The 57,403-nt window shown below is 62.7% G+C and carries 49 protein-coding genes and 1 other RNA gene (1 of these 50 only partly in view); 29 read left to right on the plus strand and 21 right to left on the minus strand.

Features of this window, described 5'->3' with window-relative positions; translation table 11 throughout:
• The 3 genes from OIM99_RS03120 to OIM99_RS03130 all read right to left on the minus strand — a co-directional run.
• Window positions 1-1,143 carry the 5' portion of a cation:proton antiporter gene (locus OIM99_RS03120; protein ID WP_311848850.1) on the minus strand. Its footprint begins 690 nt before the window's first position, so 1,143 of the gene's 1,833 nt are visible here — the first part of the coding sequence; it begins with the start codon at window positions 1,141-1,143; its stop codon lies off the left edge, out of view.
• A 99-nt stretch (window positions 1,144-1,242) separates the two neighbouring features.
• Window positions 1,243-1,818, minus strand: coding sequence for a hypothetical protein (locus OIM99_RS03125; RefSeq protein ID WP_311848851.1), 576 nt, complete (start codon window positions 1,816-1,818; stop codon window positions 1,243-1,245).
• Window positions 1,819-2,035: 217 nt separating this feature from the next.
• Window positions 2,036-2,602 (minus strand): NAD(P)H-dependent oxidoreductase, encoded by a 567-nt coding sequence (locus OIM99_RS03130; RefSeq protein WP_311848852.1) that lies wholly within the window; start codon window positions 2,600-2,602, stop codon window positions 2,036-2,038.
• Window positions 2,603-3,058: 456 nt separating this feature from the next.
• Between OIM99_RS03130 and wecC the strand changes: the two genes are divergently transcribed.
• Window positions 3,059-4,369 (plus strand): UDP-N-acetyl-D-mannosamine dehydrogenase, encoded by a 1,311-nt coding sequence (wecC, locus tag OIM99_RS03135; RefSeq protein ID WP_311848853.1) that lies wholly within the window; start codon window positions 3,059-3,061, stop codon window positions 4,367-4,369.
• Window positions 4,370-4,434: 65 nt separating this feature from the next.
• Here the strand turns inward: wecC and hrpB are convergent, their stop codons facing one another.
• Window positions 4,435-6,903, minus strand: coding sequence for an ATP-dependent helicase HrpB (gene hrpB / locus OIM99_RS03140; protein ID WP_311848854.1), 2,469 nt, complete (start codon window positions 6,901-6,903; stop codon window positions 4,435-4,437).
• A gap of 227 nt (window positions 6,904-7,130) precedes the next feature.
• On the opposite strand from hrpB, the gene OIM99_RS03145 reads away from it, so the two are divergent.
• Complete coding sequence (locus tag OIM99_RS03145) at window positions 7,131-9,053, plus strand: potassium transporter Kup (protein ID WP_409371461.1); 1,923 nt, start codon at window positions 7,131-7,133, stop codon at window positions 9,051-9,053.
• Between the two features lie 7 nt (window positions 9,054-9,060).
• Here OIM99_RS03145 and OIM99_RS03150 read toward each other — a convergent pair whose 3' ends face one another.
• Genes OIM99_RS03150 through OIM99_RS03160 form a run of 3 tightly spaced genes read right to left on the minus strand, consistent with a single transcriptional unit; the run spans window position 9,061 to window position 13,730 of the window.
• Entirely contained in the window at window positions 9,061-11,526 is a 2,466-nt protein-coding gene (locus OIM99_RS03150) for a glycosyl hydrolase 2 galactose-binding domain-containing protein (RefSeq protein ID WP_311848855.1), read from the minus strand.
• Window positions 11,523-12,515: a DUF1839 family protein gene (locus OIM99_RS03155; RefSeq protein WP_311848856.1), complete on the minus strand. Its 993-nt coding sequence runs from the start codon at window positions 12,513-12,515 to the stop codon at window positions 11,523-11,525. The genes OIM99_RS03150 and OIM99_RS03155 overlap by 4 nt, the downstream gene beginning before the upstream one ends.
• A 9-nt stretch (window positions 12,516-12,524) precedes the next feature.
• Window positions 12,525-13,730: an acyl-CoA dehydrogenase family protein gene (locus tag OIM99_RS03160; protein WP_311848857.1), complete on the minus strand. Its 1,206-nt coding sequence runs from the start codon at window positions 13,728-13,730 to the stop codon at window positions 12,525-12,527.
• A 260-nt stretch (window positions 13,731-13,990) separates the two neighbouring features.
• Here OIM99_RS03160 and OIM99_RS03165 point away from each other — a divergent pair, with 260 nt between their 5' ends.
• The 9 genes from OIM99_RS03165 to OIM99_RS03205 all read left to right on the plus strand — a co-directional run bounded on the left by OIM99_RS03165 (window position 13,991) and on the right by OIM99_RS03205 (window position 24,441).
• Entirely contained in the window at window positions 13,991-15,697 is a 1,707-nt protein-coding gene (locus tag OIM99_RS03165) for a hypothetical protein (RefSeq protein WP_311848858.1), read from the plus strand.
• Window positions 15,698-15,794: 97 nt separating this feature from the next.
• The gene (locus tag OIM99_RS03170) at window positions 15,795-16,796 is read left to right on the plus strand and encodes an amidohydrolase family protein (protein WP_311848859.1); all 1,002 of its coding nucleotides are present in this window, start codon (window positions 15,795-15,797) and stop codon (window positions 16,794-16,796) included.
• A 71-nt stretch (window positions 16,797-16,867) separates the two neighbouring features.
• The gene (locus OIM99_RS03175; protein WP_311848861.1) at window positions 16,868-17,845 is read left to right on the plus strand and encodes a 2-dehydropantoate 2-reductase; all 978 of its coding nucleotides are present in this window, start codon (window positions 16,868-16,870) and stop codon (window positions 17,843-17,845) included.
• 82 nt (window positions 17,846-17,927) lie between these two features.
• A complete protein-coding gene (locus tag OIM99_RS03180; protein ID WP_311848862.1) occupies window positions 17,928-19,142 on the plus strand; it encodes an ABC transporter substrate-binding protein in 1,215 nt (404 codons plus the stop codon).
• A 66-nt stretch (window positions 19,143-19,208) separates the two neighbouring features.
• Entirely contained in the window at window positions 19,209-19,973 is a 765-nt protein-coding gene (locus tag OIM99_RS03185; protein WP_311848863.1) for an ABC transporter ATP-binding protein, read from the plus strand.
• Window positions 19,966-20,673, plus strand: coding sequence for an ABC transporter ATP-binding protein (locus OIM99_RS03190; protein ID WP_311848864.1), 708 nt, complete (start codon window positions 19,966-19,968; stop codon window positions 20,671-20,673). The genes OIM99_RS03185 and OIM99_RS03190 overlap by 8 nt, the downstream gene beginning before the upstream one ends.
• 18 nt (window positions 20,674-20,691) lie before the next feature.
• Complete coding sequence (locus tag OIM99_RS03195; protein WP_311850338.1) at window positions 20,692-21,555, plus strand: branched-chain amino acid ABC transporter permease; 864 nt, start codon at window positions 20,692-20,694, stop codon at window positions 21,553-21,555.
• A gap of 2 nt (window positions 21,556-21,557) precedes the next feature.
• On the plus strand, window positions 21,558-22,556 hold the full coding sequence (locus tag OIM99_RS03200) for a branched-chain amino acid ABC transporter permease (RefSeq protein WP_311848865.1): 999 nt from the start codon (window positions 21,558-21,560) through the stop codon (window positions 22,554-22,556).
• A gap of 28 nt (window positions 22,557-22,584) precedes the next feature.
• Complete coding sequence (locus OIM99_RS03205) at window positions 22,585-24,441, plus strand: feruloyl-CoA synthase (RefSeq protein WP_311848866.1); 1,857 nt, start codon at window positions 22,585-22,587, stop codon at window positions 24,439-24,441.
• Window positions 24,442-24,445: 4 nt separating this feature from the next.
• Here the strand turns inward: OIM99_RS03205 and OIM99_RS03210 are convergent, their stop codons facing one another.
• Window positions 24,446-24,802 carry a hypothetical protein gene (locus OIM99_RS03210; RefSeq protein WP_311848868.1) on the minus strand — a complete coding sequence of 119 codons (357 nt, stop codon included), beginning with the start codon at window positions 24,800-24,802 and terminating at the stop codon, window positions 24,446-24,448.
• 114 nt (window positions 24,803-24,916) lie between these two features.
• Here OIM99_RS03210 and OIM99_RS03215 point away from each other — a divergent pair, with 114 nt between their 5' ends.
• Window positions 24,917-26,380: an amidohydrolase family protein gene (locus tag OIM99_RS03215; protein ID WP_311848870.1), complete on the plus strand. Its 1,464-nt coding sequence runs from the start codon at window positions 24,917-24,919 to the stop codon at window positions 26,378-26,380.
• 67 nt (window positions 26,381-26,447) lie between these two features.
• On the opposite strand, the gene recR is transcribed toward OIM99_RS03215, so the two are convergent.
• The 4 genes from recR to ffs form a co-directional block, all read right to left on the minus strand.
• Entirely contained in the window at window positions 26,448-27,053 is a 606-nt protein-coding gene (recR, locus tag OIM99_RS03220; protein WP_311848871.1) for a recombination mediator RecR, read from the minus strand.
• 2 nt (window positions 27,054-27,055) lie between these two features.
• Complete coding sequence (locus OIM99_RS03225; protein WP_311848872.1) at window positions 27,056-27,379, minus strand: YbaB/EbfC family nucleoid-associated protein; 324 nt, start codon at window positions 27,377-27,379, stop codon at window positions 27,056-27,058.
• 15 nt (window positions 27,380-27,394) lie between these two features.
• Complete coding sequence (locus OIM99_RS03230; protein WP_311848873.1) at window positions 27,395-29,290, minus strand: DNA polymerase III subunit gamma/tau; 1,896 nt, start codon at window positions 29,288-29,290, stop codon at window positions 27,395-27,397.
• Window positions 29,291-29,378: 88 nt separating this feature from the next.
• An RNA gene (gene ffs / locus OIM99_RS03235) (signal recognition particle sRNA small type) lies at window positions 29,379-29,475 on the minus strand.
• A gap of 154 nt (window positions 29,476-29,629) precedes the next feature.
• Between ffs and nudC the strand changes: the two genes are divergently transcribed.
• Both nudC and OIM99_RS03245 read left to right on the plus strand, forming a co-directional pair.
• Window positions 29,630-30,634: an NAD(+) diphosphatase gene (gene nudC, locus OIM99_RS03240; protein WP_311848874.1), complete on the plus strand. Its 1,005-nt coding sequence runs from the start codon at window positions 29,630-29,632 to the stop codon at window positions 30,632-30,634.
• Between the two features lie 78 nt (window positions 30,635-30,712).
• Entirely contained in the window at window positions 30,713-31,825 is a 1,113-nt protein-coding gene (locus tag OIM99_RS03245) for a glycosyltransferase family 1 protein (protein ID WP_311848875.1), read from the plus strand.
• A gap of 96 nt (window positions 31,826-31,921) precedes the next feature.
• On the opposite strand, the gene OIM99_RS03250 is transcribed toward OIM99_RS03245, so the two are convergent.
• The gene (locus OIM99_RS03250) at window positions 31,922-32,719 is read right to left on the minus strand and encodes a UDP-2,3-diacylglucosamine diphosphatase (RefSeq protein ID WP_311848876.1); all 798 of its coding nucleotides are present in this window, start codon (window positions 32,717-32,719) and stop codon (window positions 31,922-31,924) included.
• A 135-nt stretch (window positions 32,720-32,854) separates the two neighbouring features.
• On the opposite strand from OIM99_RS03250, the gene OIM99_RS03255 reads away from it, so the two are divergent.
• The 3 genes from OIM99_RS03255 (at window position 32,855) to OIM99_RS03265 (ending at window position 36,599) form a co-directional block, all read left to right on the plus strand.
• Entirely contained in the window at window positions 32,855-34,084 is a 1,230-nt protein-coding gene (locus OIM99_RS03255) for a glycosyltransferase (protein WP_311848877.1), read from the plus strand.
• A 92-nt stretch (window positions 34,085-34,176) separates the two neighbouring features.
• On the plus strand, window positions 34,177-35,673 hold the full coding sequence (locus OIM99_RS03260) for a CoA-acylating methylmalonate-semialdehyde dehydrogenase (protein ID WP_311848878.1): 1,497 nt from the start codon (window positions 34,177-34,179) through the stop codon (window positions 35,671-35,673).
• Between the two features lie 119 nt (window positions 35,674-35,792).
• Window positions 35,793-36,599, plus strand: a complete 807-nt coding sequence (locus OIM99_RS03265; RefSeq protein WP_311848879.1) for an alpha/beta hydrolase — start codon at window positions 35,793-35,795, stop codon at window positions 36,597-36,599.
• Here the strand turns inward: OIM99_RS03265 and OIM99_RS03270 are convergent.
• The 3 genes from OIM99_RS03270 to OIM99_RS03280 are packed head-to-tail and all read right to left on the minus strand — an operon-like array spanning window position 36,596 to window position 41,627.
• Window positions 36,596-37,609: a tripartite tricarboxylate transporter substrate-binding protein gene (locus OIM99_RS03270; RefSeq protein WP_311848881.1), complete on the minus strand. Its 1,014-nt coding sequence runs from the start codon at window positions 37,607-37,609 to the stop codon at window positions 36,596-36,598. The two genes, OIM99_RS03265 and OIM99_RS03270, sit on opposite strands and share 4 nt — an antisense overlap.
• Entirely contained in the window at window positions 37,606-39,525 is a 1,920-nt protein-coding gene (locus tag OIM99_RS03275; RefSeq protein ID WP_311848883.1) for a hydantoinase B/oxoprolinase family protein, read from the minus strand. The genes OIM99_RS03270 and OIM99_RS03275 overlap by 4 nt, the downstream gene beginning before the upstream one ends.
• Window positions 39,525-41,627 carry a hydantoinase/oxoprolinase family protein gene (locus OIM99_RS03280; RefSeq protein ID WP_311848884.1) on the minus strand — a complete coding sequence of 701 codons (2,103 nt, stop codon included), beginning with the start codon at window positions 41,625-41,627 and terminating at the stop codon, window positions 39,525-39,527. Before OIM99_RS03280 ends, OIM99_RS03275 begins: the two co-directional genes overlap by 1 nt.
• 203 nt (window positions 41,628-41,830) lie before the next feature.
• Here OIM99_RS03280 and OIM99_RS03285 point away from each other — a divergent pair, with 203 nt between their 5' ends.
• The 3 genes from OIM99_RS03285 (at window position 41,831) to OIM99_RS03295 (ending at window position 43,540) form a co-directional block, all read left to right on the plus strand.
• Window positions 41,831-42,202, plus strand: a complete 372-nt coding sequence (locus tag OIM99_RS03285) for a hypothetical protein (RefSeq protein WP_311848886.1) — start codon at window positions 41,831-41,833, stop codon at window positions 42,200-42,202.
• Window positions 42,203-42,324: 122 nt separating this feature from the next.
• Window positions 42,325-42,570, plus strand: coding sequence for an acyl carrier protein (locus OIM99_RS03290; RefSeq protein ID WP_311848888.1), 246 nt, complete (start codon window positions 42,325-42,327; stop codon window positions 42,568-42,570).
• A 22-nt stretch (window positions 42,571-42,592) separates the two neighbouring features.
• The gene (locus OIM99_RS03295; protein ID WP_311848889.1) at window positions 42,593-43,540 is read left to right on the plus strand and encodes an amino acid--[acyl-carrier-protein] ligase; all 948 of its coding nucleotides are present in this window, start codon (window positions 42,593-42,595) and stop codon (window positions 43,538-43,540) included.
• Between the two features lie 57 nt (window positions 43,541-43,597).
• On the opposite strand, the gene OIM99_RS03300 is transcribed toward OIM99_RS03295, so the two are convergent.
• The 3 genes from OIM99_RS03300 to OIM99_RS03310 are packed head-to-tail and all read right to left on the minus strand — an operon-like array spanning window position 43,598 to window position 45,719.
• Entirely contained in the window at window positions 43,598-44,062 is a 465-nt protein-coding gene (locus OIM99_RS03300; protein WP_311848890.1) for an NUDIX hydrolase, read from the minus strand.
• 1 nt (window position 44,063) lies between these two features.
• Window positions 44,064-45,068: an inorganic phosphate transporter gene (locus OIM99_RS03305; protein ID WP_311848891.1), complete on the minus strand. Its 1,005-nt coding sequence runs from the start codon at window positions 45,066-45,068 to the stop codon at window positions 44,064-44,066.
• Between the two features lie 6 nt (window positions 45,069-45,074).
• Window positions 45,075-45,719, minus strand: a complete 645-nt coding sequence (locus OIM99_RS03310) for a DUF47 domain-containing protein (RefSeq protein ID WP_311848893.1) — start codon at window positions 45,717-45,719, stop codon at window positions 45,075-45,077.
• Between the two features lie 180 nt (window positions 45,720-45,899).
• Between OIM99_RS03310 and OIM99_RS03315 the strand changes: the two genes are divergently transcribed.
• Window positions 45,900-46,742 carry an alpha/beta fold hydrolase gene (locus OIM99_RS03315; protein WP_311848894.1) on the plus strand — a complete coding sequence of 281 codons (843 nt, stop codon included), beginning with the start codon at window positions 45,900-45,902 and terminating at the stop codon, window positions 46,740-46,742.
• Here OIM99_RS03315 and OIM99_RS03320 read toward each other — a convergent pair.
• Complete coding sequence (locus tag OIM99_RS03320) at window positions 46,733-48,487, minus strand: sulfatase-like hydrolase/transferase (protein ID WP_311848895.1); 1,755 nt, start codon at window positions 48,485-48,487, stop codon at window positions 46,733-46,735. The genes OIM99_RS03315 and OIM99_RS03320 overlap by 10 nt on opposite strands.
• Before the next feature lie 265 nt (window positions 48,488-48,752).
• Here OIM99_RS03320 and OIM99_RS03325 point away from each other — a divergent pair, with 265 nt between their 5' ends.
• The 8 genes from OIM99_RS03325 (at window position 48,753) to ptsN (ending at window position 56,523) form a co-directional block, all read left to right on the plus strand.
• Window positions 48,753-50,177 carry an FMN-binding glutamate synthase family protein gene (locus tag OIM99_RS03325; RefSeq protein ID WP_311848896.1) on the plus strand — a complete coding sequence of 475 codons (1,425 nt, stop codon included), beginning with the start codon at window positions 48,753-48,755 and terminating at the stop codon, window positions 50,175-50,177.
• A 137-nt stretch (window positions 50,178-50,314) separates the two neighbouring features.
• Entirely contained in the window at window positions 50,315-50,929 is a 615-nt protein-coding gene (locus OIM99_RS03330) for a ribonuclease D (protein WP_311848898.1), read from the plus strand.
• A gap of 111 nt (window positions 50,930-51,040) precedes the next feature.
• On the plus strand, window positions 51,041-51,751 hold the full coding sequence (gene lptC, locus OIM99_RS03335) for an LPS export ABC transporter periplasmic protein LptC (RefSeq protein ID WP_311848899.1): 711 nt from the start codon (window positions 51,041-51,043) through the stop codon (window positions 51,749-51,751).
• A complete protein-coding gene (locus OIM99_RS03340; protein ID WP_311848900.1) occupies window positions 51,748-52,338 on the plus strand; it encodes an LptA/OstA family protein in 591 nt (196 codons plus the stop codon). The genes lptC and OIM99_RS03340 overlap by 4 nt, the downstream gene beginning before the upstream one ends.
• Window positions 52,339-52,474: 136 nt before the next feature.
• Window positions 52,475-53,320 carry an LPS export ABC transporter ATP-binding protein gene (lptB, locus tag OIM99_RS03345; protein WP_311848901.1) on the plus strand — a complete coding sequence of 282 codons (846 nt, stop codon included), beginning with the start codon at window positions 52,475-52,477 and terminating at the stop codon, window positions 53,318-53,320.
• Window positions 53,321-53,554: 234 nt separating this feature from the next.
• Window positions 53,555-55,162: an RNA polymerase factor sigma-54 gene (gene rpoN / locus OIM99_RS03350; RefSeq protein ID WP_311848903.1), complete on the plus strand. Its 1,608-nt coding sequence runs from the start codon at window positions 53,555-53,557 to the stop codon at window positions 55,160-55,162.
• 262 nt (window positions 55,163-55,424) lie between these two features.
• On the plus strand, window positions 55,425-56,012 hold the full coding sequence (gene hpf, locus OIM99_RS03355) for a ribosome hibernation-promoting factor, HPF/YfiA family (protein ID WP_311848905.1): 588 nt from the start codon (window positions 55,425-55,427) through the stop codon (window positions 56,010-56,012).
• Window positions 56,013-56,058: 46 nt separating this feature from the next.
• Window positions 56,059-56,523: a PTS IIA-like nitrogen regulatory protein PtsN gene (ptsN, locus tag OIM99_RS03360; protein WP_311848907.1), complete on the plus strand. Its 465-nt coding sequence runs from the start codon at window positions 56,059-56,061 to the stop codon at window positions 56,521-56,523.
• On the opposite strand, the gene OIM99_RS03365 is transcribed toward ptsN, so the two are convergent.
• A complete protein-coding gene (locus OIM99_RS03365; RefSeq protein WP_311848909.1) occupies window positions 56,524-57,315 on the minus strand; it encodes a TSUP family transporter in 792 nt (263 codons plus the stop codon).
• Window positions 57,316-57,403 lie beyond the last annotated feature (88 nt).

Raw genomic sequence — 57,403 nt, forward strand, 5'->3', positions numbered from 1 at the left:
AGTGACGGCCACCATCACCTGCGCGCCCGTCACCGCCGCCACGGCGCCCTCGGCCACGGCGGCGGTCAGCATGACGAAGGCGAATTCACCACCCGGGCCGATCAACAAAGCGGTTTCCCGCGCCACCGGGCTGGCGAGCCCGACGAGGCGGGCAATGCCATAGAGTAGCACCGCTTTGCCGGCGAAGAGCGCGACGGCGAGGCCGAGCGTTTCGGCCGGCTGGCGCACGACATAGGACAGATCGAGGCCGGCACCGACCGAGACGAAAAACAGGCCGAGCAGCAGGCCCTTGAACGGCTCGATCGTCACTTCCACTTCGCGGCGGAATTCGGTTTCCGCCAGCAGGAGGCCGGCGATGAAAGCGCCCAGCGACATGGACAGGCCGCCAGTGGCGGTGGCGACGCCGGTGCCCAGAACGACCAGCAGACAGGCGGCCATGAAGAATTCGGTCGAGCGTGTCGCCGCCACCAGATGGAACAGCGGGCGCAGGATCAGGCGGCCGACGCCGACGATGACCGCGAGCGCCGCCATGGCCGGCAGCAGCGCCGTCAGCAGCCCCATGCCGAAGCCCATGTTGGTGCGCGGATCGAGCATCGCCACCAGGAACAGGAGTGGCGCGACCATCAGATCCTGGAACAGCAGGATCGAGAAGGTGGCACGGCCGCTCGCCGTGTTCAGCCGTTTGCGCTCGGCGATGACGGGCACGATGATGGCGGTGGACGACAGCGCCAGCGCGCCACCAATGATGATCGCCGCCGGTGCCGGCTGGCCGAGCCAGATCGCGACCAGCGCGATCGCCACCGCCGAGATGAACACCTGCAAGGCACCCAGGCCGAAGACCAGTTTGCGCATGCGGTTGAGACGCTCGAACGACAGTTCGAGGCCGATCATGAACAAGAGGAAGGTGACGCCGAGTTCGGAAACCTTGGCGAGCCCTTCGATGTCGGACAGGCTGATCGCCGCGATCCACGGATGCACGGAAGCGAAGCGGCCGAGGCCATAAGGACCGAGCAACAAGCCGGCGCAAATGAAGCCCAGCACCGGCGATATACGCAATCGGCGGAACAACGGGACGACAACGCCCGCTGTCACGAGAAAAAGCAAAATCTCGCGATAGTCCCCGATCTCGTTGTGGGTCGCCAATGGTCCGTCCGTTTATTTGATCAGATCATCCCTACATGATTCTGATGCGAATGGAATCGCAACGGACGACAGAAAACCGCAATAAACGCGCGGGATTTGTTAAATGCGCGGAATATATTTAGCGACCTGCCCGCTCACCGTGCCACCCAGCGACCAGACGCCATCGAACATCTGACGCGGCGAGGGCACATATTCGGCGACGCGCGAGACGACGCCGCGTTGCGGCACGCCAGCCGCTTCGTTCACCGCCAGCGGCGCCGCCGAAGCGACATGCGGCCGGGTCAGGGCCGGGCGCGGCGGCGGCAGAACACTCGCCACCTTGCTGTGCTGCTTATCAAGCTTGCTATCGAGCTTCCTTGGCGCCTTCAGCTCGGCGCGGGGCACCGGCGTTGCATTGGCGAGCTTCAGCGGCGGCAGGGACGGCCCGTCGAAAACCTCGCGGGTCGCTTCGCTGACCAGTCGCTCCGGCGCCACCTTGGTCAAGGCGAAGGCGGACATGTCGGCCGCCAGTTTCTCTTCCTGGCGCTTCGACATGGTGCTGGACATCTGCGTCGGCTCGACCGCCGGTGCCGGATGCAATTTGCCATAGAGATTGGCGCCCCAACCAAGGACAGCGATCGCCACCGCCGTGAAGACGAGCGGCAAGGTCGCCTCGAAGGCCGACAAGGATTGCACTTCGGCTCGCGCTTGCGACTGTATCTGGGACCGCGCCGCACCCATGATCAACACCCCGATGATCGTAAAGACCCGTGCAAATTCGGTGGGGTTCCGGGCAAAAATGCGGCGCGCTGCTGACGGCTTGACGACTTCGGCGGGGTTTTGCTGCGATTTCCCTAGAGGTCCGTCCGGAGCAACCCTGCAAAATCGCGCTTCTGACGAAACGCGATTTGCTTTACGCCATCATCTTGCCGGCCTGCTGCACCACCTGGCCCGCCATGATCTGGATCTGGCCAGCGATCGCCGGTTCGGAACACTGGCCGTCCTTGAACTTGACCACCGCCGAATTGATCGAGACGCCGAGCGGCACATTCCAACCGCGCAGCGCGTGGCCGATCTGGCGCAGTTGCGACAGCACCGCTGTCGGGCCCTGATAGCCGAAGCCGACACCAATGGAACCGATCGCCCGGCCATCGAAATAGACGCGCGCGTCCTTGTTCATTTCTTCCGTGTAATCAATGGCATTCTTGACGAGGCCGGAGACGCCGCCGTGATAGCAGGGGGAGCACAGGATGATGCCGTCGGCCTTGCGCAAATCGTCGATCAGGCGACGGCCGGCATCGGTCATCGTGCCGGGATCGGGATCGTACATCGGCAGAAGAAGGTCGTTACCGCCGTACATCTTGGTTTCGGCGCCCTTCTCGCGGGCATAAGACAAGGCCAGCGCCAGCGCTTGCTCGGAAGACGAGCCCGTGCGGGTCGTGCCGCCGATGCCGACGATATAAGGCTTACGTTGGGTCATTTCCTATCCTTTGGATATGCACGGGCCGGATATGTGCTCTTGCACGGATTTTTTCCGCGCTGTTCTCATATTACGGCGGATGACCATTAGGAAGCCTCCAGATTCTCCGGTCAACCACGATCCTGCCGACCCCACCGAGAAGCTTTTTCATGGGCGCTGAACCGCATGGTGGGTCGATCGGGGCGTGCATGGTTAAGAATTTCCTGCGTCGAGGCACGGAATTTGCTGCCGACTTGGCGCGGCCTTCCGCCGTCCCGAGGCAGCACGACTGTGCGCCCTGCCCTGTGCCGAACCGGCACATCCTGTCCTGAAAATTCCAGACGATTTGAGCTATTCCGCCCATCAAGGCGTAAGATTGCTTCAAATTAAGAAAAATAAGCCGATTTTTCGTGGAATGGCCTGTGCAACGGTGATCCCAAGCTCCGCCACCTAAGGCGGACGAACACCGAGGCCGTCATGAATTTTCCGAAGCAGGCGATTCGCGATTTCGTTCCTTTCACTTATGCCACAAATTCTTGGTTTCAGAACGTTTGCATCATCGGACTCGGCTATATCGGCCTGCCGACGGCAACCCTCGTCGCTTCGCGCGGTTTCAACGTGCGCGGCGTCGACATCAATCGCGGCACCGTGGCCACCATCAACGACGGCCGCTGCCATTTCCATGAGCTTGGCCTTGACGCGCTGGTGAACACCGCCGTCGAGAACGGCAACCTCTCCGCCTCGGTCAATGTCGCTCCGGCCGACATTTTCATGATCTGCGTGCCGACCCCGTCGGTTCCCGATGGCCAGGGCAACAAGGTGTGCGACCTCTCCTACGTGCTGGAAGCGGCCGAGAGCATCGCCCCGCATCTCAAATCCGGCGATCTCGTCATCGTCGAATCGACCTCGCCGATCGGCACCTGCGACCGTGTCTCCGAGACGCTGGCCCGCCTGCGCAACGACCTGAGCTTCCCGCATCAGGCCGGCGACACATCGGACGTCGCCATTGCCTATTGCCCGGAGCGTGTCATCCCCGGGCGCATGATCACCGAACTCGTCGAGAACGACCGGGTGATCGGTGGCATGACGCCGCGCTGCGCCGACAAGGCGGCCGCGCTCTATCGCTCCTTCGTCAACGGCAAGGTGCATCTCACCTCGGCCAAGGTCGCCGAAGCCGTGAAGCTCACCGAGAATTCGTTCCGTGACGTCAACATCGCTTTCGCCAACGAGCTTTCGATGCTGTTCGCCGGTCTCGGCGTGAACACCAAGGAAGTCATCGAGCTGGCGAACTGCCATCCGCGCGTCAACATCCTCACCCCCGGCCCCGGCGTCGGCGGTCACTGCATTCCGGTCGATCCGTGGTTCCTGTGGGAGAGCATGCCGGAACGCGCGCCGCTCATCCGCACGGCCCGCCAGGTCAACGACAACAAGGCGCATTATGTGCTGAACCAGATCCTCGAAGCGTATGCTGAGAATGGCGGCGGCACGGTGGCCTGCCTCGGTTTGAGCTACAAAGCCGACGTGGACGACTTCCGCGAAAGCCCGGCCTTCGAAATCACCGAAGCGCTGCATGCCAAGCTCGGCGACAAGGTGATCGCGATCGATCCGTTCGCCTCCGCGCTGCTCGCGGGCAAGAAGCGGCCGGCGTTCAAAGTGACCAACGATCTCGCCGAGGCGGCCAAGGCCGACCTCGTCGTCGCGCTGGTCTCGCACAAGGCGTTCCGCGTCTTCCGGCCGCGCGACGGCCAGACGGTGGTCGATACCTGCGGCCTGTTCGCGACCGCCTGATCTTTCGGTTTCAAGATCGGTTTCAAGACTTGCATCACGCCCGGCTGTTCGCACAGCCGGGCTTTTTATGTGCCGCGCGGTTTGGCGCGCGTGGTGGCCGTCGCATTGGCGGGATCGTCCGGCCAGACGTGACGGGGATAGCGCCCCTTCATTTCCGATTTCACCGCCGCCCAGGAGCCCTTCCAGAAGCCCGGCAGATCGCGGGTGATCTGGATTGGCCGATGCGCAGGTGAGAGCAGATGCAAGGTCAACGGCACGCGCCCGCCGGCAAGAGAAGGATGTTGCGACAGGCCGAACAGTTCCTGCACGCGCACAGCTAAAACAGGTCCGCCCTCGGCTTCATAGTCGACGGCGATGTGCGAGCCGGTCGGCGCTTCGAAATGAGTCGGCGCTTCGATATCGAGACGGCGGCGCATGTCCCATGGCAGGAGCGCTTGCAGCGCGGAGTCGAGATCATCCGCCGTGATGGCGGATAAGGACGCGCGGCCTTCGATGAACGGTGCCAACCATGTTTCGGCCGATGCAGCCAAAGCCGCATCCGAGAGATCGGGCCAAACATCGCCTTCGGCGCGACGCAGGAACAGGACACGATCGCGCAATTGCTTTTGCGCCTTGCTCCAGGGCAGACGATCGATGCCGAGCGCGGCCAGACCGTTGGCCAGAACCATGGCACTTTCCGCACCCTCGATGCTGCGCGGCTGTTCGTTCAAGGCGACGGCGCCGAGACGGCGCATGCGGCGTGCCCGCACGCTGGCGGAAGCGCGATCGAAACTGATTTCGTCGCGCGTCTCGATGCGATCGCCCATCAGGCTCTCGATGTCCTCCAGCGTGATGAGCGCGGCGGCGAGAATACGTGAAGCACCAGCGCGACCGGAAATTTCGGCAATGGCCAGATACGTTTCGCGCGCCAGGGCATCATGCGCCTCGCAGGCGGCGGCACGGCCGTTGACCATGACGAATTCGCCGAGCTTGCCACGGGCCCGCGCGACACGATCGGGAAAGGCCACAGCCACCCAGCGGCCGACATGGCTGACATCATCAATCGTTTCCATGGCGGGAAAGAAAGCCTGCGCCTGATCGGCCCAGCCGCGCGCCAGACGGCGCGCATCCTGCGCGCGGCCCGCGCGATCGCGGCGCAACCGTTCCACCCGCTCGGTCAGATCGACGCCATCGCCACCGACACCTCGTTCGACGATCACGGCGGCAATATCAGCCGCCAGCCGCGCGGCCCCAGTGCGGGCCGCTTCCAGCACCATGCGCGCCAAGCGCGGCGGCAAAGGAAGACTGCGAATGCGCCGGCCCTCTGGCGTGATCGCGCCATCTTCATCAAGCGCGCCGAGCGCCCGCAGCAGGGTTCGCGCTTCGGTGAGCGCGGCGGCAGGGGGCGGATCAAGCCAGCGCAATTGCATGGGATCGCGGGCGCCCCATTGTGCGAGATCGAGCACCAGAGACGACAGATCGGCGCTGAGGATTTCCGGCGGCGCGAACGGCTGCAAAGCGCCGGTGGCCGCTTCTTCCCACAGTCGATAACAGATGCCCGGTTCCGTGCGGCCGGCACGACCGCGCCGCTGATCGGCGGCGGCGCGCGACACACGCACCGTTTCCAGACGGGTGAGGCCGAGATCGGGCTCGAAGCGCGGCACGCGTGCCAGGCCACTGTCGATGACGACGCGCACGCCATCGATGGTCAGCGACGTCTCGGCGATGGAGGTGGCGAGCACGATCTTGCGACGGCCCGGCACCGAGGGCGATACGGCAAGATCCTGCGCCTTGCGATCCATCGCGCCGAACAAGGGCGCGATATCGATCGTCGCATCATGAATGCGTTCCTTCAGCCGCTCGGCCGTGCGCGTGATCTCGCCTTGGCCCGGCAGAAACACCAGCAGCGAGCCGCTATCGGCATGCAGCGCCTGATCGATCACCCGCACCACTTCATCTTCGATGCGCGCTCTGGGATCACGACCGACATATCGGGTGACGATGGGAAAGGCGCGGCCTTCGCTGGTGATGACAGGCGCATCGTCGAGCAAGCCGGCGACGCGCGCGCCGTCGAGCGTCGCCGACATGACGAGAATGCGGAGATCTTCGCGCAGGCCGGCCTGCGCATCGAGCGCCAAGGCCAATCCCAAATCGGCATCGAGCGAACGCTCGTGAAATTCGTCGAAAACCACCGCCGCGATGCCGTCCAACGACGGATCGTCGAGAATCATGCGCGCGAACACGCCTTCCGTCACGATCTCGATACGCGTCGCCGCGCTGACGCGTGATTCCATACGCACGCGCAGGCCGACCGTGGCGCCGACGGCTTCGCCCAAAGTTTGCGCCATGCGCGCCGCCGCGGCACGCGCCGCCAGCCGGCGTGGCTCCAACACGACAATGCGGCCGCCCGCCGCCCAGGACTGTTCGGCAAGCAACAAGGGAACGCGCGTGGTCTTGCCGGCGCCGGGCGGTGCCACCAGCACAGCGCGCACATGCGTCATCAATGCGTCGCAAAGCGCGCCGGACACCTCGTCGATCGGCAACGCAAAATCCATTCCAGCCAATTCAATCGAACCTTGTCAGCGGAACCCGATAGACCCACGGTCGCTGTGTGCCAGCCCGCCCGCCGGCGAGCAAGATTAATCCTAAAAGGATGTTCCCACGGCGGTTTTCGGAATGTTCCGGGCGGGATTTGTTTCCGTCTGCGGAAAAGAGTATATCGCGGGCTTCTATGGGGACTGCGCCAGACCTGCGCGTTTCGTTTGTTTGACAAGGCTACCGAATGACGCCGGGCCAAGATGCGTTACAGCCGACCGCCCCCGGCGGCCACCAGGACGCGCAATCGCATGGTTCCAACAGCTTGTTGGCGATGGCCTTCGGCTCGGTGGGTGTCGTCTATGGCGACATCGGCACCAGCCCGCTTTATGCGCTGCGTGAATCGCTCGTGCATGCCAGCAGCCATGGCGCGGTCAGCGAACGGGACGTCATCGGCGTCGTCTCGCTGCTCATCTGGGCGCTCTTCCTGATCGTCACGATCAAATATGTGATCTTCGTCATGCGCGCCGACAATAAAGGCGAAGGCGGCACGCTCGCCTTGATGGCCTTGGCGCAAAAAGTCACCGGGCGACGATCCGGTGCGATTTTCGTTCTCGGCATCGTCGGTGCCGCTTTATTCACCGGCGATGCCATCATTACGCCGGCGATCTCCGTGCTTTCGGCGGTCGAAGGCGTCAAGCTGGTGACGCCGCATCTCGAACATTACGTCACGTTGATCGCGCTGGTCATTCTGATCACGCTCTTTCTCGTGCAGAGCAAAGGCACGGCCGGCATCGCGCGCTGGTTCAGCCCGATCATGCTGGTCTGGTTCGTCTGCATCGCTGTGCTCGGCCTGATGCATATCGGCGACGCGCCGCGCATTCTCCACGCCTTCAACCCGCTCAATGCCCTGTCCTTTCTGTTTAGCCATGGCATCATCAGCTTCGTGGTGATGGGCAGCGTCTTCCTCGCCGTTACCGGCGCCGAGGCGCTCTACGCCGATATGGGTCATTTCGGCCGCAAGCCGATCCAGCTGGCGTGGATCTGCTTCGTGCTGCCGGCGCTGGTGCTGAATTATCTCGGCCAAGGTGCCTTGATCCTCGACAATCCGAAGGCGATCGAAAATCCGTTCTTCCTGCTGGCGCCAGACTGGGCGCTGCTGCCGCTGGTGGTGCTGGCGACGGCCGCCACCGTCATCGCGAGCCAGGCGACCATCACCGGCGCCTATTCGCTGGCCCGGCAGGCGATCCAGCTCGGCCTGCTGCCGCGTCTGGAAATCCAGCACACGTCGGACACGCAGGAAGGCCAGATCTACATTCCGCGTGTCAATCGCATCCTGCTCGTCGGCGTCGTGCTGCTGGTGCTAATCTTCCGCACTTCGAGCGCGCTGGCCTCGGCCTACGGCATCGCCGTCACCGCCTCGATGATCGTCGATTCCTGCCTGATCTTCTTCGTCGCCTGGCATTTGTGGCGCTGGCCGCTCGCCGGTTCGATCCTGTTCGCCTCGGTGTTCCTGATCGTGGAATTCGCTTTCTTCGCCTCCAACATCCTGAAGCTGATGGACGGCGGCTATGTGCCGGTGCTGATCGGCGGCGTCATGGTGCTGACCATGTGGACGTGGCTGCGCGGCACGCATTTCCTGGAAAGCAAAACGCGGCGCGATGCCATTCCGACGCGCGATCTGATCCGCATGCTGGAGAAATCGAAGCCGATCCGCGTGCCGGGCACGGCGATCTTTCTGACGCAGGATGTCGATAGCGCGCCGTCGGCGCTCATGCATAATCTCAAACACAACAAGGTTCTGCACGAGCGCGTCTTCCTCGTCTCGGTGCAGACCGAGAATATTCCGCGCGTGCCGCGCGAATATCGCTACGAGATCGAAAAGCTCTCCGACGATTTCACCAAGATCCGCCTGCACTATGGCTTCATGGAAAGCCCGCGCGTGCCCGCCGCCATGGCCCTGATGCGCAAGAGCGGCTTGAAGTTCGACATCATGACGACGTCGTTTTTCCTCGGCCGGCGCACGCTGAAGGAATCGCCGACGTCGGGCATGCCGATCTGGCAGGACCGGCTGTTCATCGCTCTGTCGAAACAATCGGCCAATGCGACGGACTTCTTCTCGATTCCCTCCGACCGCGTCGTCGAACTCGGCGCGCAGGTGAAGATCTGAGTCGTCGCTAGAAGCTGATTTTCCCGATGCCGTTCAAAGCCGACACGGTGCCTTTTGCCTCGCTGACGCTGGCGACAGACTGCAAAGCGACGAGATAGTCGCGCCCGGGCGCGAGGTGGAAATAATTGTCTTGCGGCAGGAAACCTGCCACTTCGATGGCCACCGTCTGCGCCAGACGATCCGTGGCGAGCTTGAGATAAACGTCGCCGGCTTCGCGCAGGATTTCAGCCCGCAGGCCGAGATCATGACGCGCATCGCCACGCCCCAAGGGGAAATGCACCGCCTCCTGCAAAAGCGCGTCGCCGCTCTTGTCGATCAGCCGGACCACATTGGCATCATGCGCCGGCGGCCCAAAGCGATAGACATAGGTCGTGTCGAAAAAGGCGCCGAGTAAAGTAGTCGCCGCAACGGAACATTGGCCTTGCGCCGGGACGACCATGGATTGCTCGCCGGAAGCGACGCGGCGCTGGCCATCGGTCAGGCAGTCCAAGGTCAGCAGAATATCGACAGGCTGATCGGTTTCGTTGACCACGTGCAGATGCAAACCGTTGACGCCTTCATCGCTGACGATCAATTGCACCGGCGCGAAGGCGCGCTTCAACGCATAATAGCCGGACTTCGGTTCGCCCGAATGATCGACGACGCCCCAGCCGAAAGACGGCGCGAGGTCCTTCCACATCAGCACCAGGCCGCCTGCCGTGCGTGAACCGGGCCGACGCCATTCGGCGAACACTGCCTGCATCACTTCGGCAACCGCCGCCTGCCCCATCGCGACATAGCGATCGAAATCTTGAGCCTTGAGGTGCTGCGGATCGGCGCCGTAGAGCAAGGCCATGTAGTGATGGCGAATGTCCTCGAAATCCCAATCGGCGCCGCGATCACGCGGCACCAAGGCCTTCCACTGTTCCAAGGGCGTTGCCGCATCGAGCCGTCGCTTCGCCAGCCGCGCCTGCGAGGGCAGATTGGCGAAGGCCAGACATTCACCGGCAAAGGCGACATCGGCGCGGCGGGCATCTTCCAGCGGCCGGCGATAGGCGCCGACGCCGTAATAATGGCCGACGCCTTGATCGACGACAAAGGGCAGTTCACCGCCGGACGGCGAATTCAGAACATAAGCGACATCGGGACGGCATGCCGCAACGATCTCGGCCAATTCGCCGTCGATGAAATCATTGCTCCAGCGCTCGGGCGGCAGGCCGAGCATGGCGGCCTGCTGCAAAATCTCGCTGCCGCCGCCATAGACGACGAGCGACGGCGAGCCCTGCCGCGCGGTGAGAAAGGCTTCGGTTTCCAGGCGCAATTCGGCGCGGAAATGCGCATCGCCGACCGGATAGTCGAAATTGGCGAGCATGGCGTCCTGCCAGATCATGATGCCAAGTTCATCGGCCAGATCGTGGAACACGCGCGGTTCATAGACCGTGGTGCCGCAGACGCGGATAAGATTGATGCCGGCATCGCGCGCCAGGGTGAGTTCGCGCGCATAGACCTCGCGCGCAACGGGAAAGCCGACGATATCGGGCGGCGACCAGCATACGCCACGGGCGAAGACCGGCGTGCCGTTGACGATGAAACGGAAATCGCGGCCATCAGTGCCACGATCGATTTCGAAACTGCGGAAGCCAATCTGCATGACTGTATGGCTGGTGCCATCGATTTCGATGTCGAGCGGATAGAGCTGCGGCGTGCCGTGACTGTGCGGCCACCAGGGCGCGATGCCGCCGATCGCCATGTCCAGCAACCAGCGTCCGTCGCGCAATTCGGCTTGCGCGCTCTGGCCGGCGCAGGTCCAGGCGATCGTCTCGGCTGCGACACTCGCCGCATCGAAACTGACACTGAGACGCCCGACGTCACCCACGAGCGAGGTCTGGATGGAGAGATCGCTCAAATGGGGAATGCGGGCCGGCAGAATATGCACCGGCCGCCAGGGACCGCTGATCGCCACGGCCGGGCACCAGCCAGGCATATGACCGAGCAGACTTGTGCGCACGAACCGCAGCTTCTGTTCCGGAATCATCGCGACACGCCAGCGCGCCCGCTTGCCTTCGACCTGGCTCAAGCGGCGCGACAGGCTGCGGCAGACAAAGGCCAGACGATGATGCCCGTTCAGGGTGAGCGCGCATTCGACCGGTCGGAACATATTGGCCGACGACGCGAGTTTCACATCGTCGAGCCAGATGTCGGCAAAAGTGGCGAGCCCTTCGAAAACGAGGCGCACATCGCCATTGCCGACCAATGTCGCCGCATACCAGGCGTCGCAGTCGTGCAAGGAGGCCACGCCCTCGGGCAAGGACAGATGGAGATCGCGCATCGCAGCTTGCGCCGGTGCCAGAGCCGGCAGCGGCGTCCAGCCTTTCTGCTGCAAGGCCGCAGTTGCCTCTGCACAGGCATCGGGCACGGTCAACATGAAAGACCAGGCGGGATCGATGCGCTCGGCATCGCCCGTACCTATGCCAATGCCGAAAGCCGGATTCACGCTGCCGCCGATCGACGGACCATGGCCCGGTCGATCATTTCCATCAGTTGATCGTAATGTTCGGCGAGTGCCGCGACGGGCTGGGCGAGGCCACCTGGGCGGCGGCGGGCAACGGCACGTGCCACCTGAAACTGCAACGCCTTCATGCCGCTGGAAATGGCGCGCGCATGCACGACCGCTTCAGCGAAGTCGATTTTCGCCTCTGCCCCGAGCCAATCGAGATGGCCGGCCAGCAGTTCGAAATTGGCGCCGCATTGGCGCAACGTGTTGAAGGCATAGAGGTGGAAATAATCCTGCGGCCGATCGAACAGATCGGCGACCTGCGCCTCGAACCGGGCTTCATATTGGCGCAGCGGATTACTCGCCGGCCGGCGCGCCAGATAACGTCGCAGCCAATCGAGCACCACGGCCACGTCCAAGGGCCGCCGGCTCGCCGGCAGTTTCACGAATTCGGTATAGGGCATCAGCATCGCATTGCCATCGAGCGTGCGACCGCCCGATTGCATGATGCCGTCATAATCCTCACCCGACAAAGCGCCATAAGTGGCATTGTGGAAATAGGTGAGACGGCGCGCGGCCGGATCGATTTCATTGATGCCGATCGTCGTCTTGCTGTGGCCGCTGCGATAAGTGACGCCGCGCGTATCGGGCAGGAAGAAACCGTCGACCTCCATCATCACCAGGCGGCCACGGCTGTTCTGCTCCAGAATATGTTTCTCGCAGGTATCGAACATCGAGAGTTCGAAAGTCGCGAGGCCATAGAGCGCCTCGACCGCTTCGAGCGGCGGCTTGAAGAAGGTGAACTGATCGCCCTCGAAATCCTGCGTCAGGGTGAACCCCATAAGGGCTTCCGGCGCATGGCCGAGCGCCGCCAGAACCTCAATCCACAGATCGGCGTAGCAATTGGTTTCCGGCCAATCGCGCTCGCCGCGATGCATCGCATGCGGCACATAGTTATAGGCGTTAAGACCGGGAATGACGGCGGCCATCTTATACCTCTAGCCGAGAAGGCCGCTTTCGTTGCGGCTGATCGGCATCAGTTTTTCGACATTGCTGAGGATGCGATCGTTGTTGACCATGACGGCGGCCGACAAAGCATCGCGCATGTGACGACCGACGCTATGGGCGCCATCGTTGCGATAGCCGGCAATGCCGGCGACCAGCATAGCCTGCCGCACGATATCGGCGACCGCCGTCGAGGTCGTCACCTTGAGATTGTTCATGGCGACCGCGAAAGCCACCGACGACAGTTCCGCTTCGTCGGCCTTGGCCGCTTCAAACCGGCGCAAGCCGTCAAGCACATCGGCTTTCATGGCTTGCAAGGCACCCACGGTCTGGGTCAATCGCCGCGCTGCCGTCGGCGTCGCGCCGGGATGTTTGCGCGCATCGGCGCGCACGCAGGCGCGCGCCCGCGCCACCGCATCGGACGCTATGCCGTACCAGACGCCGCTCCACAGAATATGCGCCATGGCCAGCATGGATTGCGCGGCGATCTCGCCAAAAGGCTTGTCGAGGATCTGTTCACGCGGCGCGCGGGCGGAAAAACGAAAACCTTCCGAACAGGTGCCGCGCATGCCCAACGTGTCCCAGGCAATGGTCGGCTCGAGCACATATTGATGCTTCTGCACCACGGCCATCAACTGATCTGAGCTCGGCGCCTCGGCATTGCGGCGTGCGGTGATCAGGATGGCATCGGCCGTCTTGCCATAGGAAATGACGTTGGCTTCCTTGTGCAGACGGAAGGACGCGGCATCCGTGTCATCCTCGAAAGCACAGATGCTGCTGCGCATGTCGCCGCCGACACCGCCTTCGGTGGTGGCGGAGGCAAGCAGCAATTGCTTGTCGGCGATCTGCTGCATAAAGCCGCGATGCCAGGGCGAGCCCTGCCCGTGGGTGACGAGGCTCGACGTCTTGATCTGATGCATGGCGAAAACCATCGCCGTCGACGAACAGGCCTGGCCAAGAATGCTGCACACATTGGCGATCTCGGCGGTCGACGCGCCTTCACCGCCAAGCTCGACCGGGATCATCAGGCTGAGCAGGCGGCCTTCCTTAATCACGGCGAGGGCTTCGGTGGGGAAGCGACTGTTGCGGTCGACATCGTCGGCAAATTCCCGCGCGACGGTGGCGGCGGCTTCGGCGCGTTGCCGCACCAGGCTCCGCGGGAGCAATTCCTCAACCTTCGGTTTGACCGCCACACTCATTTCGCCGTCCCGTTCTTTTAATTGGTATTGAGATGTTAAGTGGGGACACTGTAGAATCCCTTAAGTCGACTTGCGGGCGATCGGACGTCCACGTCTTATCGTTAGCAAGTTACCTCTTAAGGTTTTGATGTTGTTCTGACGTCGGCAGCCTTAACTGCCCGTTAAGTCTCCGCCGAGGCCCAAACGCGTATTTACCGCCAATTGCGGTTAGATGCATCCGTTCTGAGGCTCAGCGTATCCGAGTGGAGTTGTTTGGTCCCGTGCATGCCGTCGCCTTCGATACCTGCTTCGGCATGTTCCACGACGCCAGTGGCGATACGGCCATTGTCCTCTTGGCGCCCTTTGGGGTCGAGGGACTGGCGGCCCATAAAAGCCTGCGGCTGCTGGCCGAAGACTGTGCCCGGCGCGGCTTTCCCACCTTAAGGTTCGATTGTCCCGGCACGGCCAATGCGCTGGGCGACGAGGCCGATGTCGACCTGATCGCCAGCCGTTGTGCGGCGGCGGAGCAGGCGGTGGCCTGGATCCGCCAGCAGACCGGCCTCAGCAAGGTCGTGCTGATCGGCCTGCGATTGGGCGCTTCCATCGCCGCTTTGGTCGGCCCCACCGTTCAGGCGGAACGGGTGGTGCTGATGGCGCCGGTGGTCTCGGGCAAGCGCTATCTGCGCGAGCTGAAATCCCTGGTGCAATTGACCAAGGGCACAGAAGCACTCGCGGCCGGCGACGGCGCGGACCAGGAGTTCGATGGCTTTCGCTTCAGCGAGAGCTCGTTGTCCTCGCTCAAGGCCCTGAATCTGGCCGCCCTGCCGGCCCCGGCCGGCGATGTCCTGATCCTGGCGCCGGAAGGCCAGCCGGCGATGGCGAACCTCGGCGACACTTGGCGAGCCAATGGCGCGCGCGTCACCTTGAACGCTTTCGAGGGCTTCGCCGCCCTGATCGCCGATCCGACGGTGGCGGAGCCGCCACGCACCGATCTGACGCAGGTCGCAGGCTGGCTCGGCGTCGCCGCGCCGCTGCCCAGGCCGGCGGCCATCATCACGCCTGCCCGACTGGAAACCGAGGATTTCATCGAGACGGCGGCAGCTTTCGGGCCGGAGAACCAGGTTTTTGGCCTGTTCTGCCAGGCGCGCCGGCCGCAGCCCGACGTGCCGGCCGTCATTCTCCTCAATACCGGCGCCAATCCGCATTATGGCTGGGCCCGTCAGAGCGTGGAGGTGGCACGACAACTGGCGGCCAGCGGCATTTCCAGCCTGCGCATCGACACCAGCGGCATCGGCGAAACGCCGGATCTGCCGGGGCGCCCGAACCGCGTCGTCTACGTGCCGACATCGAGCGCCGACGTGGTCGCCGCCGTCGACTGGCTCGAAGACCAGGGTTATCACCATCCGATGGTCGCCGGCACGTGCAGCGGCGCCTATCTCGCTTTTCAGACCGCGCTCATCGAACCGCGCCTGTCCGCCCTGGCGATGATCAACCTGCAAAAATTCTTCTGGGACGACAGCCAGCGCCTGACCATCTATTCCTCGACGGAACATTATCTGTCGCAGCTCTGGCAGCCGGCGCTGTGGTCGCGGCTCCTGCGCGGCGATGTGGATGCGAGCGGCATTCTGCGCACCATCGGGCAACGCGTGTCGCGCACGTTGCGCTTTCGTTTGCAACGCGTCGTCGGCTCGGTCGGCGAAGACAGCGAACATGCGCAGATCCTGCGTGGCTTCGCCGATTTTCGCCAACGCAACTTGAATATCCTGATCGGCTATACGATAGGTGATGGCGGCATCGATGAGATGACGTTGCATCTGGGCCGCAACGCCAGCCATGTCGCCGGCCCCAATCTGCGCTTCACGCAGATCGAGGCCTTCGATCACAATTTCACCTCACCGCGCGACCGCGCCGCCTTGATCCCGGTGCTGCGCGATTTCGCGCTTCACTGCGCGCCGCCCAGGACGTTTGCGGCAACAGCCGCCGAATAATCCAACCCATCATGCGAGCCGCGTGGCAAGCGCGCGCATCGCATGCTAGCGTCCCGCCGCAATCCATCGGAAAAATCCGATTGTCGGGAGGACGCTTATGCAGGCCATCGATATCTATACCCATATCTTTCCCGACCAATTCTTTGCCGAACTGAGCAAAGCCTCGCCGAAGCTGGGCAACATCGGCCAGCGCCTGCGCGGCATTCCGCCCCTGTTCGATCTCGATGTGCGCTTCAAGGCGATGGACAAGGCGGGCGCCGACTATCAACAGGTGATCTCGCTGCCCAATCCGCCGCTGGAAGACATCGCCACGCCCGATGTTGCGCGACATTTGGCGCGCGTCGGCAATGACGCGATGGCCGAACTGGTGGCGAAACACAAAGATCGATTTCCGGCTTTCGTGGCGGCGATTTCCATGCTCGATATCGACAGCGCCTTGCAGGAGATCGACCGCGCGGTGACGCAGCTCGGCGCCAAGGGCATTCAGATCTTCACCAATGTCGCGGGCCAGCCGCTCGACAAGCCCGAATATGATCCGGTGTTCGCGGCGATGGCGCGGCACGGCCTGCCGATCTGGCTGCATCCGGCGCGCACATCCGACATGACCGATTATGCTGGAGAAAAGAAATCGCGTTACGAAATGTGGTGGTGCTTCGGCTGGCCTTACGAAACCTCGGTGGCGATGGCCCGTCTCGTCTTCTGTGGCATCTACGATCGCTATCCCGATCTCAACATCATCACGCACCACTGTGGCGGCATGATCCCCACTTACGATGGCCGCATCGGCCCGGGGCTTGAGGTGCTGGGCAGTCGCACGGCGGATGAGGATTATTCGAAAGTTCTGTCCTCGCTGAAGCGGCCGCACTTGGAATATTTTCATAATTTCTACGGCGACACGGCGATGTTTGGCGCGCAGACCGGCCTGCACAGCGGGCTCAAATTCTTCGGCGCGGATCATGTGGTGTTTTCGACCGATGCGCCGCTGGGGCCGATCAACGAGACGATCAAGGCCGTCGAAGGTCTCGGCCTTGCCAAGGACGATCTCGCGAAAGTGATGTCGGGCAACGCCAAGCGTTTGCTGAAATTGCAAACGACTTAAGTAGCCACGGCATCGTCACGTGGTTAGAAGAAAACCAACAGGGACACGGGAAACCTCAGTAGGACATCGATATGAAAGTTTGCATTTACGGTGCCGGCGTCATCGGCGGGTTGCTGGCGGGTTCGCTGCTCAAGGCTGGCCACGAGGTCTGCGCCATCGCGCGTGGCCCGCAGCTCGAAGCGCTGCGCGACAAGGGCCTCACGCTCGTCAATCCGTCGGCGACCGCCACCTATCAACTGCCCGTTTCCGACAAGCCAGCGGATTTCGGTCCTCAGGATCTCGTCATCATCACCACCAAGACGCCAGCACTCGATGATGTCGCTGAACATATTGCGCCGCTGCTTGGGCCGCAGACCATGGTCGGCTTTTCGGTCAATGGCGTGTTCTGGTTTTATGGCGACGGCTTCCATCCCAAAGGCGCCCAGATCGACGTCAGCCGCCTCGATCCGAACGGCGTGCTGCACAAGAAAATCGGCGCCGAGCGCGCCTTGGGCGTCGTCGTCTGGTCGGGCGGCGAAATCCGCGAGCCGGGCGTGATCCGCGCCAGCCGTGCCGGCGGCCGTGTCGCCATCGGTCCGGCGCTGCCGCAGAATGCCGCGCGTTCGCGGGCACTGGTCGAGGCGATGAATATCACCGATCTGACGGTGGAGATCGCCGACGACGTGCGCGTGCCGATGTGGGAAAAGTTCATCAGCGTCAGCGGCGTCTTTGGGCTCTGCGCGCTGACCGGCGCGACGATCGGCCAGATCCATGGCAACCCGGAAACTCAGGCCGTCATGCTCGCCGTTCAATCGGAAGCCGACCGGATCGCCCGCGCCCATGGCATCACCGATACGAAATTCAACGCTGAACAGGCGCGGGCCAATCCGGTCGCTTCACCACACAAGCCCTCCATGCTACAGGATCTAGAGCGTGGCAGACGGATGGAGATCGAGAGCACCTATCTCGTCCTCCAGGACCTCGCCCGCCAGGCCGGTATTGCCACGCCGGCGCTTGATGTCGTCACGCCGCTCCTGGCCATGCGCGCCCGGGTTGCCGGCTGTTACTAGACAATATCAGGGTTATTGACATTGAGGGCATGAGCTTCCTATCTTGCGCCATTCGCAGAGGGTGATGCGAAGGGAGGTTTTCATGCGCATTTTGGGAGGGGCCGTTTCCATAGCGGCATTGATGCTGGCGACCGTTTGCGCGCAGGCGCAGATCGCCAACGGCACGGTTAAGATCGGCGTCTTGACCGATCTGTCCGGCGGTTACGAACAAAACTCCGGTCATGGCTCGGTCGAAGCGGCACGGATGGCCGCCGAAGAGTTCGGCGGCAAGATCAATGGCGCCACCATTTCCATTCTTGCCGGCGACCATCAGAACAAGCCTGATGTCGGCGTGTCGATCGCCAATCGCTGGTTCGATGTCGACAAGGTCGACATGGTCACCGATCTGGTGAACTCCGCCGTCGGCTTCGCCGTGCTCGACGCCGCCAAGGCGAAGAACAAAATGGTGATGCTGACGAGCGCCGGCTCGGCCGACTTCACCGGCAAGGCCTGCGCGCCCGACAATTCGGTGCATTGGGTCTATGACACCTATCAAATTGGCCGGACGATCGGCCAAGCGGTGCCGCAGCTCGGCAACAAATGGTTCTTCATCACCGCCGATTACGCCTTCGGCATCGCGCTGGAACAAGGCGTCACCGCCGCCATCAAGCCGGCTGGCGCCACGGTCGTGGGCTCGGTGCGCGCGCCGCTCGGCACCACCGACTTCTCCTCCTTCGTGCTGCAAGCACAGGCTTCGAAAGCCGACGTGGTGGCGCTCAACAATGGTGGCGACGACGGCATCAATTCGATGAAAGCGGTGCGCGAATTCGGCCTCCTCGCCGGTGGCATGAAGGTTGCGGCACTGGGCCTCGATGCGCTGCCGGCGCTGAAGAGCGCCAGCCTGGAAGTGGCGCAGGGCAGCATGTTCGCCACCACGTGGTATCCGGAAATAAACCCTGAGGCACAGGCGTTCATGAAGAAATTCATCGAGCGCCGCAAGACCGCGCCCGGCCCCTTCCAGGTCGGCACCTATTCGGCGGTTCTCAACTATCTGAAAGCGGTTCAGGCGACCAATTCGACCGATCCGAAGACGGTCATCGCCAAGATGCGGGCGACGCCGGTGAAGGACGCCTTCACCAACAATGGCGTGCTGCGTGCCGACGGCCGCATGGTCCACGACGTCTATCTCGTGCAGGTGAAGACACCGCAGGAGTCGAAGAGCGAGTGGGACATGCTGAAGGTGATCAAGGAGATGAAGGGCGAGGACGTGTTCCGCCCGCTCTCCGACAACGCCTGCCCGGCCCTCGCCAAGAACTAAGGCTGGAGCGCGGCCCGCGATGCTTTGACGCGTCGCGGGCCGCTGCCCGTTCATCAGATCGAATCCATGTCAGCACCCAGTGACGAACCGATTTTGCGGCTGGAGAGCGTCTCGAAATCGTTCTTTGGCTTCTATGCCGTGCGTGATTTCTCTCTCGACGTCCGCCGTGGCTCCATCCATGCGCTGATCGGCCCGAATGGCGCCGGTAAGACGACGATTTTCAATCTCGTGACCAAGACGCTGCCGCCGACCAGCGGACGCATTTCCTTCAAGGGCATCGACATCACCAAGCGCAGCCCGAGCGAAGTGGCGCGGCTGGGCATGGTGCGCTCGTTCCAGATCTCGGCGGTCTTCGCCAGCCTGACGGCGCTGGAAAACGTGCGCGTCGCCTTGCAGCGCTTCCGCTCCGACGGTTTCGCCTTCTGGAAATCGGCCGACGTGCTGCATGATCTCGACGAGCGGGCGCTGGCGCTGCTGCATGACGTCGGCATCGAAAGCTATGCCCATGTGCGCGCGTCCGAACTGCCCTATGGCCGGCGCCGCGCCCTGGAAATCGCCACCACCTTGGCGCTCGAGCCGGAACTGTTGATGCTCGACGAACCGACGGCCGGCATGGGCCACGAGGATGTCGATCGCATCGCCGCTTTGATCAAGAACGTGGCGCGCGAGCGCACCGTGCTGATGGTCGAGCACAATCTTTCCATCGTCGCCGATCTCTCCGACCGCATCACGGTGCTGGCGCGCGGCGAACGGCTGGCCGAAGGCGCCTATGACGTCGTGTCGAAGGATCCCGCCGTCATTGAAGCCTATGTGGGCAGCGAGCATGAGTGATCAACGCGTTCTGACGGTCGACAACGTCACCGGCCACTATGGCGATTCGCACATTCTGCATGGCGTTTCCATGCATGTGAACGAGGGCGAAGTCGTCACCATCATCGGCCGCAACGGCGCCGGCAAGACCACTTTGCTGCGCGCCATCATGGGCATTCTCACCAAGCGCGGCGGCTCGATCGTCGTGCGCGGACAGGAGACCATCGCTCTGCCGCCCGAGCGCATCGCCCGGCTCGGCATCGGCTACGTGCCGGAAGAGCGCGGCATCTATGCGACGCTCGATGTCACCGAAAACCTCATGTTGCCGCCGCGTGTCGCGGCCGGTGGCATGAGCCTCGACGACATCTACAAACTGTTCCCCAATCTTTACGAGCGGCGGCGCAGCCCCGGCACGCGCTTGTCGGGCGGCGAACAGCAGATGCTGGCCATCGCCCGCGTGTTGCGCACGGGCGCGAAATTCCTGCTGCTCGACGAGCCGACCGAGGGTCTCGCGCCTGTCATCGTGCAGCAGATCGGCGCCACCATCGAGCTGATGAAACGGCAGGGCATGACGCTCATTCTGGTGGAGCAGAATTTCCGCTTCGCCTCGCGCCTCGCCGACCGTCATTATGTGATGGAACACGGGCAAATCGTCGATGTGATCGATCGCGCGCAGGTGCAGGCGCGCATGGATTCCATCAAATCCTATCTCGGCATCTAGGAGCAGACGCCCGTGTCGATGCAGGCACTTTTCGGACAACTACTGGTCGGGCTGATCAACGGCTCGTTCTACGCGATGCTGAGTTTGGGGCTGGCGATCATTTTCGGCCTCCTCGGCATCGTCAACATCGCCCAGGGCGCCTTCTACATGCTCGGCGGTTTCGTCACCTGGATGCTCCTGAACTATGCCGGGATCGGCTATTTCTGGTCGCTGCTCCTGGTGCCCATCATCGTCGGCCTGATCGGCGCGGCGATCGAGAAAACGCTACTCAAGAGGATCTACAATCTCGATCACATGTACGGATTGCTGCTGACCTTCGGCATCATGATGTTCATCCAGGGCATGTTCGTTCATTTCTTCGCTACCGCCGGCCGGCCCTATACGGTGCCCTCTGCTTTGACCGGCGGCTATAATCTCGGCTTCATGTTCTTGCCGAAATATCGCGGCTGGGTGGTGCTGGCCTCGCTCGTCCTGTGCCTGGTGACCTGGTATGCGATCGAAAAGACCTCGATCGGCCGCACCTTGCGCGCCGCCACGGAGAATCCGACACTCACCCGCGCCTTCGGCGTCAACGTGCCGGCGCTGATGACCATCGGCTTTGGCATCGGCGTGGCGCTGGCGGGCGCGGCCGGCGTGCTCGCCGCACCCATCTATCCGGTCAGCCCCTTGATGGGGGCTGAACTGATCATCACCGTCTTTGCCGTGGTCGTCGTCGGCGGCATGGGTTCGATCATGGGCGCAATCGTCACCAGCCTGATGCTCGGCCTGCTCGAAGGACTGACCAAAGTGGTCTATCCACAAGGTTCCAATATGGTCATTTTCGTTATCATGCTCATCGTGCTGCTGGTGCGGCCGGCGGGCCTCTTCGGCCGGGAGCGCTGATCATGACGCACCTGCCTGATACCGTTACCACGCCGACAACGTCGAACCACACGCTGATCTGGTATGGCCTCGGCCTCATCGCCCTGCTGGCGGCGCCGTTCCTATTCTATCCGGTGTTTCTGGTGAAGCTGTTGTGCTTCGCCTTGTTCGCCTGCGCCTTCAACCTGCTGCTCGGCTCGTGCGGGCTCCTGTCCTTCGGCCACGCGGCTTTCTTCGGTGCTGCCGGCTATGTTGCCGGTCATGCGGCGAAGGAATGGGGCCTGCCATTCGAACTGGCCATTCTGTGCGGCACGGCGTCCGCCGCCGTGCTCGGCTTCCTCTTCGGCTATGTGTCGGTGCGCCGCTCCGGCCTGCAGTTCGCCATGATCACCTTGGCGCTGGCGCAGCTCATCTACTTCCTGGCGTGGCAATTGCCGTTCACCCATGCGGAAGACGGTTTGAGCGCCATTCCGCGCGGCAAGGTGTTGGGGCTCTTCGACCTCGATAACATCATGGTGCTCTATTATACGACGGCGGCGATCTTCCTGTTCGGCTTCATCGCCATGCACCGCATGACCAATTCGACCTTCGGGCAATTGCTGCGCGCCATTCGCGATAACGAGCCGCGCGCCATTTCGCTGGGCTATGAGGTCAATCGCTACAAACTGATGGCCTTCGTCCTGTCGGCGACCTTCGCCGGTCTCGCCGGCTCGACCAAGGCGATCGCCCTCAAGATCGCGGCACTCACCGACGTGCATTGGGCGACGTCGGGCAGCGTCATCCTGATGACCTTGCTTGGGGGCCTCGGCACCCTGCTCGGCCCGGTGGTTGGCGCCGGCGTCGTGCAGGCGATCGAGGACCATCTGTCCAGCCTGCCCGCCGATTTCGCCGTCTTCGGCCTGTTCCGGCTGCCGCCGATCACCGCTATTATCGGCGCCATTTTCATCATTTGCATTCTCCTGTTCCGGCGCGGCATTGTGGGAGAAATCCAGCACTGGCTCGACCGGCGCTCGGGGAAATGACCCCAGGGAAATGACTATGGAGACGACCTTGCAGAAGACCGCCCCGGTGCGCGATCCGCAGCTCGGCGCCGTCGATGCGGTGATGGAGAAGCGCGCCGACGGCAGCTTCATCGTGCGCAACATCCATCCGCTGGGCCCCTATCCGCGCAAGCTGACGGAACGGCTCGAACATTGGGCACGCGTCGCGCCCGACCGCATCTATCTCGCCGAACGCGATCCCGCCACGGGGAATTGGCGCAGCGTTACCTATGGCGAGGCGCTGGCCAAGGTGCGCGCGCTGGCGAGCGCCCTGCTGCAACGCCCGGTGTCACCGGAGCGGCCGCTGCTCATTCTGTCCGGCAATGAGATCGAACACGCTCTGTTCGGGCTTGCCGCGCTTTATGCCGGCATTCCCTATTCGCCCGTCTCGACGGCCTATTCGCTGATCTCGCGCGACTACAAGAAGCTGCGCCATATTTACAATCTGCTGACGCCGGGCCTCGTCTACGCCAGCGATGGAAACGCCTTCTCCGATGCCATCGCCGCTGTCGTCGCGCCCGATGTCGAATTGATCGTACGTACCGGCAAGATCGAGGGCCGGCCCTGCACGCTGTTTGACGATCTGCTGGCGACGCCGGTTTCCCAGTCCGTGGACGTCGCCCATGCCGCCGTCGAGCCGCAGACCATCGCCAAAATCCTGTTCACCTCCGGTTCGACCGGCGTGCCCAAGGGCGTCATCAATACGCAGCTGATGCTGTGTTCGAACATCGAGATGGCGACCTGGCATTATGCGTTCATGCGCGACGAGCCGCCGATCGTGCTCGACTGGTCGCCGTGGAACCACACCGCCGGCGGCAACAATAATTTCAACGTCATCCTCAACAATGGCGGCACTCTCTATATCGACGATGGCCGCCCGACCCCTGGCGGCATCGCCGCCACCGTGCGCAATCTCAAGGATGTCGCGCCGACGTGGTATTTCAACGTGCCGAAGGGGTTCGACGCGCTGGTGCCGTTCTTCAAGGCGGACGCGCAGTTGCGCGAGAATTTCTACAGCCGCCTGCGCATGCTCTGGTATGCCGGCGCCGGCATGGCGCATCATCTATGGGAAACGCTCGACGAGATCGCCGTCGAAACCTGCGGCGAGCGCATTGCCATTCTTTCGGGCCTCGGTTCGACGGAAACCGCACCCTTCGCCATGGGCGCCGATCTGACGATGGCGGGCGCCGGCAAGATCGGCCTGCCGGCCCGTGGCGTCGAACTCAAGCTCGCCCCCGTGGGCGGCAAACTGGAAGCGCGCTTTCGCGGACCCTCGATGACGCCAGGCTATTGGCGCCAGCCCGAACTGACCGCCAAGGCCTATGACGAGGAAGGTTTCTACAAGATCGGCGACGCGCTGAAATTCGTCAGCGAAGGCGACGTGACGAAGGGCTTTCTCTTCGACGGCCGCATCGCCGAGGATTTCAAACTGTCGACCGGCACCTGGGTCAGTGTCGGCAATATGCGCAGCGCCGTGATCGACAATTTCGCGCCCTATGTGCAGGACGCGGTGATCGCCGGGCTCAATGAGGATTACATCGGCGTTCTCGCCTTCCCCGATATCGCGGCACTGAAGACCCTGTGCGCACCGGACTGCGCCGATGCCGCGCCGGCGGACGTAGTGAAACATCCGGCAGTGCGGGCCCGGATGCAGGACATTCTCGATGCGATGCGCAAGCGCAGCACCGGCAGTTCCACCTGCATCGAACGGCTGATCCTGCTCGATACGCCCCCATCGATGGACAAGGGTGAGATGACCGACAAGGGTTCGATCAACCAACGCTCGGTGCTTGATATGCGCCGCGCCTTGGTAGACGATCTCTACAGCGCCAAACCCTCGGATGCGGTGCTGATCGCCAGGCGCTGAGCGACTACGGAAAGTCCTGATAGGGACAATCCACCTGCGGGCGCCAGACAAGCCCGCGGCCCGGCACGTCAACCTGCACGCGACTGCCATAACAGCCGCTGTAGCCGAACGGCGCGCCATTGACCGGCGCACCGCGCGGCACCGGCACGTAGCCGCCGGGCGCAGCCTGATCAGGCGGAGCTACCCAGCGTTGGCGCGGCACATGATGCCGGCGCGCCGCCGGCTTGCGTGGTCCGGCGTGCCGCTGCGCTCGATGTTGTTTCTGGATTTGCGCTTCGGCGGGAGCCGTGCCGACCGGCACAGTGATCGTGGCCAGCGCAAAGGCACTCAGGACGCTCAGAACCATTCGATTCGCACGCATCGGCGCCTCCCATAGGGTTCGCACGTGAACTAAAATGCGTCATCTGCGACGTTAGAATATTAACATAAACCTCCCTAATGTTCGCCCGTTCCAACGTTGATCTTGGGGGTCGCGATGTTTGAATGTTCCGACGTGAATTCGGCAGAGACTGATCCGTTCGGCCGCTGCATCTGCCATAGCCCGGCCTTCGCACGGCTGAACGCGCAGCTCGACGCTAAATTCTCCCGCCGCGCCTTTCTCGGCGGAGCCGCCGCCATTGGCGCTGCCGCTTTCTGGCCGAAAGGCGCCGCCGCGGCGATCCCCGATGCTCCAGCCACGCCGATCGCCATCACCAACGTTCGAATCTTCGACGGCAAGTCGAACAAGCTCATCTCCGGTTCGCGCATTCTCATCGAAGGCAACAAGATCAAAGCGATCGAACCCGGTAACGCGCCATTGGCTCAAGGCATTCAGGCCATCGATGGCGGCGACCGCACGTTGATGCCGGGGCTGATCGATGCCCATTGGCATTCGATGATGGCCCCTGTTCCGATCATGGAGCTGTTGACCGCCGATGTCGGCTACATCACCTTGGTCGCATCGGAGGAAGCGCGCAAAACCTTGTTGCGGGGCTTCACCAGCATCCGCGATCTGGCAGGCCCATCCTTCAGTCTCAAACGTGCCATCGATAGCGGGTTAACATTTGGCCCTCGTATATGGCCGTCTGGCGCGATGATTTCGCAGACGAGCGGCCATGGCGATTTCCGCTTTCCTTACGAAGTCCCGGCGCAGCCCAACGGGCCGCTCAGCCGTGGCGAAGCGGTCGGCGGCGGCATGATCGCCGATGGCGTCGATGCTGTCTTGAAGCGGGTGCGTGAACAATTGATGCTTGGCGCCAGCCAGATCAAGCTCGCTGCCGGTGGCGGCGTGGCCTCGAATTTCGATCCTATCGATGTCAGCCAATATACGGAGGCCGAATTCCGCGCGGCTGTCGATGCGGCCGAGAACTGGGGCACTTATGTCACGGTGCATGCCTATACACCGCGCGCCATCCAGACCGCGATCAGAGGCGGTGTCCGCTGTATCGACCACGGTCAATTGATGGATGAAGAGACGGCCAAGATCATGGCCGACAAGGGCATCTGGTTTTCGTCCCAGGCCTTCATCCAGAATGAATATTCCAACCCCTATCCCGAAGGCTCGGCCAATCGCGCCAAGCAGATGACGATGTTCGCGGGCACGGACACAGCCTATGGCCTGGCCAAGAAATATAAGCTCAAGACCGCCTGGGGTACCGATATTCTCTTCGAACCGTCGATGACCAAGAATCAGGGTGCGATTCTGACGACGATGTCACGCTGGTACTCCAACGACGAAATCCTGCTGATGGCGACGGGCGGCAACGCCAGTCTTCTGGCCATGTCGGGACCCCGCAATCCCTACCCCAGCAAGATCGGTGTCATCGAAGCCGGCGCTTATGCTGACGTCCTGCTCGTCGATGGCGATCCCATGGCGGATATCAAGCTCCTCGCCGATCCGGAAAAGAACCTGAAACTGATCATGAAGGACGGGCGCATCTACAAGAACACGCTGGCCTGACCGTATCAGCCTGGCACCGCCCCGCTTCCTCACAGGGCAGCGGGGCATTTTACTTTGCGCTCCGTCTTTAGAAGCTCGTGCGCTGACGAATGGCCGCCGAGAGCGTGCCTTCGTCGAGATAATCGAGTTCGCCGCCGACGGGCACGCCATGGGCCAGGCGGGTCAGCTTGACGTTGGTGTGGGAGAGCACGTCGGTGATGTAATGAGCCGTCGTCTGGCCATCGACCGTGGCATTGACCGCCAGGATCACCTCGCTGACGCCGCCATTGGCGACGCGCTCCACCAGCATGCCGATGTTGAGATCATCAGGCCCGACGCCATCGAGCGGCGACAGGGTGCCGCCCAGAACGTGATAGCGCGAACGCACCGCGCCCGAACGCTCCAGCGCCCACAGATCGGCGACGGTTTCGACGACGACGATGGTGGTGGGATCGCGGCGCGGATCGGCGCAAATGGTGCAGGGATCGATCGTGTCGACATTGCCGCAGGACGAACAAGTCCGCACGCGCTGCTGGGCGACCTGCATGGCATCGGCCAGCGGACCCAGCAATTCCTCACGTTTGCGGATGAGATGCAGCGCGGCACGGCGGGCCGAACGCGGACCCAGGCCCGGCAGACGCGCCAGCAACTGGATCAGCCGTTCGATCTCCGGCCCTGCGACCCGTTCGGCCATGGTCAGAACGGCAGTTTCATACCGGGCGGCAGCGGTAGTCCGGCCGTGATCGATTTCATCTTCTCTTCCATGGTGCGCTCGGCTTTCTTGCGCGCATCTTCATGGGCGGCAAGGATCAGATCCTCGACGATTTCCTTCTCGTCGGCCTTCAGCAAAGAGGCATCGACGGAGATGCCTTTCATGGCGCCCTTGGCGGTGAGGGTGACCTTCACCAAGCCGCCGCCCGACTGGCCTTCGACTTCGGTGCGCTCGAGTTCGGCCTGCATGTCCTGCATGCGGGTCTGCATCTCCTGCGCCTGTTTCATCAGTCCCATGATGTCTTTCATGGCTTGGCCTATCCTTTAAAGATCGTCTTCGGTGTAGCTGTCGTCGGCATAGCCGATCTCGTCGTCGCTCGGTCCGGCTGATACCATCGGCTCGGGCGCCGGCGGCGCATCGTCCACCGACTTCACTCCGACAATCTCGGCGCCGGGGAAGCGTTCCAGCACGCTGCGCACCAGCGGATCGGCGCGCACGCCAACCAGAATATCCTGTCGCCGTGCTTCGCGCTGCTCGACGATGCTCGGCGCACCTTCGTCCTTGACGACCACCGCCATCCAGCGCTGGCCGGTCCAGTCCTGCAGCTTGCGCGACAAGGTGACGGCGAGTTGCGCCGAGGCGCCAGGCGCCAGAGCGAATTCGATCGAGCCCTGTTCGAAACGCACCAGGCGCACGTCGCGCTCCAGAGCGATCTTGAGCTGGATGTCGCGATTGACCTGCGCCAAGGCCACCACATCCTCGAAGCGCGCCAGTTGCACGCGCGGTGCGCTCGATGCCTGAACCTGCGCCCGCGGGGCCGGCGCCGAGGTGGCGAGCGCAGGGCGCGCGCCACCGGCCACCGCCATCGCACCGCCGCCATTGCCGTTGCCAGCCATCGCATTGCCAGCCATAACGCGCGCCGGCGCCGGGCCTTCGCCCGGACCGTCAGTCAACCGGCGCAGCACGTCTTCCGGGCTCGGCAGATCGGTCGCATAGGCGAGACGCACCAGCACCATGTCGGCGGCGGCCAACGGCCGTGGCGACGACTTCACGTCGAGAATGCCCTTGGAAATGATCTGCCAGGCGCGGGTGAGCACGCCGATGCTGAGCGTGTCGGCGAAGTCGCGGCCGCGCGTGCGCTCGTCCTGGCTGATCGAGGCATCGAGCCGTGAATCGGGCGCGAGCTTCAGCCGCGTGACGAAATGGATGAATTCGGCCAGATCGGTCAGCACCAGAGCCGGGTCGGCGCCCTGGTCGTAGAGTTCCTTCAGCCCTTCGAGAGCGACGGAGATATCGCCCTTCATCACCGCCTGGAACAGGTCGAGGATGCGGCTGCGGTCGCCGGTGCCGAGCATGGTGCGGATGCTCTCGGCGCTGATGGCCTGGCCGTCGGCGGCATGCGCAATGGCCTGATCGAGCAACGACAGCGAATCGCGCACCGAGCCTTCGGCGGCGCGCGCGATGAGCGACAGCGCCCGTTCGTCGATGTCGACCTTCTCGCTGGAACAGAGCTTGCCGAGGTGGCCGATCAGCACGTCGGATTCGACGCGGCGCAGATCGAAGCGCTGGCAGCGCGAGCGCACCGTCACCGGCACCTTCTCGCTCTCGGTCGTGGCGAACAGGAATTTCACATGCTCCGGCGGCTCTTCGAGCGTCTTCAACAGCGCGTTGAAGGCCGACTTCGACAGCATGTGCACTTCGTCGATGATGTAGACTTTGTAGCGCGCCATCACCGGGCGATAGCGGGCGCCTTCGATGATCTCGCGCACGTCGTCGACGCCGGTGTGCGAGGCGGCGTCCATTTCGATCACGTCGACATGGCGCGATTCGATGATCGCCTGGCAGTGGACGCCCAGTTCCGGCATGTCGATCGACGGGCGATCGATGGCGGGATGGCCGTCCTTGGCCGACAGTTCGTAATTGAAGGCCCGCGCCAGAATGCGCGCCGTGGTCGTCTTGCCGACACCGCGCACGCCGGTCAGCAGATAGGCTTGGTGAATGCGGTTGAGCTTGAAGGCATTGGTCAGGGTGCGGACCATCGCCTCCTGGCCGATCAGATCGTCGAAGCTTGAGGGCCGGTATTTGCGGGCCAGAACGCGATAGGCGCCCGTGGACCCCGCGGTCTGCGGCGGCGTGCCCAGGTTAAGGCCAAGATCAAGCCCGAGCCCCGGTTCGTCCGTGGACGCTTCCGATGTCTGTTCGTCGCGCCCGTCGGTCATGAGCCTCGCTACCCGGCCCGCCATCTGGCGGGCGGAACAGGCCGAATTTCGGAGCCTGGCCCCGCCAAACGGCCGGAAATGTCATGCTAGTGGGAGGCTGGACAGAGACCCGCCCGATCTCGTTAGGGCTGCTTCCTTCCGGACCTGACCCGGTTGGCGAGTGGAACGTCCACCGCCAACCTCCCGGCCCTTATTTGGCAGGGCGGACCGGGTTTCGCAAGCCGCCCGGCTGAGGAATCCAAGGTTGCGTCGTCACGCCGCCTCTTTGGCCAAGTTTCGATTGCCGGCGCCGGGGTAGCGGGCGAAACTGCCATGTAAAGAATCGTGAGCCTTTTTCGAATGCTAAAGCACGCACCCGCCGGGGAACTGTCCGCCGCCACCGGCTTTGCCTTCAACCCCATCGACAGACTGTCCGAGCGCCGCGACGAGCCGGGCCTTTTCGACCGGTTTTTCGACGATCCGAACAGCCGTTTCGTCGTTATCGGCCGCGACCGGCCGGTGCTGAAAATAGAGGACGGCCAGCTCGACCCGCTGCACACCCGCGCGGAGGCCCTGGCGATCGGCCCGACACGGGAAACCGTCCTGCTCGGCAAAGACGACCAACGGGCGATTTTCGCTCTCATGATCGACGACAGCGCCATCGCCGTCGAGGAGACGGTGAGCCCGAGCGGGCTGATCGACACCCGCCGGCAGATCATCCCGGGCCGGCCCGACCTGATGGTACGCGACCTGCGTTCGGTCACCACCGAAGGCCTGCTGCCGGTCGCCCAGATCGGCTTTCTCGGCCAGGCCAAGAGCGTGATGTTCTGGCATGCGCGCCACCGATTTTGCAGCAATTGCGGCGCACCCTCGAATGTCGTCGGCGCCGGCTGGCGGCGCGAATGTCCGAAATGCGGCGCCCAGCATTTTCCACGCACCGACCCGGTGGTGATCATGCTGGCCGTCGACGGCGACGACTGTCTGCTCGGCCGCTCCGGGCGCTTCGGCAAGGGTATGTATTCGGCGCTCGCCGGCTTTCTCGAGCCGGGCGAGACGATCGAGGACGCGGTGCGCCGGGAAATTCTGGAAGAATCAGGCATCCGAATCGGCCGCGTCGCCTATGTCGCCTCGCAGCCCTGGCCCTTTCCCTCCTCGCTGATGATCGGCTGCGTCGCGCAGGCGCTCAACCGCGACATCGTGGTGGACCAGACCGAATTGGAGGATTGCCGCTGGTTCACCCGGCAGGATGTCGATTTGATGCTTCGGCGCAGCCATCCCGATGGTTTCGAGGCGCCCAACCCGATCGCCATCGCCCATCACCTGCTGCGTGCCTGGTACGACGGCGAAACGCCAGCCCTCTCATGAACACTGTCACATAACCGCAGTGCGAATATGTTCTTGGGGCCGCAGTGATCCTCGGAAAGTCCGGGCGGAGAACTGCGGATGGCGCTTTCTTTCGTCGATGCCGGCCAGCCGGCGGCGCGCAGGCGGCAGGCACGGCCCCAGGTGCGGGCCGCCGATCAACCCGATCCGCTTCGCCTGCTCTTGGTGACCGACGCCTGGACGCCGCAGATCAACGGCGTCTCGCGCACCTATGAATGGCTGTCGCGGGCGCTGCCGGAGCTGGGCGTCGATCTGCATCTGCTGACACCCCAGGGCTATCGCTCGGTGCCGATGCCCTCCTATCCGGCCATCCGGCTGGCCCTGCCGCCGCCGCGCAGCGTGCCCCATCGCATCGCCGCCATCGCGCCGCATATCGTCCATATCGCTACCGAAGGGCCGATCGGCCTGCTGGCCCGGCTCTACTGCCACCGCCGCCGCATCCCCTTCACCACCTGTTTCCACACGCGCTATCCCGAATATATCGCGGCGCGCTGGCCAATCCCCGAGCGCTGGAGCTATGCGGCGCTGCGCTGGTTCCACAATGGCGCGGCCGCAACCATGGCAGCGACGCAAGCGCTCGCCGGCGAATTACGCGGCCACGGCTTTGCCCGCATGGTGCATTGGAAACGGGGCGTCGACACCAAAGTATTTGCCGAAGGCCCGGTGGCGCAGTTCGATCTGCCGCGGCCGTGGTTTCTCTTCGCCGGCCGGCTGGCGGTGGAAAAGAACATCGAGGCCTTTCTCGAACTCGATCTGCCCGGCACCAAGATCGTCGCCGGCGATGGCCCGGCGCGGGCGATGCTGCAACAGAAATATCCGCAGGTGCGTTTTCTCGGCGCCCTGTCGAGCGCCGATCTCGGCGCCGTCTATCGCGCCGCCGATGTCTTTGTGTTTCCCAGCCGCACCGATACTTTTGGCCTCGTCATGGCGGAAGCTTTGGCTGCGGGTTTGCCGGTCGCCTGCTATCCTTCCGATGGCGCACGCGCCATTTTCGATGGCGAAGCTTGCGGCGTGATCGGCACGGATCTGCGTCAGGCGGCGCTGTCGGCGCTACGCATCGACAAGGCACTCTGCCGCAAGGTCGGCGCGTCGCACAGCCTGGAGCGCAGCGCGCGTAGCTTTCTCTCGATCGTGGAAAATGCCAAGGCGGCGACCAGTCTACCGTGGGGATAGGGCTTTCAACGTAAAGATGCCTGTACCGCAGGCACTTCCTGGCGTTCTACGGCCCGCCTTGGATTGCTTCGTCGCTGCGCTTCTCGCAATGACGGATCAGGCGACCAGTTCGCCGCTCAGCTCTTTCACCGAAACCGGCGCGAACGCATCCGCCACCTGATGCCAGTGAATCAGCTCCAAGCGACCATCCTCGTTCTCGACGACAGCCGAGCAGGATTCCACCCAATCGCCGGTGTTGATGTAGAGCACGCCGTCGATGGTGCGCATTGTCGGCTTATGGATGTGGCCGCACAGAACCATGTCGACGCCATGCCGGCGCGCGTCCGTCACCACGGCCTGTTCGAAGGCGCTGATGAAGCTGACCGCGCGTTTGACCTTGTCCTTGCTCCATTGCGAGAAGGACCAATAGGGCAGACCGAAATAGCGGCGCACGCGGGCGATATGGCCGTTGAGCCAGATGGCGAAGTCGTAAGCCCAGTCGCCCAGCAGCGCGAGCCAGCGCACGTTGCGCACCACCGTGTCGAATTTGTCGCCATGCAGGATGAACATCGAGCGGCCATCGGCGCAACGATGAATAGCCTCTTCCTCGATCTCGATGCCGCCGAAATTCGAGCCGACATAATCGCGGAAAAATTCATCATGGTTGCCCGGCACGTAGATGACGCGCGTGCCCTTGCGCACCTTGCGCAGCATCTTCTGCACCACGTCGTTATGGCTTTGCGGCCAGTACCAGCTCTGGCGCAGGCGCCAGCCGTCGACGATGTCGCCGACCAGATAGATTGTGTCGGCTTCGTAGACCTTGAGAAAATCGAGGAGGACCGCCGCCTGGCAGCCGCGTGTTCCCAGATGAACATCCGAGAGGAAGAGGGTTCGGACATGTCTGGTTTCGGACATCGCTTCGGTCTCGCCCATTCGATAGTCAGACGATTCATGCATGGCTGACGAGAGCGGCATGCGTGATTTGTGTCTCACTTTCGTGACAGGCCGCGTCATACTTCCGTCAACGGGACGGGTTACCCAGGATTCGCAATGTCGATTCTCGCGCAGTCCGCCGCAGCACTCGCCGCCTCGCTTCTCACCATCCAGGTCGCCAGCGCCGCGATCGCCATGGTCCGGTGCCGGAAGGGCGCGCCCATTGGCACGATCGGCAAGCCCAAAGGCATTACCATCGTCCGCCCGCTCTGCGGCCTCGAGCCCTATTCGAAGGAAACGATCGAAGCGTCCTTCCAGATCGACTGGCCCGACTACGAGCTGATTTTCTGCGTCGCCGATGCACAAGATCCCATCGTGCCGCTGACGCAAGCCGCCATCGACCGGCATCCGCATATCCCCGCCCGCCTGCTCTTCGGCATGGAGCGCCTCGGCCCCAATCCGAAGCTCAACAACATGGCGAAGGGCTTCCGCAATGCCCGCTTCGACATCATCGTTTTCGTCGACAGCAATCTGCTCGTCGCGCCCGACTATCTGCATCGCCTGACCGGCGCCTGGCGCGAGGATGCCGGCATGGTGACGGCGCCGGCTTTCGGCGATCGGCCCGAGGGCTTCTGGTCGATGGTCGAATGCGCCATGCTCAACAGCTATCAGGCGCGCATCCAATATGCGGTCGACACGCTCGGCTCCGGTTTCGCCCAGGGCAAATCGCTGATGTTCCGCCGTGCCGATCTCGAACGCGGCGGCCTCGAATCCCTCGCCAGTGAACCGGCCGAAGATGCCGCCGCCACCAAGATGATGCGCGGCAAGGCCCGCGGCATAGCCGTCGCCGGGCCGCCCTATCCGCAATTGCTCGGCCGTCGCTCCCTGACCCAGGTCTGGGGCCGGCATCTGCGCTGGGCGCGGCTGCGGCGCGCCAGTTTTCCTGTCCTCTTCGCGCCGGAAATCTTCAGTGGCACACTGCCGCCGCTGGCGGCCGCCCTGGTCGCGGCCCATGGCGCCGGGATCAATCTCCTGGCGGCCACCGCGGTGTTCCTGGCGGTCTGGTACATTCCGGAATGGCTCTTGACCCGCATTGCTGGCTGGCCGCGATCGGCGGCCCTGCTGCCGGCCATGCTGCTGCGCGATATCCTGTTGCCCGCGCTCTATTTCTGCGCCTTCTTCGGCCGCTCGGTGACCTGGAACGGCAACAAGGTCGATCTGGCGGCGGCGCCGAAGCGCCGCGTGCTGCAGCGCCCGCAGATCATCGCCAATGTCATCACGGCGGGTTCCGCGCGCCTCGCGCGGGTTTCCCTGGTGCGGTCCCTGAAGACCTTGCGCCGCTCCTGACCGCCTTATTCATAAGGCTAAGCGCACCGATTTATCCCTTCCCCTTAACAATTCCTCCGCGCTAAAAATCGATCAGCGGAAGGAAACACATCATGCGCGAACTGACACATTTCATCGGCGGCCAACACGTCAAAGGCACGTCCGGACGTTTCACCGAAGCCTATGAGCCGATGACCGGCGAAACCGTTTCCAAAGTGCCGCTGGCCTCGAAAGCGGAAGTCCGCGCCGCCATCGAAAACGCCCTCGCCGCGCAACCGAATTGGGCCGCCACCAATCCGCAACGCCGCGCCCGCGTGATGATGAAGTTCGTCGACCTGCTCAACCGCGACATGGACCAGCTCGCCGAACTGTTGGCGCGCGAACACGGCAAGACCATTCCCGATGCCAGGGGCGACATTCAGCGCGGCCTCGAAGTGGTCGAATTCGCCATCGGCGTGCCGCATCTGATGAAGGGCGAATATACCGAAGGCGCCGGTCCCAACATTGACATCTATTCGATCCGCCAGCCGCTCGGCGTCGTCGCCGGCATCACGCCGTTCAACTTCCCGGCGATGATCCCGATGTGGAAATTCGCGCCGGCCATCGCCTGCGGCAATGCCTTCATCCTCAAGCCATCGGAACGCGACATCGGCGTGCCGCTGCGCCTCGCCGAACTGATGATCGAAGCCGGCCTGCCGCCGGGCATTCTCAATGTCATCAACGGCGACAAGGAAGCCGTCGACTGCCTGCTCGACGATCCCGATATCAAGGCGGTCGGCTTCGTCGGCTCCACGGCCATAGCCGAATATGTCTATGCGCGGGCCGCAGCTTCGGGCAAACGCGTGCAATGCTTCGGCGGCGCCAAGAACCACATGGTGATCATGCCTGATGCCGACATGGACCAGGCGGTCGATGCCTTGGTCGGCGCCGGCTACGGTTCGGCGGGCGAACGCTGCATGGCGGTTTCGGTCGCTGTGCCCGTCGGCAAGGGCACGGCCGACGAATTGGTGAAGCGCCTCATCCCGCGCGTCGAATCCCTGAAGGTCGGCCCCTCGACCGACGTGAGCGCCGACTACGGCCCGCTTGTCAGCCGCGCCCATCTCGACAAGGTGAAGTCCTATGTCGATATCGGCGTGAAGGAAGGCGCCAAGCTCTTGGTCGACGGCCGCGGCTTCAAGATGCAGGGTTATGAAAACGGTTTCTACCTCGGTGGCTGCCTGTTCGACAACGTCACGTCGGACATGCGCATCTACAAGGAAGAGATTTTCGGACCGGTGCTGTCGGTGATTCGAGCCAATGCCTATGAGGATGCGCTGCGCCTGTGCAACGATCACGAATATGGCAACGGCGTCGCCATCTTCACCCGCGACGGCGACGCGGCCCGCGACTTCGCCTCGCGCGTGCAGGTCGGCATGATCGGCGTCAACGTGCCGATCCCGGTTCCCATAGCCTATTACACTTTCGGCGGCTGGAAGCGTTCGGGCTTCGGCGACCTCAACCAGCATGGTCCGGACTCGATCCGCTTCTACACCAAGACCAAGACGGTGACCTCGCGCTGGCCGAGCGGCATCAAGGACGGCGCCAGCTTCGTCATCCCGACGATGAACTGAGTTCCAACACATTTTGTTACAAAGCCGGCGGTTTCCGCCGGCTTTTTGTTTATCGCGACCTGCGCAATGACCTGCTAATCTTTTGTGACTGCTTCGCAATAGAATCGGGGGCTCATACCATGCCCTATTCGACCCGGAACGGCCTGAAGATCCATTACGAGGTTCATGGCGAGGGCGCGCCGCTCGTGCTCATTCACGCCAATCCCTTCGACCGGCGCCTGTGGCTCTATCAGATCGCCCGCTTCTCGCCGTTCTTCCGCGTCATCGCCGTCGATCTGCGCGGATATGGACTTTCCGACAAGCCGGAAACACCGTTCAACCTGCGCGACATGATGGACGACGTGCTCGGCGTCTGCCACGACCAGGGCATCGGCGAAGCGATTTTCGCCGGCGTCAGTGTCGGGTCCGGCATCGCGCTTTTGACCGCGCTCGATCATCCCGAGCGCACCAAGGCGATCGTGCTTGTTGGCGGATCGAGCAGCGGCCCGAGAGACCCCGAAGCGATCGTCGCCGGTTTCGATCCGCAAGATCCCGGCGCGCATATGATGACCTTGATGCGCGGTTATGTGGCGCCGGGCTTCGCCGATACGCCGCATGGCAAGTGGCTGCTCGACCTCTTCGTCGAGAATTCAGCCCATCTGTCGTCGAAATGCATCGCGCAGATTTTCCGCACGCGCGGCAATTTCGACATGACCTCGCGCCTGAGCGACGTGAAAGCGCCGACCCTCGTCATCAATGGCGAATATGATGAATCGCTCGAAGCGGGCCGTCTCACCGCGTCCCGCATCGCCAACGCCCGGCATGTGGTGCTGGCCAATACCGGACATGCCTGCTGTATCGAGGATCCGCCGGCATTCGATGCGGCGATGATCGGCTTTCTGGCTGATCATCGCCTGATTCCCGATGGCGCCTTGAAACACCGCTAGTTCGGCGGCAGGGTCATTTCTTTGAGGAGATCGACAATGTCCTGCGGCTGCGTCGCCACGTCGGCAACAAGGCCTTGCAAGGTCTTGCCATCAAGCGGATCGACACCGAGCTTGCGCTTTTCCGCATCGGCCTGGAAGGTCGCATCCTTCATCATCGCCGCATAGGCCTGGCGCAGCGCCGCCGTGCGCGTCGGCTCGTTATTCGGCGGCGCGACGATGGCGCGGCCGACCGACGAGGTCGAGGCGATCAGTTTCAGCGCATTCTTGTTGCGCTGATCGTTGGTCAGCTCCAACACCGTCGGCACATCGGGCAATTTAGCGAAACGCTCCAGTGCGATGACGTACAAGATCTTCATCTTGTTGCCCTCGAACCAGTCCGGCTTGGTCAGGAGATAGTCCCAGCTCGTGCTGCCATTGCCGAAGGCTTCGCCGCGCTCGACAGCCAGGCCCATGGCGGCGCTGGAGTTGTAACCCAGGATGACCTTGAACTTTGTGCCGATCATGCGGTTCAGCGCCCAGGGAATGGTCGCCGACGTGCCCGCCGCCGCATTGGCCGAGAGAATGACCTCGGTCTTCTTGGCTTCCTCGATCGTCTGCGCCGGCGAATTGTGCCAGACGAGACCGACCAGCGTCGCCGAATCCATGCGGCCGATATAAGTGAAATCCTGCGACACATATTTGCGGTTGGGATCGTTCAGCTTTTCCAGGATGAACGTCGGCTGGAACATCGCCAATGTCGTGCCGTCCTTCGGCGCGACCGAATAGACATATTCCGCCGCCGCGATACTGCCGGCGCCCGGCATGTTGCGTGGAATGACCGTCGGATTGCCCGGCAGGAACTTGCCGAGATATTGCGCGGCAAGGCGGGACGAGAAATCGTAACCGCCGCCCTCGCCCGTGCCGATGATGAAGGAGATCGGCTTGCTGCGATAGAAATCCTCGACGCCCTGCTGCGCCGAGGCGGCCGAAGCCGCGAGAGCGGCAGTGAAGGCCAGTGCCAGTGTTCTCATGCTTGTTTTCCCCCCATGGTTGCGCGGAGCTTCTGTGTCTCCGCCTGATCGACCGTGCCATCGCCACCAAGGACGACGCCGTAAATCTCGCGCGCGTCCGCAGCGCTTACATATTCCTCGGCGACATCGTGCGCGACGCGATTGGGATCACGCGCCAGCGGCGAGCCGAAGCCACCGCCGCCGCCAGAGCGAGAATAGAAGCCCTCGCCGGGCTGTAAACGGCGCAGAAACACCTTGGCATTCGCCACATCGCGCTTCTCGCCATGGGCGTCATAGACCGTCACTTCATTGCCGAAGCCGTCGTGGCCACCCTCCAGGCCCCAGGGCGCGCAATGCATGCGCTCCACCTGGGCATTGAGGGTAAGAGGTACGCGGGCCGACACCTTGCGGGCGATGCCGAGGCCGCCCCGGAACTTGCCGGCGCCGCCCGAGCCGCTACGCAGCGACAGTTCCTCGATCAGGAACGGGAATTTCGCCTCGACGGATTCCACCGGACTGTTGTGCGTGTCGCCGTCGTTGAGGCAGACCGTGGCGCTCATGCCGTCTTCCGTCATCTTGGCGCCCCAGCCGCCGCCCAGCGGCCCGAAACCACCCATGAAGAAGCCGCCCGTGCGCGGGTGGATGCCGTGCAGGTTGGTGCTGAGCAGATCCGCGTGATGGCCGGCGATGACCCGATCGGGCACGGCCGGCGCCAGCGCTTTGAAGATCGTATCGACTATGGTCATCGGGAAGGTCATCCACCAGCGCATCGGCGCCGGCTTCACCGCGCTGATGATCGTGCCTTTGGTGAGCGCGACATTGAGCGTGCGGAAACTGCCTTCGTTGATGGGATAATCGGTCGGCGACGTGAGACATTTGTAGGCGACCTGCGCACAGGCGACGCCCGTCGTCTCGCCGGAATTGTAGAAGCCGCGTACTTGCGCACTCACTTCCGTGAGATCGATGGTCATCTCGTCGCCCTTGACGGTGACCTTGACCTTGATCGGCACGCGCTTGCCGATGTCGACGCCGTCGTCGTCCATATAGGACGTCGCTTCGTAGACGCCGTCGGGAATCTCGCGCGTGCGGGCGCGGGCCGAGCGTTCCGACTGGGCCATGATATTGCCGATAGCGGCGAGGGTTTCCTCGCGACCATAGCGCCCCAGCAGTTCCTTGAAACGACGCTCGCCGGTCTTCACGGCGGTGATCTGCGCTCTGAGGTCACCCATGGCGCGATCGGGCAGACGCACGTTCATGCGGATGATATCGACGAGGTCCTGGTTGACCACGCCGGCACGCTGATATTTGACGATCGGGATCTGGATGCCTTCGGAATAGATATCCGTGGTGACGCCGCCGAGCGTACCGCCGACATCGGGCCAATGGGCCATGCAGCAGGCAAAGCCGCACAATTCACCCTCGAAGAAGATCGGCAGGCTGAAGGTGAAATGGTTGAGATGGCTGCCGGTGAGATAGGCGTCGTTGGTGACGAGGATGTCGCCTTCCTGCAGCCCGTCCTTGCCGAAGTGGCGCAGTTTGGCGCGCACGGTTTCAGCCATGCCGCGAATGAACATCGGTAGGCCGAGACCGATGGAAATCGTATCGCCTTCGGGGGTGTAAAGGCCGACGGTGAAATCCAGCGCCTCGTAGATGATCATATTGTAGGCGGTGCGCATGAGATTGGATTTCATTTCTTCGGTCACCGCCAGCACGCCGTTGCGAATGATCTCGGTCAAAATCGGATCGCTCTTGGCGAAGCGACGCTTTGCCTGATTTTTGGGCTGGCTTTTAGCCCGCGTCGCAGCTTTGGCGCCCGTCACCTTGCGCGCGGCCTGCTTCTTCGTCGCGACTTTCTTCGCCGTGACTTTCTTGGCGGCCACTTTCTTGGTTGCTTTCTTCATCGGCCGGCGTTGGGCCTTTTTCACTTGCTTGGCCATCACGCCCTCCCGATTTCAATAACCAGATTACCGAACTGATCGACTTCCAATTTGTCGGAGGGAAAGACGACCGTGGTCGAGGCATGTTCCTCGATGAGCGCCGGGCCGGCGATGCGATTGCCTGATTTCAGCGCGTCGCGCGCATAGACCGTGGTTTTCTTCGCCGCGCCGTGACCAGACGCACTTGGGCCGAAGGTGACGGCGCGCGTGCCGCGCAGCGCCGCCGCCGGTGGCTTGGCCGTTCCGCGCGCGATCTTCTCCATTTTCGGCTTGCGCATGACGCCGCTGATCGTCGCGCGCAGACTGACGAGTTCCGCTGCCTCCGTGGGCGCGTTGGTGCCGTAGCGCAGCAGATGTTCGGCATCGAAGAGCTGTTTGATGGCGGCACGGTCCTGCTTGCGCAGCACTTTTTCCGGCAGTTCGATGGTCACCGCATGTTCCTGTCCGACATAACGCATGTCGACGGCACGCACGACTTTCATCTTGGCATTGCTGGCGCCGCTGCGCGCCAGCGCTTCCTCGCCCTCGGTGATCAATTCGCCATAGATGCGTTCGAGATCGGCGAAGTTGAGTTGCGCCAGCCGCGCCGGCCAGGTGCGCACATAATCGTAACGCAGATCGGAATGCAGCATGCCGAAAGCACAGAAATGGCCCGGCGCGCGCGGTACGATCACCCGCTCCATGCCGATCTCGCGCGCGATCGCCACCGCATGCAAGGGACCGGCACCGCCATAGGCGACGAGCGGGAAAGAGGCTGCATCGAGGCCGCGCTCGGTCGTCACCGTCTTGACGGCGAGCGACATGGTGGTGGCGGCGATGCGCAGAATGCCAGCGGCCGCCTCGATCACGGTGAGGTCCAGGGGACCGGCGATCTTATCCTGAATGGCCTGGCGGGCGGCGGCAACATCGAGTTTCATTTCGCCGCCCAGGAAACGATCAGCACCGAGGCGGCCGAGGATCAGATTGGCATCGGTGACCGTCGGCTGTTGCCCGCCACGGCCATAGCAGGCCGGGCCCGGCTCCGCGCCGGCGCTGCGCGGGCCGACATGCAGGGCGCCACCTTCGTCGAGCCAGGCGATGCTGCCGCCGCCGGTGCCGACCTCGAAAATGTCGATCATCGCCATCTGCACGGGCAGAGCGCGTTCATAGCCGCCGACCAAAGCGAGGCTCGTTGTCAGAGCCTGGCCGTCATAGATGACGCCGGCCTTGGCGGTGGTGCCGCCCATGTCGAAGGCGATGGCCTCACCAAGTCCCATGGCATGGCACAGGGCCTGCGTGCCGACGACGCCGGCGGCGGGGCCGGATTCCAGCATGCGAATGCACTGCTGCTGCGCCTGCGCCGATTCATAAAGGCCGCCCGTCGATTGCACGAGCAGGAAGGACCCGTCGAAATCGGCCTGTTTCAGATGGCCGTCGATTTCCTGAATGTAATCGCGCACGCGCGGGCCGACATAGGCATTGGCCAGCACGGTCGAGCAGCGTTCGAACTCGCGATATTCCTGCGACAGTTCATGGGAGGCGGAGACGAAGGCCTGCGGCAGACGCTCGCGCACGATCTCGCGGACGCGGATTTCATGCGCCGGATTGCGGTAGGAATGCAAAAGCATGATGCCGACCGCATCGACGCCGATCTCGATCAGGCGATCGCAGACGGCGTGAACGCTCGCTTCATCGAGCGGCTTGTGGACATCGCCCTCGGCGGTGAGACGTTCGTTCACCTCGAAACGTCGCGACCGCGGCACCAAGGGGTCATGTTTGCGGAAGTAGAGATTATAGGCGTCGGGTCGGTTGATGCGGCCGATCTCATAGACATCGCGGAAGCCCGCCGTCGTGACCAAAGCCGCCTTGGCGCCGTTGCGCTCCAGCATGGTGTTGATGGCGACGGTCGAGCCATGCAGGAAGATCGAAGCATCGGCGAAGCGGGCGCCGGATTTGCCGGCCCCTTCCGATATGCCCTCGACCAGATGGCGGGGGGTCGACAAGGTCTTGCCGAGCAACAGACGGGATGTGCGTTCATCGAAAGCGGCCACATCGGTGAAGGTGCCGCCAATGTCGGCGGCAAGCCGCAAGCGGCGGTTGGGCAGTTTCTCGGGTTTGTTCATCGCAACGCCGGCAGCAGCGGGCTGTGCCGTTTCCTCCATTTTTTGACCCCTGCCCTGGCAAGGGCAGCGGATTTTATGGGTCACGACTGCCCGGCGACGCGGCGAAATGCAAGCCCAGAATAAGAGCTACCGGCAACGGAGCAGAGCCCTGGGCTTGCGACACCGGTCAAAAGAGCCGATCTAGGGTCGATCGGGAGACGCAAGTGCAAGAGCCAACCATCGGCCGAGGATTAGCGGAATTGTGGAAGGGCGCGATGATTTTCGCCCCGCATATCGCTGGCTGCACCTGCGCTGGCGGGTTCCATGTGCCGCTCGACCCGGCGGCGGTGGAACAGGACATTCTGGAATTTTTGCAACATCGCTACCGGCAGGACGGGCAAGGCGCCCTGGTGCCCTTCATCGCCGGCCGGCTGGCTGACCCGCAGCCGCAGGATTTCGGCACCTGGCTGAGCCAGCTCGATGCCGCACCGCTCGGCACCGAGGACCTGCGACGTCTGGTCACCGATATCCGCACCACCCTTGAATCCATGAATAATGCGGCTCCGGCGGCCGGCGGCGGCTTCGTCTGCTATTGACCGATCGAATTCCCGAGAGCCGCTTAACCAGCTATAAACCGCGATCCGTAAAGGCCCCGGCGCATTCACCCTTTAAGAGCGGAGGCTCCGGTAAACCCTGTCCTAACTAGGGGACTGGACACATGAACGATAAAATCCGCGACATTCTCGACCAAACCGCCAAACTGCCGGTGAAGGCCGCGACCTTGTCCGACGATGCCGATCTGCATGAAGCAGGCCTGACCTCCTTCGCCTCGGTGCAATTGATGCTGGCGTTGGAAGACGCCTTCGACATCGAATTTCCCGAGCAGATGCTCAACCGGCGCACCTTCGCGAGCATCAAGGCGATCCAGAACGCCATCGCCGAACTGACTCAGACCGCCGCCTGAACGAACCATTGGAGCCGTAGTGATGAGCGTTGCCGCGTCTGCCACCGCGTCCACTTCGCCGGTTTCGGCGCAGGAGGCCTATCTCGACGAATTGTTCGACAAGGGCATTCTCTTCGATACCGGCGTCGATGGTCTCTACGGCCGTTCCGACGTCTTCGAGGATGTCATTCAGGCTTTCGACCGGCTGATCACGCGCTACGGCGCACAAGATCGCGCCACGCCGATCCATTTCCCGCCGGGCATTTCCAGGCCGCTGTTCGAGAAGAGCGGTTATATGAAGAGCTTCCCGCAGCTTGCCGGCACGGTGCACAGTTTCATGGGCGGCGAGGCCGACCACTGCACCTTGCTTGCCGAACTCGAAGCCGGCCAGGATTGGACGGGCCAGCAGACCGCGACCGACATCGTGCTGACTCCGGCTGCCTGCTATCCGCTTTATCCGACGGTCGCCAAACGCGGGCCGCTGCCGGTCGACGGGCGGCTCTACGATCTGCAGTCCTACTGCTTCCGGCACGAACCCTCGAAAGACCCGGCCCGGATGCAGATGTTCCGCATGCGCGAATATGTGCGGATCGGGTCGCCCGAACAGGTTCAGGCTTTCCGCGAAACCTGGCTCGAACGCGGCCAGGCCATGATGGGCTCGCTCGGCGTGCCGCTGAAGGTCGATCTGGCCAATGATCCGTTCTTCGGCCGCGCCGGCCGCATGCTCGCCAACAACCAGCGCGACACCGGCTTGAAATTCGAATTGCTGATTCCGGTGACGAGCGAGGAAAAGCCGACGGCCTGCCTGTCGTTCAACTATCACCAGGACCATTTCGGGTCGTTGTGGAACATTCCCACTCACAATGGCGACGTGGCGCATACGGCCTGCGTCGGCTTCGGCATGGAGCGGGTGGCGCTGGCGCTGTTCAAGCATCACGGCACCGACACGGCGCAATGGCCACAGGCGGTGCGTCAGGTGCTGTGGGGATAGGCCCCAAATTTCATAAGTGAAAGATTACGCTCGGCCCTCTCAGGCCGGGCTTTTGTTTCAGCCCTGCGGCACACGCTGCATGGCCGCGAACTGGCGCATGACTTCGGCCAGTTCGTCCTCGCGCACGAGTTCCGCCGCCTGTTCGACCGAGAACCATTTGGTGCTGCGGTCGTGCTTCTCCGGCCATTTCTTGCGCTGCTGGGTGACTTCCATCGGGAAGACCTCGACGCGGCAGAGCCAGACGGCGCCATTCTTACGGCGCTTCTGATAATGGAATTGACCGATCGATTTGGATGCGATGTTGCCGATGAGGCCGGCTTCCTCGAAAGCCTCGCGCGCCGCCGTCTCATAGCCGGTCAGGCCATCCATCGGCCAGCCCTTGGGAATGATCCAGCGGCCGGAGTCGAGCGAGGAGACGAGCATGACCTCAAGGCCGTTGTCGAGACGATACGGCAGCGCGGCGAACTGCAAATGCGGTTCGCTGTTCTTCTGTGTGGTCCTGACTGCCGTGCTCGTTGCCATTTCAGCCGAAAACTCCTGACATCCAGTAGAAGGCCGCACCGATCAAAGCCGCGGCCGGCATTGTCACAATCCACGCTACCAAAATGCCGCGCGCGATATTCCACCTCACGGCAGACACACGCCTCGCGGCACCAACACCAACAATGGCTCCCGTTATCGTATGGGTCGTCGATACCGGAATGCCTAAACCCGTTGCCATGAAGAGCGTGATAGCGCCGCCCGTTTCGGCGCAAAATCCCTGCATCGGCGACAGGCGTGTAATCTTTGACCCCATGGTATGCACGATTCGCCAGCCGCCAAAAAGGGTCCCAAGCGCCATCGCGGCCTGACAGGCTATGACAACCCAGAACGGAACGTGGAAGCCGCCTTCAAGCTGGCCATGCGAATAAAGCAGAACGGCAATAATTCCCATTGTTTTTTGTGCATCGTTGCCGCCGTGGCCCAGGGAATAGAGCGAAGCGGACACAAACTGCAAGCCCCTAAAGGCGCCATCGACAGCAAATGGGCTCAAACGATAACAAATCCATGACACCAGAAGCACAAGCAAAAGGGCAAGAATGAAGCCAACCAAAGGCGACAAAAAGATCGCCAGGGTGGTTTTGGTGACGCCGCTGAAGACAACCGAGCTCAATCCGGCCTTGGCGACGCCGGCCCCCAGGAGCCCGCCGATCAAAGCATGGGAACTGCTCGAAGGAATGCCGCCGAGCCAGGTGACGACATTCCAAACGATGGCGCCCATCAGTGCCCCGAAGATCACGCGATCATCGACGATATCGGGCGTGATGATGCCTGTCCCCACGGTGGTGGCGACATGCAGACCGAAGAAGATGAAGGCGATAAAATTGAAGAAAGCCGCCCAAAACACCGCATATTGCGGGCGCAACACGCGCGTCGAGACAATGGTGGCGATGGAATTGGCGGCGTCGTGCAGGCCGTTCAGGAAGTCGAACAGCAAGGCCACGGCGATGAGCGCGACGAGCAGATAGAGAGTGAGGCTGGCGTCCACGTTGCCTCACAAATGTTCGATGACGATGCCGTTGATGCGGTCGGCCACATCTTCGAATCGATCCACCACTTTCTCGAGATGGCCGTAGATCTCGCTGCCGACGATATAGGCCATGGGGCTGGCATTGCCGTGGGTCTTGAACAAGCCCTTGAGGCCGATGTCGTGCAGTTCGTCGGACTGTTCTTCGAGATGGGTCATGCGCGAGGCGATGGCGGCGAGCTTGGCGGCATCCTGGCGCATGGTGCGCAGGCGGTTGACCGCATCGATGGTCAATTTCGCCGAATCAACGATCAGGTCGCCGAGCTGGCGCATCTCCGGCTCGAACGTGGTCACTTCGAACAGCGAAATGGCTTTGACCGTCTGGCGCATCTGGTCGATGGCATCGTCCATCGAGGTGATCAATTCGCGGATGTCGCTGCGGTCGAAGGGCGTGATGAAGGAGCGGCGCACGGCAAGCAGCACCTCGCGCGAGACTTCGTCGGCCTGGTCCTCGAGATCGTTGACGCGTGCGCTGTTAGCGGCAACGGCCTCGCCGCCTTCCAGCAGGGCGCGCAGCGCTTCGGCGGCACTGGCAGAGATCCGCGCATGCTGATCGAAATAGTCGAAGAAGCGTTCCTCCTTCGGCATGAGAGCTTGAAACCAGCCGAGCATGCGTGCCCCCGAAAACAACGTTGAACCAAGGCCGAATCGCGATTTATGACGATTTTGTATCAGCCACCGGGGTGGGCTTTTACCAAGGGCCGGTGCATCAGGAAACCGGCACCGGTGGACATCTTGGTCGCCTTACGTCAGGACAGCGGCGAAAACACAAACGGAGGATCACGGCGCCCCATGAGCAAACCCTCGGACAAACTGCTGCAAGCCCGGACCCGCGACGGCCAGACCATCGCCTACAGCCTGACCGGCAATCCCGACGCGCCGCTTCGGTTCGCCCTCACCCATTCCCTGGCCCTCGATCACGATTTCTGGGCGCCGGTCGTCGCGCAGCTCAGCGCTGCGCTGGGCCAAGAGGCCGCCATCCTGACCTGGGATTGCCGCGGCCACGGCCAATCCTCGAAACCCCGGCAGGCCTATACGGTCGAGCAATTCGCCGGCGATCTCGCCGATCTTTTCGATCATCTCAAATGGCCAGACGCCATCCTCGCCGGCGCCTCCATGGGTGGCTGCATCAGCCTCGCCTTCGCCGGCCTTTATCCACAGCGCACGAAGGGGCTCGGCCTCTTCGACACCACCGCCTGGTACGGCGCCGATGCACCGAAGCAATGGGCGGAACGTGCCGACAAGGCTTTGTCCGACGGTCTGACCGCGCTGGTCGGTTTCCAGAAAATCCGCTGGTTCGGCGATGACTTCCGCGACAATCACGCGGATGTGGTCGATCGATGCCTCGACGTGTTCCTGCGCAACGATCTCGAGGCTTATGCGGCAAGCTGCCGGATGCTGGGCGCGGCCGATCTGCGCGCCCATCTGCCTAAAATCCGCGTACCGACCCGTGTGCTGGTCGGCGCCGAGGATTTGGCGACACCGGTCGCCATGGCGCAAGTGCTGCACCAGGGCATCGCCGGCTCGACGCTGACGATCGTGCCGGATGCGCGTCATCTCAGCCCGCTGGAAGTTCCCGATGTGATCGTGGGTGAGCTGCGGGCGTTGGCGGAGGCCAATTTGGTTCAGGGCTGAACGATCCAGCCGGAATCGATCAGAAAACGCTGATAGGCGAGGACGGCGCCGCGGTCCTCGCAACTGACATAGAGACCGTTGCAGCGGTCGATCAGCCACAGACGCCGCTGCAACACCTGATCGAGGGGCAGGCCCGCGGCCGCCACCGTCAAAGCGGCGAGATGCGGGATTTCGAGAACCGGCACCTTCGGCAGCGCCGTCTTCGGCGAGAAATTCAAGCCGTCGATGGCATAATAGGTCTCGAAAGCCTTGGACGTCGGATCGAGCTGCCAGGCCACGCCCTTATCGGCGATCTCGACCGCGTTGGAGAGCGGCAGGCGCGCCAAAGCAGGTTGATGATCGCCGTAGTTCACGAACAGGAAGGGCTGGCCTGGAAAACGCGCCGCGAGCTTGGCGCGGAAAGCGTCACGATCGCGCTTGGCGAGCACCAGGCGCCAGAGATATTCGTCGAACTCGGCATCGCCGGTCCAGCGCGTCACCTCTCCAGGCTTCAGCATTTCCGGCGCGTAACGGAAGTTCCACGGCGAATGCGCCGCCATGCTCGATGCAACGATGAACTGCGGGCGCCGCGCCTTGCCGTCGGTGGCGCTGTCGCGGGCGCTTTGCAGCACCTTGATCACCTGGTCGAGATAGAATTCGTCGCGCTGACGATCGCTCGGGGCGTGATGCACCTGCCGATCGATGACCTGATCGAATCCAATCGCCTTGTAGAAACGACCGGAGCCGGCGAAGCCCGCGAGCGAGGGATAAATGATCGACGTGTCGTAGCCGCAGGCCTTCAGATATTGCGGCAAGGCATGGCGCAGCCGGCCGGTCATCAATTGCGTGGCGAAATTGCGCAGATTGCCAAACGTGTTCGTTGGCAAGCCGGTGAGCACCGAGAAATCCGACAGCCAGGTGCCGCCACCAAAGGTTTCGACGCGCAGGCGATGGGTCTTGCCGTCGCTGGAGCGGAAGAACGAGGCCAATTCGGCGGGATAGCGCAATTGCGGATAGACGCCTTCAGGCATCGCCGATTCATTGAGGAACAGCACGATGTCGGGCGCATTGGCGCCCGGTGTGCAGGTGATCGCCGAGGATTTCGTCGGCGACAGCGTGGCATGGGCGCTGATCTCGAAAAAGCCCTTGGCCTGCAGCAACACCGGCATATCGGCGAGCGAGCCGATGAAGGCCGAGAAAATGTAGCGCCCTTCATCGAAGAACGTCGGCTTGCGCGCCGCCAGCGACCAGCCGCTGGAAATGAGAACCGCTGAGGCGACGAGGCCGGCGAGCGGGCGCGTCAACACAGAAAAGCGGCGCGGCGTTTCCAGCCGGTAGCTCGCATAGAGCAGCACCAATGCAAGCGCGAGCGCGATGGCACACAACAGCGACGGCACCGGGAAGGTCTGGGCGAAGAAGGCGATCTGCGCAGTTGAGAACAGATAGAACACCACGTCATAGACATGCAGGTTCATCGCCGTGATGTCGAACTTGAAAATCGACGCCGCATAGACCGGCACGAAGAGAAAGATCGCGACGACGAGCGCGAAGCCCGGACGACGCGTCAGCACGGCGACGAGCGTGGCGAGGGCGATGAAGAAGGCGGCAACGAGCGCAAACAGCGTGCGATCAGGCTCGGTCGCGGCGATGAAGGCGCACCAGCCGAGCGCAAGCGCGATGATGAAAGTCCAGCCGAGCGGCGCCGATGCCCCGTTGTCTCGGGTATCAGAGCCGGCGACGCGCTCGGTACTGGGAACTGGCACCATGGCGGACGGACGCGTGTCTTTTGTCCGTCACATGACGGATTTGTGAAAACTTATCTAGGATGTGTGCACAATTTCGTAAAGTGCCGTGAGCGCCGCCAGAATGCTGCTTTGCAACATCTTCGACCTTCACCAGATTGACGCAATGTTTGGGCAGAACCCGCGCGGCTGATTTGGCTGGTGGTAAGCTCAACACTATTTGTGCTGACATTCTGTTGCCGCGCTTCCCCAGCGCGCGCCGCTTCTAAGGAAACGTCCGGAGTTTTCCATGATCATTCTGCTGATCGTCGTCGCCTGCCTGATCCTGGGCGTTTTCATTCATGACATCAGACAGACCAATCACGCCATCCTGCGCAATTTCCCGGTCATCGGTCATTTCCGCTATTTCGCCGAGACCTGGGGCGAATATATGCGGCAGTATCAATATCTGCCCGATTGGAGCGAGCGGCCGTTCAACCGGCTCGAACGCTCCTGGATCTATCGCTCGGCCAAGGGCGTGACGAATCTGATCAGTTTCGGCAGTTCGGCAACGCCAAGCTTTGCCTTTCGCAACGCCGCTTTCCCGGTGCTGGAAGAAGACCGCCGCTCCTATCCCGGCAAGATGATCGGCATCGCCGAAGGTCCGGGCTCCTGCGCCAAACCTTATTTCGCCAAGAGCTTTTTCAACGTCAGCGGCATGAGTTTCGGCGCCCTGAGCCCGGCGGCGGTGACGGCGCTGTCGAAAGGCACGCAAATGGCCGGCATATGGCTTGCCACCGGCGAAGGTGGGCTGTCGCCCTATCACCTGATCGGCGGCGGCGACGTGATCATGCAGATCGGCACGGCCAAATACGGCGTGCGCGATGCCAGCGGCAATCTGTCGGACGATCGCCTGCGCGCCATCGCAGCGCATGACACCGTGCGCATGTTCGAGGTGAAACTGGCGCAAGGCGCCAAGCCCGGCAAAGGCGGCATCCTGCCCGGCATCAAGGTGACCAAGGAGATTTCCGAAATTCGCGGCATTCCGATCGGCGAGGATTCGATCAGTCCCAACCGCCATCGCGATATCGCCAATGTGCGCGAGCTCGGCCTGTTCGTGCAGCGCGTGCGCGAAGTGACGGGCAAGCCGGTCGGCGTGAAATTTGTCGTCGGCGATACGATGGCGCTCGACGAATGGTTCGAGGATTGCCTGCGCCATCCCGAAGGCTGCCCCGACTATATTCATGTCGATGGCGGCGAAGGCGGCACGGGCGCGGCGCCCGCCGCGCTGATCGAACATGTCGGCATGCCGATCACGCTGGCTTTGCCGGCGGTGGTGGAATCGCGCGATCGCCACGGCCTGCGCGACCGCATCCGCATCTTCGCCGCCGGCAAGCTGGTGACCCCCGACAAGGTCGCCTGGGCGCTGTGCATCGGCGCCGATTTCGTCGTCAGCGCCCGCGGCTTCATGTTCTCGATCGGCTGCATCCAGGCGATGAAATGCGGCTCCGGCCGCTGCCCGACCGGCGTGACGTCGGCCGAACCCCGGCTGATCGCCGGCCTCGATCCGGCCGACAAGGCGGTGCGCGCCGCCAATTACGCCAAACGGATGATCGAGGAAGTGGAGATCATCGCCCATAGCTGCGGCCTGGCCGGGCCGCAGGATTTCGCCCCCCATCACGTCACCGAGGTCGAACGCGGCGTCGCCGGCTTCCGCAATACCGGCGCCGAGTGAGGGCGGCGCCTCATCGTTAACGCCCAAGTTGACGCCGGGCGCATCCGGACGCCATAAGCGGCGACCGGCCGGCCCGCCGTCAACTCGACTTGAACCCCTTTAGCCCACCCTCGGCCGGCGTGACATGAGCCCATCCGATGACCATCCGCCTGCACAAGGGTGACCTGCCCGCCAATACCAGCTTCGGCGACGCCGTCGCGATCGACACCGAGACGCTCGGCCTGCATCCGCACCGCGACCGGCTGTGCGTGGTGCAATTGTCGCGCGGCGACGGCACGGCCGATGTGGTGCAGATCGAAAAGGGCCAGACCCGGGCGCCGAATCTCGAAAAGCTCTTCGCCGACCCGAACGTGACGAAGATCTTCCATTTCGCCCGTTTCGATATTGCCGTGCTTTACAATGCCTTCGGCGTCATGCCGGCGCCGGTCTACTGCACCAAGATCGCCTCCAAACTGGCGCGCACCTATACCGACCGGCACGGTCTGAAGGACCTGGTGCGGGAGCTGACCGGCGTCGATCTGTCGAAACAGCAGCAATCGTCCGACTGGGGCGCCGACAAATTGACCGAGGCGCAACTCGCCTATGCCGCCTCCGACGTGCTGCATCTGCACGAATTGCGCCGCAAACTCGACGCCATGCTGGCGCGCGAAGGCCGCCGCGAGATCGCCGCCGATTGTTTCGGCTTCCTCCCGTCCCGCGCCAAGCTCGACCTGATGGGCTGGCCGGACAGCGACATCTTTTCGCACGAATAGGGCAGTTTAGAGCGGCGGGCGGCGAAAGGAGCCCTCATTCAGCCTCAACTTTGCCATTGGCGGCCGCCAAAGGTAATGTCGGGGCGAAGGAATTGGGGCCTGCATACCAGTATGACCGACACATTGATCCCGGTGAACGACAGCACGCTGCTTCGCCCGCAGGTCGATCGCGCGCAGGCCTTCGTCAAGGCCGACCGCCATTCGCGGCGGGTGCGGCGGCTGCGGCGGCTGATCATCGTCGGCTCGAGCATCGCCATCGTCGCCTTCCTCGGCGCCCTGATCTTCAATCCGTTCCGCGATCTGCCCGGCAACGTCTCGATCGGCCAGGCGACGCTCAACGGCACCAAGGTGACCATGGAACTGCCGAAGCTCAGCGGCTTTCGCCCGGACGGGCGTCCCTATGAGGTCAGAGCCAAATCCGGCGTGCAGGACGTGCGCACGCCTAAAGTCATCGAGCTGAACGAAATCGAAGCGCGCATCCGCACCGCCGATGACACCAACGTCAACATCAGCGCGCCGCGCGGCGTCTACGACAGCGCCGCCGACACGATGGCGCTTGCCTCCGATGCCGCCGAAGGGCGCATCCGCATCACCAGTTCTTCGGGATATGATATCGTTCTGCGCAGCGCCGACGTGCGCTTCAAGGACAGCACGATGACCTCGGATGAGCCGGTCACCGTGCGCATGAAGAACAATACGGTTTCCGCCGACAAGCTCGAAATCGCCGATAAAGGCTCGGTGGTGATCTTTTCCGGCAATGTGAAATCAACGATCGTGCCGGACCTCGGTCTGCAAGCCGATCAAGTGAAAGGCGAACAATGAAGCGCGTAGCAATTGGATTCGGGCTTGGGTTCGGGCTTGCCGTACTGATCGCGAATGCGGCTCTCGCCCAGCGCGCGGGCCCTGTGCTGCCGGGCGGCAATTCCAAATCGCCGGTGAATGTCGATGCCGCCAAGCTCGAATATTTCGACAAGGAACAGAAGGCGGTCTATTCGGGCGGCGTCGTCGCGCGGCAGGGCGAAGCGACCATGCGCGCGTCCACGCTCACCGTCATCTTCGAGCGCGATCCGGCCAGTGGCGAAGGCGGCAATGCGAGCAGCGGTGGCGGCGGTGCAGGTGCCGGAGCGACCGGCAACCAGGTCAAGCGCATCGAAGCCACCGGCCCCGTCACCGTCGTCGAGAAGGAACGGGTCGGCACCGGCGATCGCGGCATTTACGAGCGCGCCGAGAACAAGGTCTATCTCATCGGCAATCCGACGCTCAGTGAGTGCGGCAATGTGGTGAAGGGCGACAAGGATTCCCGCCTCATCTACGATCTGACCAACAACCGCGCCCAGATCACCGGCCGGGTCTCGAGCACCTTCGTGCCCGGCGGCGGCAATTGCAGCACCAACAAGCCGGCGCGCTAGCGCCCTCCCCCGGATTCGCTTTTTTCGCGGAATCATCTAAAGCCCTGCGGCCCGTCACTGATCGCGTTTCCCCATGACGTTTTTTTCCAACCTTTTCCGGCCGGCCGCTCGCCTTGGGCGTGGACTGAGCGATCGCATGCGCGAACAGGCCGAACAGGCAGGCCTGATCGAAAAGGTCGGCACGGAGGACGAGCCGGCCCCCGCGCTCGATGCGCTGGCCAGCCGCGAACTGCCGCAGCGCGAGGTCGCTCATCTCGGCGACGGTTCGTTGGGTGCTTATAATTTAGGCAAAAGCTACAAGGGCCGTCAGGTCGTCGCCAATGTCAGCTTGAATGTGCGGCGCGGCGAATCCGTCGGCCTGCTCGGCCCCAATGGCGCCGGCAAGACCACGGTGTTTTATATGATCACCGGCCTGGTGAAGGCCGACAAAGGCTCGATCGAGCTCGACGGGCATGACGTCACCGGCCTGCCGATGTATCAGCGCGCCCGCCTTGGCATCGGCTATCTGCCTCAGGAAGCATCGATTTTCCGGGGTTTGTCGGTCGAGGACAACATCCGCGCCGTACTTCAGGTGACGATCAAGGAACGCGACGAACAGGAGGCGGAACTCGACGCCCTGCTCGACGAATTCGACATCAAGCGTCTCCGCAAATCGCCCTCCATCGCCTTGTCGGGCGGCGAGCGGCGGCGCTGCGAAATCGCCCGCGCCCTGGCCGGGCAGCCGACATTCATGCTGCTCGACGAGCCTTTCGCCGGTATCGACCCGATCGCGGTCGGCGATATTCAGGCTCTGGTGCGCCATCTGACGCAGCGCGGCATCGGCGTCTTGATCACCGATCACAATGTCCGCGAAACCCTCGGGCTGATCGACCGTGCTTATATTATCCACAGCGGCCATGTGCTGACGGAGGGTTCGCCCGAGGCCATCGTCGCCGACCCGGACGTGCGACGCTATTATCTAGGCCAGGACTTCCGCATGTAGGGGCTGGCGCCCGTCGCCCTCTTGTCATAAATAGGATAACCAAATCAGCGATATAGTGTTGCCTTTCGCTGTCTTGGGCCGGTCCTGACCGGTCGGTTTCACCAGCCCTTAACCGCCGGCTGGTTTCGCTCGATAAAATCCGCGCGAATTCTCCCTGACAGGATTCCTTATGCTATAAGGAAGCAAGAAACGGGCCGAACCAGTGTACGGCCATGATCAAGCGTGGATTGAGTGATGGCGCTTTCAACTCGCCTCGTCATGCGTCAGGGGCAGTCCCTGGTGATGACGCCGCAGCTTCTGCAGGCGATCAAGCTGTTGCAATTGTCGAGTTTTGAACTGTCGGCCTTCGTCGAACAGGAACTCGAACGCAATCCGTTGCTCGAACGGGCCGATGAGGCGCCGGAGGCCCCGACCGGCGGCGACGCGGCCTCCGACAACAGCTCTTCCAACGACGATTTCGACGGCGGATCGGATGAGGGCGGCGATTACGGCTCCGACTATTCCGGTGGCGATGACGATCATGCGCCTGATTGGGCGAGCGAAAACCTCGCGACGTCAGCCGATACGCTCGAACACGATCTCGGCACTGAAATCTCCAACACTTACGACGCCGACATGGCGACGCCGCAGGTTTCAGCCGCGAACGAAGACCAATCGCTGTCGGCAACATCCTGGACGGGCACGCAAGGCTCGGCATCAGGCGATGGCGAAAGCCCCAATCTCGAAGCTTATGTCGCCAGCCAGCTTTCCCTGTCCGAACATCTCGAACAGCAATTGGCGCTTGCGGTTACCGATCCGATGGATCGGTTGATCGGCCATGCCTTGATCGATGCGATCGATGAAGCCGGCTATCTCAGGGAACCCGTCGCCGATGTCGCCGATCGCCTCGGCACCACGGTGGAGCGGGTCGAAAAGGTTCTGCGCGTCATTCACACCTTTGAGCCGAGCGGCATCGGCGCACGCGATCTTGCCGAATGCCTGGCGATCCAGTTGCGCGAGAATGATCGTTTCGATCCTGCCATGCAGACGCTTGTTGCGCATTTGCCTTTGTTGGCGCGGCGCGATTTTGCGCAGTTGCGCAAGTTGTGCGGCGTCGATGATGAAGATTTGACCGATATGCTCAATGAAATTCGCCGGCTCGATCCGAAACCCGGTCGAGCTTTCGGCGGTGCACCGATGCAGCCGGTCATTCCCGACGTCACCGTACGCCCAGCATCGGACGGCAGTTGGCTCGTGGAACTCAATGCGGAAGGCTTGCCGCGCGTTCTGGTCAACCAGACCTATGCGGCGCGCGTGGGCGGCAATGGTTCAGCCAAGCCTGCCGACAAAACCTACATCGCTGAATGTTTGCAGAGCGCCAACTGGCTGACCCGCAGCCTGGAACAGCGCGCGCGCACCATTCTGAAAGTGGCCAGCGAGATCGTACGCCAGCAGGATGCCTTCTTTGCCAAAGGCGTCGAACATCTGCGACCGCTGAACTTGAAAATGGTCGCCGACGTCATCGGCATGCATGAATCCACGGTGTCGCGTGTCACATCCAACAAATATATGTCGACACCACGTGGTTTATTCGAATTCAAGTATTTTTTCACGGCCGCTATCGCATCGCACTCAGGCGGCGAAGCGCATTCGGCGGAAGCCGTGCGGCACCGCATCAAACAGATGATCGATCAAGAAGATGCCAATTCCGTTCTGTCCGACGATGCCATCGTTTTGCGCCTGAAACAGCAGAATGTGGAGATCGCCCGCCGCACGGTGGCCAAATATAGGGAAAGCCTGCGGATCGCTTCCTCCGTCGAAAGACGTAGGGAAAAACTCGCCGCCGCCCGGAAAAATTCTTAATAGCCCCCGCAGCCATTCCGTTGAATTTCATGCTATAATCGAGGTGCCTTGGAGGTTCTTCCAAACCTTCCTGGCAAGAGGGTCCCGCCCGCCAAACCGGCGGCACTTGCATCTGCGCTCCCGGTCGCCTATGCAGCGCCGCTTTGGAAAGGGTGTTCGGACGCAACGGGGTGTTGCGCAATGAGGCCAAACAATTTTTGGCCAAGCTGAGCAGCAACCAATGCATCGACGTCATGTTGATGCAATGAGGAGTGGGCGACGAATGGATCTACGTGTTTCCGGCAAGAACTTCGACATCGGCGAAGCCCTGCGTCAGCACGTGCTTGAGCGCGTGAACGCAGCCGTGGATAAGTATTTCAACGGTTCCGTCGCGGGCCATGTGATCCTCGATCACGAAGGCACAGGCTTTAAGGCGGATTGCACGCTGCATCTTTCCTCCGGCACGACCTTGCATTCGGAAGGTCGCGCGCACGAAGCTTATTTATGTTTCGATCAAGCGGCGGAGCGGCTTGAAAAGCGGTTGCGGCGCTACAAGCGTCGCCTCAAGGACCGCCACGGCCCCAATGGGGTGGACGGCAACGGCGACTTCGAAACGATGGCACGCTACATCCTCGAAGCGCCGGCAGACGATAATGATGACGATGCGGAGTTCCATCCGATCATCGTTGCGGAAAAGACCGAAGCCTTGCAGACGATTTCGGTTTCCGAAGCGGTGATGGATCTCGATATCACCGGCGCGCCGGTGATGGTGTTCCGCAATGCTGGCAGTGACCGCGTCAACATTGTGTATCGGCGTCGCGACGGCAACATCGGCTGGATCGATCCAGCGGGTGCGGCCAAGAGTAACTGAAGCGCAACAAAGACATCGCACGTCGAGTCAGTTCGGACATCCCATCATGCGCATGAGCGATTTAATCAGCGCGGCCTCGATTCTGCCCGCGCTGAAAGCGTCGAGCAAAAAGCAGGTCCTGCAGGAAATGTGCGCGACGGCGGCCCTCAATTGCGGGCTGCCGGAGCGCGAAATTCTCTACACGATCACGCAGCGCGAGCGCGTCGGCTCCACCGGCGCGGGCAATGGCGTGGCCATTCCGCACGGCAAGTTCGCCAAGCTCAACCGCATCGTCGGCGTTTTCGCGCGCTTGGAGAAGCCGGTGGATTATGATTCACCGGATGGCGCGCCCGTCGATCTCGTTTTCATGTTGCTGGCGCCGGAAGGCGCGGGCGCCGATCATTTGAAGGCGCTGTCGCGCGTGGCCCGCCTGCTGCGCGATCCCGACGTCACCGCGAAACTGCGCGCGACCAAGGATACCGATGGGCTTTACGTCTTGATGACGCAGGATGCGAAGCCGTTCGCGGCTTGATCAGAACATTCCAGAGATAAAAACACGCACGGGATTGTCGGCGGCGGAAAACAGTTTCGCGGCCATGATCAGCGCGATGATCACAACCAGCGGCTTGATGATCTTCTTGCCGAAGGTGACGGCGAGCGCCGAGCCGATCTGCGCCCCGATCAAAGCACCTGCCGCCATGCACAATCCAATCGGCAGATGAACGACGCCCATCACGAGAAAGACGATGAGGCCGCCGACATTGCTGGCGCCGTTCGCCACTTTGGTCAGCGCCGTGGCCCGCACCGCACCAAAGCCGAGCAGACCAACGATCGCCGCCATATAGAGCGAGCCGGCGCCCGGTCCGAAGATGCCGTCATAAAAACCGATGAGCGGAATGATCGTCAGATTGAACAATAGCGGCGACAACCGGTGATGCGCGCCATGATCGGTGAGCTGCGGCGATAGAATGAAATAGGCGGCCACGGCAACGAGCACGAAAGGGATGACCGCCGACAGAACATGCGCCGGAATGAGATTGACCGATTGCGCACCAAGCAGCGAGGCACATAAGGCCGCCGCGCCGATCGGCAGGGCACGCCGCCATTCGATCAAACCGCGCTTGGCGAAGGCCGCGACCGCCGACAGCGTGCCGACCGAGCCTTGCAGCTTGTTGGTGGCGATCGCCGTCACCGGATCGAGGCCGGCCAAAAGCAGTGCGGGCAGCGTGATCAGCCCGCCGCCGCCGGCAATGGCATCGAGACAGGCGGCGACCATGGCTATCAACGTCAGGACGATGAGCGTGGAGATGTCGCCGTCAAACATGAGGGATCACGGCAGGCGGCGGAGACAGGCGGGGCAGCATGGGAATGGGGCCGGCGGAATGAAAGGCCGACACCGGTATCACTCCGCC

Source organism: Methylocella sp. CPCC 101449 (genome assembly GCF_031921685.1).
In the GTDB taxonomy this organism is placed as follows: domain Bacteria; phylum Pseudomonadota; class Alphaproteobacteria; order Rhizobiales; family Beijerinckiaceae; genus Terripilifer.

Coding starts and splice junctions, on each gene's coding strand:
- OIM99_RS03320 (WP_311848895.1), bottom strand. CDS start 48,487: ATGGTGCCAGTTCCCAGTACCGAGCGCGTCGCCGGCTCTGATACCCGA.
- OIM99_RS03210 (WP_311848868.1), bottom strand. CDS start 24,802: ATGCGTGCGAATCGAATGGTTCTGAGCGTCCTGAGTGCCTTTGCGCTG.
- OIM99_RS03160 (WP_311848857.1), bottom strand. CDS start 13,730: ATGAGTGTGGCGGTCAAACCGAAGGTTGAGGAATTGCTCCCGCGGAGC.
- OIM99_RS03300 (WP_311848890.1), bottom strand. CDS start 44,062: ATGGCAACGAGCACGGCAGTCAGGACCACACAGAAGAACAGCGAACCG.
- OIM99_RS03280 (WP_311848884.1), bottom strand. CDS start 41,627: ATGAACAAACCCGAGAAACTGCCCAACCGCCGCTTGCGGCTTGCCGCC.
- OIM99_RS03215 (WP_311848870.1), top strand. CDS start 24,917: ATGTTTGAATGTTCCGACGTGAATTCGGCAGAGACTGATCCGTTCGGC.
- OIM99_RS03185 (WP_311848863.1), top strand. CDS start 19,209: ATGTCAGCACCCAGTGACGAACCGATTTTGCGGCTGGAGAGCGTCTCG.
- hrpB (WP_311848854.1), bottom strand. CDS start 6,903: ATGGATTTTGCGTTGCCGATCGACGAGGTGTCCGGCGCGCTTTGCGAC.
- hpf (WP_311848905.1), top strand. CDS start 55,425: ATGGATCTACGTGTTTCCGGCAAGAACTTCGACATCGGCGAAGCCCTG.
- OIM99_RS03250 (WP_311848876.1), bottom strand. CDS start 32,719: ATGTCCGAAACCAGACATGTCCGAACCCTCTTCCTCTCGGATGTTCAT.
- OIM99_RS03230 (WP_311848873.1), bottom strand. CDS start 29,290: ATGACCGACGGGCGCGACGAACAGACATCGGAAGCGTCCACGGACGAA.
- rpoN (WP_311848903.1), top strand. CDS start 53,555: ATGGCGCTTTCAACTCGCCTCGTCATGCGTCAGGGGCAGTCCCTGGTG.
- OIM99_RS03225 (WP_311848872.1), bottom strand. CDS start 27,379: ATGAAAGACATCATGGGACTGATGAAACAGGCGCAGGAGATGCAGACC.
- OIM99_RS03265 (WP_311848879.1), top strand. CDS start 35,793: ATGCCCTATTCGACCCGGAACGGCCTGAAGATCCATTACGAGGTTCAT.
- lptB (WP_311848901.1), top strand. CDS start 52,475: ATGCGCGAACAGGCCGAACAGGCAGGCCTGATCGAAAAGGTCGGCACG.
- wecC (WP_311848853.1), top strand. CDS start 3,059: ATGAATTTTCCGAAGCAGGCGATTCGCGATTTCGTTCCTTTCACTTAT.
- OIM99_RS03180 (WP_311848862.1), top strand. CDS start 17,928: ATGCGCATTTTGGGAGGGGCCGTTTCCATAGCGGCATTGATGCTGGCG.
- OIM99_RS03275 (WP_311848883.1), bottom strand. CDS start 39,525: ATGGCCAAGCAAGTGAAAAAGGCCCAACGCCGGCCGATGAAGAAAGCA.
- OIM99_RS03260 (WP_311848878.1), top strand. CDS start 34,177: ATGCGCGAACTGACACATTTCATCGGCGGCCAACACGTCAAAGGCACG.
- OIM99_RS03255 (WP_311848877.1), top strand. CDS start 32,855: ATGTCGATTCTCGCGCAGTCCGCCGCAGCACTCGCCGCCTCGCTTCTC.
- OIM99_RS03155 (WP_311848856.1), bottom strand. CDS start 12,515: ATGGCCGCCGTCATTCCCGGTCTTAACGCCTATAACTATGTGCCGCAT.
- nudC (WP_311848874.1), top strand. CDS start 29,630: ATGCTAAAGCACGCACCCGCCGGGGAACTGTCCGCCGCCACCGGCTTT.
- OIM99_RS03365 (WP_311848909.1), bottom strand. CDS start 57,315: ATGTTTGACGGCGACATCTCCACGCTCATCGTCCTGACGTTGATAGCC.
- OIM99_RS03330 (WP_311848898.1), top strand. CDS start 50,315: ATGACCATCCGCCTGCACAAGGGTGACCTGCCCGCCAATACCAGCTTC.
- ptsN (WP_311848907.1), top strand. CDS start 56,059: ATGCGCATGAGCGATTTAATCAGCGCGGCCTCGATTCTGCCCGCGCTG.
- OIM99_RS03295 (WP_311848889.1), top strand. CDS start 42,593: ATGAGCGTTGCCGCGTCTGCCACCGCGTCCACTTCGCCGGTTTCGGCG.
- OIM99_RS03175 (WP_311848861.1), top strand. CDS start 16,868: ATGAAAGTTTGCATTTACGGTGCCGGCGTCATCGGCGGGTTGCTGGCG.
- OIM99_RS03315 (WP_311848894.1), top strand. CDS start 45,900: ATGAGCAAACCCTCGGACAAACTGCTGCAAGCCCGGACCCGCGACGGC.
- OIM99_RS03195 (WP_311850338.1), top strand. CDS start 20,692: ATGCAGGCACTTTTCGGACAACTACTGGTCGGGCTGATCAACGGCTCG.
- OIM99_RS03130 (WP_311848852.1), bottom strand. CDS start 2,602: ATGACCCAACGTAAGCCTTATATCGTCGGCATCGGCGGCACGACCCGC.
- OIM99_RS03170 (WP_311848859.1), top strand. CDS start 15,795: ATGCAGGCCATCGATATCTATACCCATATCTTTCCCGACCAATTCTTT.
- recR (WP_311848871.1), bottom strand. CDS start 27,053: ATGGCCGAACGGGTCGCAGGGCCGGAGATCGAACGGCTGATCCAGTTG.
- OIM99_RS03270 (WP_311848881.1), bottom strand. CDS start 37,609: ATGAGAACACTGGCACTGGCCTTCACTGCCGCTCTCGCGGCTTCGGCC.
- OIM99_RS03310 (WP_311848893.1), bottom strand. CDS start 45,719: ATGCTCGGCTGGTTTCAAGCTCTCATGCCGAAGGAGGAACGCTTCTTC.
- OIM99_RS03290 (WP_311848888.1), top strand. CDS start 42,325: ATGAACGATAAAATCCGCGACATTCTCGACCAAACCGCCAAACTGCCG.
- OIM99_RS03190 (WP_311848864.1), top strand. CDS start 19,966: ATGAGTGATCAACGCGTTCTGACGGTCGACAACGTCACCGGCCACTAT.
- OIM99_RS03340 (WP_311848900.1), top strand. CDS start 51,748: ATGAAGCGCGTAGCAATTGGATTCGGGCTTGGGTTCGGGCTTGCCGTA.
- OIM99_RS03325 (WP_311848896.1), top strand. CDS start 48,753: ATGATCATTCTGCTGATCGTCGTCGCCTGCCTGATCCTGGGCGTTTTC.
- OIM99_RS03200 (WP_311848865.1), top strand. CDS start 21,558: ATGACGCACCTGCCTGATACCGTTACCACGCCGACAACGTCGAACCAC.
- lptC (WP_311848899.1), top strand. CDS start 51,041: ATGACCGACACATTGATCCCGGTGAACGACAGCACGCTGCTTCGCCCG.
- OIM99_RS03245 (WP_311848875.1), top strand. CDS start 30,713: ATGGCGCTTTCTTTCGTCGATGCCGGCCAGCCGGCGGCGCGCAGGCGG.
- OIM99_RS03145 (WP_409371461.1), top strand. CDS start 7,131: ATGACGCCGGGCCAAGATGCGTTACAGCCGACCGCCCCCGGCGGCCAC.